The 47,635-nt window shown below is 47.4% G+C and carries 54 protein-coding genes, 3 pseudogenes and 1 other annotated feature; of the genes and pseudogenes, 22 read left to right on the top strand and 35 right to left on the bottom strand.

Going from position 1 to position 47,635, the window contains the following annotated elements:
• Window positions 1-350: 350 nt before the first annotated feature.
• The 6 genes from DS743_RS07925 to DS743_RS07900 all read right to left on the bottom strand — a co-directional run bounded on the left by DS743_RS07925 (window position 351) and on the right by DS743_RS07900 (window position 4,285).
• Window positions 351-659 carry a hypothetical protein gene (locus DS743_RS07925; RefSeq protein WP_231128302.1) on the bottom strand — a complete coding sequence of 103 codons (309 nt, stop codon included), beginning with the start codon at window positions 657-659 and terminating at the stop codon, window positions 351-353.
• Window positions 660-889: 230 nt separating this feature from the next.
• Window positions 890-1,288 (bottom strand): arsenate reductase ArsC, encoded by a 399-nt coding sequence (locus DS743_RS07920; protein ID WP_003614256.1) that lies wholly within the window; start codon window positions 1,286-1,288, stop codon window positions 890-892.
• A gap of 12 nt (window positions 1,289-1,300) precedes the next feature.
• Window positions 1,301-1,729, bottom strand: a complete 429-nt coding sequence (locus DS743_RS07915; RefSeq protein WP_016396606.1) for a hypothetical protein — start codon at window positions 1,727-1,729, stop codon at window positions 1,301-1,303.
• A 103-nt stretch (window positions 1,730-1,832) separates the two neighbouring features.
• The gene (locus DS743_RS07910; protein WP_035184475.1) at window positions 1,833-2,297 is read right to left on the bottom strand and encodes a DUF2798 domain-containing protein; all 465 of its coding nucleotides are present in this window, start codon (window positions 2,295-2,297) and stop codon (window positions 1,833-1,835) included.
• Window positions 2,298-2,513: 216 nt separating this feature from the next.
• Window positions 2,514-3,365: an ABC transporter permease gene (locus tag DS743_RS07905; protein ID WP_231520486.1), complete on the bottom strand. Its 852-nt coding sequence runs from the start codon at window positions 3,363-3,365 to the stop codon at window positions 2,514-2,516.
• 5 nt (window positions 3,366-3,370) lie between these two features.
• Window positions 3,371-4,285: an ABC transporter ATP-binding protein gene (locus tag DS743_RS07900; RefSeq protein ID WP_003615161.1), complete on the bottom strand. Its 915-nt coding sequence runs from the start codon at window positions 4,283-4,285 to the stop codon at window positions 3,371-3,373.
• Window positions 4,286-4,589: 304 nt separating this feature from the next.
• On the opposite strand from DS743_RS07900, the gene DS743_RS07895 reads away from it, so the two are divergent.
• Window positions 4,590-5,060, top strand: a complete 471-nt coding sequence (locus DS743_RS07895; RefSeq protein WP_003615160.1) for a GNAT family N-acetyltransferase — start codon at window positions 4,590-4,592, stop codon at window positions 5,058-5,060.
• A 191-nt stretch (window positions 5,061-5,251) separates the two neighbouring features.
• On the opposite strand, the gene DS743_RS07890 is transcribed toward DS743_RS07895, so the two are convergent.
• The 3 genes from DS743_RS07890 to DS743_RS07880 form a co-directional block, all read right to left on the bottom strand.
• Window positions 5,252-5,893, bottom strand: a complete 642-nt coding sequence (locus DS743_RS07890; RefSeq protein ID WP_003615159.1) for a tyrosine-type recombinase/integrase — start codon at window positions 5,891-5,893, stop codon at window positions 5,252-5,254.
• A gap of 322 nt (window positions 5,894-6,215) precedes the next feature.
• Window positions 6,216-6,587, bottom strand: coding sequence for a hypothetical protein (locus DS743_RS07885; RefSeq protein ID WP_231128303.1), 372 nt, complete (start codon window positions 6,585-6,587; stop codon window positions 6,216-6,218).
• Window positions 6,521-6,952 (bottom strand): MerR family transcriptional regulator, encoded by a 432-nt coding sequence (locus DS743_RS07880; protein WP_035184471.1) that lies wholly within the window; start codon window positions 6,950-6,952, stop codon window positions 6,521-6,523. Before DS743_RS07880 ends, DS743_RS07885 begins: the two co-directional genes overlap by 67 nt.
• A 145-nt stretch (window positions 6,953-7,097) precedes the next feature.
• On the opposite strand from DS743_RS07880, the gene DS743_RS07875 reads away from it, so the two are divergent.
• Complete coding sequence (locus tag DS743_RS07875; RefSeq protein ID WP_035184800.1) at window positions 7,098-8,384, top strand: MATE family efflux transporter; 1,287 nt, start codon at window positions 7,098-7,100, stop codon at window positions 8,382-8,384.
• Between the two features lie 86 nt (window positions 8,385-8,470).
• Here DS743_RS07875 and DS743_RS07870 read toward each other — a convergent pair whose 3' ends face one another.
• Window positions 8,471-9,040 carry a GGDEF domain-containing protein gene (locus DS743_RS07870; RefSeq protein WP_181406069.1) on the bottom strand — a complete coding sequence of 190 codons (570 nt, stop codon included), beginning with the start codon at window positions 9,038-9,040 and terminating at the stop codon, window positions 8,471-8,473.
• Window positions 9,041-9,430: 390 nt separating this feature from the next.
• Between DS743_RS07870 and DS743_RS07865 the strand changes: the two genes are divergently transcribed.
• The 3 genes and pseudogenes from DS743_RS07865 to DS743_RS07855 all read left to right on the top strand — a co-directional run.
• Window positions 9,431-10,507, top strand: coding sequence for a carbamoyl phosphate synthase small subunit (locus DS743_RS07865; RefSeq protein WP_035184470.1), 1,077 nt, complete (start codon window positions 9,431-9,433; stop codon window positions 10,505-10,507).
• Window positions 10,500-13,700: a carbamoyl-phosphate synthase large subunit gene (gene carB / locus DS743_RS07860; protein ID WP_035184468.1), complete on the top strand. Its 3,201-nt coding sequence runs from the start codon at window positions 10,500-10,502 to the stop codon at window positions 13,698-13,700. Before DS743_RS07865 ends, carB begins: the two co-directional genes overlap by 8 nt.
• A gap of 103 nt (window positions 13,701-13,803) precedes the next feature.
• A pseudogene (locus DS743_RS07855) lies at window positions 13,804-13,911 on the top strand (ATP-binding cassette domain-containing protein); the annotation flags it as partial.
• Between the two features lie 150 nt (window positions 13,912-14,061).
• Here DS743_RS07855 and DS743_RS07845 read toward each other — a convergent pair.
• Window positions 14,062-14,274, bottom strand: a complete 213-nt coding sequence (locus tag DS743_RS07845; RefSeq protein ID WP_072544192.1) for a methyltransferase — start codon at window positions 14,272-14,274, stop codon at window positions 14,062-14,064.
• A gap of 170 nt (window positions 14,275-14,444) precedes the next feature.
• Window positions 14,445-14,660 (top strand) — a binding site (T-box leader).
• A gap of 65 nt (window positions 14,661-14,725) precedes the next feature.
• Here DS743_RS07845 and DS743_RS07840 point away from each other — a divergent pair.
• Window positions 14,726-16,345, top strand: a complete 1,620-nt coding sequence (locus DS743_RS07840; RefSeq protein WP_035184466.1) for a peptide ABC transporter substrate-binding protein — start codon at window positions 14,726-14,728, stop codon at window positions 16,343-16,345.
• Between the two features lie 32 nt (window positions 16,346-16,377).
• Window positions 16,378-17,283: pseudogene (locus DS743_RS07835) on the top strand (proline-specific peptidase family protein).
• A 48-nt stretch (window positions 17,284-17,331) separates the two neighbouring features.
• On the opposite strand, the gene DS743_RS07830 reads toward DS743_RS07835, so the two are convergent.
• Both DS743_RS07830 and DS743_RS07825 read right to left on the bottom strand, forming a co-directional pair.
• Window positions 17,332-18,033 carry a TIGR00266 family protein gene (locus DS743_RS07830; protein ID WP_035184464.1) on the bottom strand — a complete coding sequence of 234 codons (702 nt, stop codon included), beginning with the start codon at window positions 18,031-18,033 and terminating at the stop codon, window positions 17,332-17,334.
• A gap of 141 nt (window positions 18,034-18,174) precedes the next feature.
• Window positions 18,175-18,753, bottom strand: coding sequence for a histidine phosphatase family protein (locus DS743_RS07825; RefSeq protein WP_003615140.1), 579 nt, complete (start codon window positions 18,751-18,753; stop codon window positions 18,175-18,177).
• Between the two features lie 244 nt (window positions 18,754-18,997).
• On the opposite strand from DS743_RS07825, the gene DS743_RS07820 reads away from it, so the two are divergent.
• Complete coding sequence (locus DS743_RS07820) at window positions 18,998-19,747, top strand: hypothetical protein (RefSeq protein ID WP_035184463.1); 750 nt, start codon at window positions 18,998-19,000, stop codon at window positions 19,745-19,747.
• Window positions 19,734-20,192, top strand: a complete 459-nt coding sequence (locus DS743_RS07815) for an SbcC/MukB-like Walker B domain-containing protein (RefSeq protein ID WP_035184461.1) — start codon at window positions 19,734-19,736, stop codon at window positions 20,190-20,192. The genes DS743_RS07820 and DS743_RS07815 overlap by 14 nt, the downstream gene beginning before the upstream one ends.
• Before the next feature lie 56 nt (window positions 20,193-20,248).
• Here DS743_RS07815 and DS743_RS07810 read toward each other — a convergent pair whose 3' ends face one another.
• The 4 genes from DS743_RS07810 to DS743_RS07795 all read right to left on the bottom strand — a co-directional run bounded on the left by DS743_RS07810 (window position 20,249) and on the right by DS743_RS07795 (window position 22,502).
• Entirely contained in the window at window positions 20,249-20,620 is a 372-nt protein-coding gene (locus DS743_RS07810) for a hypothetical protein (RefSeq protein WP_035184459.1), read from the bottom strand.
• Window positions 20,621-20,765: 145 nt separating this feature from the next.
• Window positions 20,766-21,335 (bottom strand): sugar O-acetyltransferase, encoded by a 570-nt coding sequence (locus DS743_RS07805; protein ID WP_035184457.1) that lies wholly within the window; start codon window positions 21,333-21,335, stop codon window positions 20,766-20,768.
• Window positions 21,336-21,347: 12 nt separating this feature from the next.
• Complete coding sequence (locus tag DS743_RS07800) at window positions 21,348-22,340, bottom strand: alpha/beta hydrolase (protein WP_371856587.1); 993 nt, start codon at window positions 22,338-22,340, stop codon at window positions 21,348-21,350.
• A gap of 18 nt (window positions 22,341-22,358) precedes the next feature.
• Entirely contained in the window at window positions 22,359-22,502 is a 144-nt protein-coding gene (locus tag DS743_RS07795) for a hypothetical protein (RefSeq protein WP_231128304.1), read from the bottom strand.
• A 188-nt stretch (window positions 22,503-22,690) separates the two neighbouring features.
• Here DS743_RS07795 and DS743_RS07790 point away from each other — a divergent pair, with 188 nt between their 5' ends.
• Window positions 22,691-23,587, top strand: coding sequence for a LysR family transcriptional regulator (locus DS743_RS07790; protein WP_035184455.1), 897 nt, complete (start codon window positions 22,691-22,693; stop codon window positions 23,585-23,587).
• Between the two features lie 73 nt (window positions 23,588-23,660).
• Entirely contained in the window at window positions 23,661-24,299 is a 639-nt protein-coding gene (locus DS743_RS07785) for an NAD(P)H-binding protein (RefSeq protein WP_035184454.1), read from the top strand.
• Window positions 24,300-24,350: 51 nt separating this feature from the next.
• On the opposite strand, the gene DS743_RS07780 is transcribed toward DS743_RS07785, so the two are convergent.
• The 5 genes from DS743_RS07780 to DS743_RS07760 all read right to left on the bottom strand — a co-directional run bounded on the left by DS743_RS07780 (window position 24,351) and on the right by DS743_RS07760 (window position 27,677).
• Entirely contained in the window at window positions 24,351-24,533 is a 183-nt protein-coding gene (locus DS743_RS07780; protein WP_181406070.1) for a hypothetical protein, read from the bottom strand.
• On the bottom strand, window positions 24,533-25,024 hold the full coding sequence (locus DS743_RS07775) for an ATP-binding cassette domain-containing protein (RefSeq protein WP_231520483.1): 492 nt from the start codon (window positions 25,022-25,024) through the stop codon (window positions 24,533-24,535). The genes DS743_RS07780 and DS743_RS07775 overlap by 1 nt, the downstream gene beginning before the upstream one ends.
• Entirely contained in the window at window positions 25,021-25,821 is an 801-nt protein-coding gene (locus DS743_RS07770; protein ID WP_231128305.1) for an ABC transporter transmembrane domain-containing protein, read from the bottom strand. Before DS743_RS07770 ends, DS743_RS07775 begins: the two co-directional genes overlap by 4 nt.
• The gene (locus DS743_RS07765) at window positions 25,746-26,360 is read right to left on the bottom strand and encodes an ABC transporter ATP-binding protein (RefSeq protein WP_231128306.1); all 615 of its coding nucleotides are present in this window, start codon (window positions 26,358-26,360) and stop codon (window positions 25,746-25,748) included. Before DS743_RS07765 ends, DS743_RS07770 begins: the two co-directional genes overlap by 76 nt.
• 366 nt (window positions 26,361-26,726) lie before the next feature.
• A complete protein-coding gene (locus DS743_RS07760) occupies window positions 26,727-27,677 on the bottom strand; it encodes a 2-hydroxyacid dehydrogenase (RefSeq protein WP_035184450.1) in 951 nt (316 codons plus the stop codon).
• A gap of 186 nt (window positions 27,678-27,863) precedes the next feature.
• On the opposite strand from DS743_RS07760, the gene DS743_RS07755 reads away from it, so the two are divergent.
• Genes DS743_RS07755 through DS743_RS07745 form a run of 3 tightly spaced genes read left to right on the top strand, consistent with a single transcriptional unit; the run spans window position 27,864 to window position 31,809 of the window.
• Window positions 27,864-28,325 carry a MarR family winged helix-turn-helix transcriptional regulator gene (locus DS743_RS07755; protein WP_025895802.1) on the top strand — a complete coding sequence of 154 codons (462 nt, stop codon included), beginning with the start codon at window positions 27,864-27,866 and terminating at the stop codon, window positions 28,323-28,325.
• Window positions 28,325-30,052 (top strand): ABC transporter ATP-binding protein, encoded by a 1,728-nt coding sequence (locus DS743_RS07750; protein WP_035184448.1) that lies wholly within the window; start codon window positions 28,325-28,327, stop codon window positions 30,050-30,052. The genes DS743_RS07755 and DS743_RS07750 overlap by 1 nt, the downstream gene beginning before the upstream one ends.
• Window positions 30,052-31,809 carry an ABC transporter ATP-binding protein gene (locus DS743_RS07745; protein ID WP_035184446.1) on the top strand — a complete coding sequence of 586 codons (1,758 nt, stop codon included), beginning with the start codon at window positions 30,052-30,054 and terminating at the stop codon, window positions 31,807-31,809. Before DS743_RS07750 ends, DS743_RS07745 begins: the two co-directional genes overlap by 1 nt.
• Before the next feature lie 83 nt (window positions 31,810-31,892).
• On the opposite strand, the gene DS743_RS07740 is transcribed toward DS743_RS07745, so the two are convergent.
• On the bottom strand, window positions 31,893-32,201 hold the full coding sequence (locus DS743_RS07740) for a rhodanese-like domain-containing protein (protein WP_003612882.1): 309 nt from the start codon (window positions 32,199-32,201) through the stop codon (window positions 31,893-31,895).
• Between the two features lie 53 nt (window positions 32,202-32,254).
• Between DS743_RS07740 and DS743_RS07735 the strand changes: the two genes are divergently transcribed.
• The 5 genes from DS743_RS07735 to DS743_RS07715 all read left to right on the top strand — a co-directional run bounded on the left by DS743_RS07735 (window position 32,255) and on the right by DS743_RS07715 (window position 34,670).
• The gene (locus tag DS743_RS07735) at window positions 32,255-32,620 is read left to right on the top strand and encodes a hypothetical protein (protein ID WP_035184444.1); all 366 of its coding nucleotides are present in this window, start codon (window positions 32,255-32,257) and stop codon (window positions 32,618-32,620) included.
• Between the two features lie 78 nt (window positions 32,621-32,698).
• Window positions 32,699-33,121: an ABC transporter ATP-binding protein gene (locus DS743_RS07730; RefSeq protein ID WP_231128307.1), complete on the top strand. Its 423-nt coding sequence runs from the start codon at window positions 32,699-32,701 to the stop codon at window positions 33,119-33,121.
• 57 nt (window positions 33,122-33,178) lie between these two features.
• Window positions 33,179-33,433, top strand: a complete 255-nt coding sequence (locus DS743_RS07725; protein ID WP_051977307.1) for an MATE family efflux transporter — start codon at window positions 33,179-33,181, stop codon at window positions 33,431-33,433.
• Window positions 33,434-33,522: 89 nt separating this feature from the next.
• Window positions 33,523-34,191 carry an MATE family efflux transporter gene (locus DS743_RS07720; protein WP_051977306.1) on the top strand — a complete coding sequence of 223 codons (669 nt, stop codon included), beginning with the start codon at window positions 33,523-33,525 and terminating at the stop codon, window positions 34,189-34,191.
• A gap of 35 nt (window positions 34,192-34,226) precedes the next feature.
• Entirely contained in the window at window positions 34,227-34,670 is a 444-nt protein-coding gene (locus tag DS743_RS07715) for a DUF1751 domain-containing protein (RefSeq protein WP_013439568.1), read from the top strand.
• An 82-nt stretch (window positions 34,671-34,752) separates the two neighbouring features.
• On the opposite strand, the pseudogene DS743_RS07710 reads toward DS743_RS07715, so the two are convergent.
• From DS743_RS07710 to DS743_RS07690, 5 genes and pseudogenes are all read right to left on the bottom strand, one after another.
• A pseudogene (locus DS743_RS07710) lies at window positions 34,753-35,050 on the bottom strand (NAD(P)-binding domain-containing protein); the annotation flags it as partial.
• Window positions 35,041-36,804 carry a hypothetical protein gene (locus DS743_RS07705; RefSeq protein WP_016396632.1) on the bottom strand — a complete coding sequence of 588 codons (1,764 nt, stop codon included), beginning with the start codon at window positions 36,802-36,804 and terminating at the stop codon, window positions 35,041-35,043. The gene DS743_RS07705 and the pseudogene DS743_RS07710, both read right to left, overlap by 10 nt.
• Window positions 36,805-37,382: 578 nt before the next feature.
• Window positions 37,383-38,177, bottom strand: coding sequence for a hypothetical protein (locus DS743_RS07700; protein ID WP_141372477.1), 795 nt, complete (start codon window positions 38,175-38,177; stop codon window positions 37,383-37,385).
• Between the two features lie 39 nt (window positions 38,178-38,216).
• Window positions 38,217-38,912 (bottom strand): Rib/alpha-like domain-containing protein, encoded by a 696-nt coding sequence (locus tag DS743_RS07695; protein WP_051977305.1) that lies wholly within the window; start codon window positions 38,910-38,912, stop codon window positions 38,217-38,219.
• A gap of 89 nt (window positions 38,913-39,001) precedes the next feature.
• Window positions 39,002-39,895, bottom strand: a complete 894-nt coding sequence (locus DS743_RS07690) for a LysR family transcriptional regulator (protein WP_035184440.1) — start codon at window positions 39,893-39,895, stop codon at window positions 39,002-39,004.
• A gap of 135 nt (window positions 39,896-40,030) precedes the next feature.
• Here DS743_RS07690 and vprA point away from each other — a divergent pair, with 135 nt between their 5' ends.
• The gene (gene vprA, locus DS743_RS07685) at window positions 40,031-41,485 is read left to right on the top strand and encodes a vinyl phenol reductase (protein WP_035184437.1); all 1,455 of its coding nucleotides are present in this window, start codon (window positions 40,031-40,033) and stop codon (window positions 41,483-41,485) included.
• A 46-nt stretch (window positions 41,486-41,531) separates the two neighbouring features.
• Here vprA and DS743_RS07680 read toward each other — a convergent pair whose 3' ends face one another.
• The 7 genes from DS743_RS07680 to DS743_RS07650 form a co-directional block, all read right to left on the bottom strand.
• Window positions 41,532-41,762, bottom strand: coding sequence for a hypothetical protein (locus DS743_RS07680; protein ID WP_035184436.1), 231 nt, complete (start codon window positions 41,760-41,762; stop codon window positions 41,532-41,534).
• A gap of 38 nt (window positions 41,763-41,800) precedes the next feature.
• Complete coding sequence (locus tag DS743_RS07675) at window positions 41,801-42,067, bottom strand: GNAT family N-acetyltransferase (RefSeq protein ID WP_035184434.1); 267 nt, start codon at window positions 42,065-42,067, stop codon at window positions 41,801-41,803.
• A gap of 1 nt (window position 42,068) precedes the next feature.
• Window positions 42,069-42,788 (bottom strand): HAD family hydrolase, encoded by a 720-nt coding sequence (locus tag DS743_RS07670; protein ID WP_035184433.1) that lies wholly within the window; start codon window positions 42,786-42,788, stop codon window positions 42,069-42,071.
• A gap of 173 nt (window positions 42,789-42,961) precedes the next feature.
• Window positions 42,962-43,285, bottom strand: a complete 324-nt coding sequence (locus DS743_RS07665; RefSeq protein ID WP_257786139.1) for an FAD-binding protein — start codon at window positions 43,283-43,285, stop codon at window positions 42,962-42,964.
• 548 nt (window positions 43,286-43,833) lie between these two features.
• On the bottom strand, window positions 43,834-45,159 hold the full coding sequence (locus tag DS743_RS07660; protein WP_035184431.1) for an RNA-guided endonuclease InsQ/TnpB family protein: 1,326 nt from the start codon (window positions 45,157-45,159) through the stop codon (window positions 43,834-43,836).
• A gap of 195 nt (window positions 45,160-45,354) precedes the next feature.
• The gene (locus DS743_RS07655) at window positions 45,355-45,624 is read right to left on the bottom strand and encodes a hypothetical protein (RefSeq protein ID WP_196768178.1); all 270 of its coding nucleotides are present in this window, start codon (window positions 45,622-45,624) and stop codon (window positions 45,355-45,357) included.
• Between the two features lie 22 nt (window positions 45,625-45,646).
• On the bottom strand, window positions 45,647-46,627 hold the full coding sequence (locus DS743_RS07650; RefSeq protein ID WP_196768179.1) for an FAD-binding protein: 981 nt from the start codon (window positions 46,625-46,627) through the stop codon (window positions 45,647-45,649).
• A 115-nt stretch (window positions 46,628-46,742) separates the two neighbouring features.
• Between DS743_RS07650 and DS743_RS07645 the strand changes: the two genes are divergently transcribed.
• Together DS743_RS07645 and DS743_RS07640 are read left to right on the top strand one after the other, a co-directional pair.
• A complete protein-coding gene (locus DS743_RS07645) occupies window positions 46,743-46,853 on the top strand; it encodes a LysR family transcriptional regulator (RefSeq protein ID WP_231520484.1) in 111 nt (36 codons plus the stop codon).
• A 307-nt stretch (window positions 46,854-47,160) separates the two neighbouring features.
• Entirely contained in the window at window positions 47,161-47,553 is a 393-nt protein-coding gene (locus DS743_RS07640; protein ID WP_308184318.1) for a LysR substrate-binding domain-containing protein, read from the top strand.
• The last annotated feature ends 82 nt before the right edge of the window (window positions 47,554-47,635 follow it).

The following is a 47,635-nucleotide window of genomic DNA, read 5'->3' as shown; positions in this document are numbered from 1 at the left end:
ATAAAAGAAATACGGCTGGCAGAAAATCTGTCAGCCGTATGGCTTGAGTTGTAAAATCCTGGGAAATTAGCATTTAAGAATCGTCAATAGGAATTTTAGTGATTTGCAAAAAAGTTGTAACAAAAAACAGGCGAAGTCCTCCTTTAGGGGAAAATGCTAATTTCCCAGAATTTTACAACTCAATGTCTAAAAAGCCTACTATTACGGCCTTTTTCGAAGTTTAAGATAATATTTTTTGAGTTGTAACTTAAACTCAACGAAATCCTCTAAAAGGTTGATATATCAAGTAATAGAGTACTTTGAGTAGTAATTTATGGGAAATTAGCAGAAAAACTTCGTCTGTTTCAGGATTAGACGAAAAAAGCCACTGGAGCCGTTGCTTGCTTCAGTGGCTGTCTGGTCTTCAGTTTTCTTGGCTTTTCGGATCGATAAACAAGATTCTGACCTTGCAGCGGATGATTTAATTTTCCCAGCTCATCCCCTTCCAGGGTGCAGACCGTAATCTGCTCGTAAGGAGGATTTAGCTGCAGAGACAAGAGCTGCCCTACTTCGACTTCTTCAAGGTGCTTTTGCCGGCTCTTTCCGACAATATCTTCACCGTCTGTTTCTAAGAGCCAGCTTTCAATGTGCGGGATATCGGATAAAACGGGTTCAGTCATTTTTTGATAGATGGCCAAACCCAGCTGGATGATTTGTCTTTTTTATCGATGGACTTGATAAAGGCAAATGGTTTTTGCGCAAGGTTAGCTCGAGCAGCCCTAACCAGGTTCGCGATGCGCGGGTTCGGCAAATAGCCCAGGGTCTACCAGTACATTGTCGCCATCATCTTTAAAGCTGACTTCCATTTCTGGTTGGAGCAGGTACCACTCCGGCGTGCACTTACTGCCTCTTAACTCAGCTCCTGCTTCAGCTTTAGTACCTTATCTTCGATTTCTTTAATCACCTGCATAAAGGTCTCATCATCTTGTCCAGTTGGATCTTCTAATCCCCAATCTACCCGCTTTTTTGCAGGCAAATAAGGACAGCGGACTCCGCAGCCCATGGTGATCACGTAATCAACCGCCGGCAGGTCAGCGAGGGTCTTTGGTTTTTGCCCGTTGGCCAGCATATCGATGCCATAATGCTCTTTGATCAGCCGAACCGCGTCGGGGTTAACCTGATCTTTTAGATCCGTGCCGGCTGAATAGGATTCAAAGACATCCCCGGCCAGCTTTTTACCCAAGGCTTCGGCGATTTGACTCCGGCAGGAATTATGGGTGCAGATAAAGGCTACTTTTGCTTTGGTCATGATCTTCTCCTGTTATTTCTTCTCAAGCAGGCCCAGGCCGCTGATGGTAAGGTCACTGGAATTATTGACGAAAGAGAAAGTTGGGATGCTATCCATGCCTTCATCTAAGGCTTCCATCAAAATCATGGCAAAAAATTCAAACCAGCTGTTCGTTGGCACGTCATTCCTATCATCTTGTGGAGTCAGCCAGAATTTTGTTGCTGCTTCTCTCGTTTTGACATTAAGCGCCAGGCCTATTGCGGTATTATAGAAGTCAAAAGTGGCTTTGAAAGAATGAACATCTGTATCATTTATCTTAATGCCTAATTCCTCGGGGATCTCTGTTTCTGTGATCATCATTCTGCCCGTGATTTTACCGTATTTTTCTTCAAAATCTTGAATTGAGCCATGTTTCTTAAGTTCGGCTTCTACCTCGTCAAACAAAGCTTCGTTTTCTAACATACCAATTCCTTCCTAGCAAACTGTAACCGATTGATTTGGTCTCTATTATAAACTAAAAGCAGCATCCCCTGCACTAAATACAGATGAATGCTGCTAATGTAACTTAGTTATCTTTTCTAAAAATCGTTCTAAACAAGAATCTTACCGCAGGACCGCAGAGGAAGATTTGCCAGCCAATCGCCATTGGAAAGTTGATGACGGCAGTCTGCAGCCAGGTCCCGATGAAGCCAGCTGCTTGGAAGTTCTTGAAGAGCGCGGTCGCGATCAAGCTCATCGTTGGGCACATAAGGCAGACGGTGATTGAGCACCGGATCAAGATGATCAACAAGATTGGCGTTTCAGGTGTAATCAGCCGCTTAGTCAAGTAAACGACAGGCTTTTCAAAGACGAACATCTCCAGGATGATTGCAACCGGCCACATGATCATCATTTCGCGGAAGGCGTCCAGTAAGACAGCATCCCTCATCCCGCCGATGGTAAGAGCGATGTTGTAGCAGATCATGGCGTAAACCATAACAAAGGCCATCATAACAGTAAAGACAAAATTTTCCAGTTTTGATTCTGGCATTAAAAAACTCCCTTCATGATTCACGTGTTGTTCGTTAATCACTCCGGGAGTGTACGTTTCCAATCATAACCGTATTCAAATACAGTTAGTTATTCTAGCATAGAAAAATTGATTGTGTAAGGATTTTTGATAAGATTTTCTGAAAAAGCGTTTGCATTTTTCAAGGGCCATATTAAGCAAAGATCTTTCCATATCTCAAATTATGTTAACTTTTCTCTATATTTCATTTTGTTTCCGGGTCATTACCAAAACCGCCAGCAAGTAGAAGACTACCCCAGTAACCAGCAGGACTGCTACTGATACCCATGCAGGCGCGATGTGGCCGTTATAGACGAAGACAATCCCAAACATTTCCCTGATCTCTTTTAGTACACTTGCCGGCTGATTGGCAAAATTTGCCTTTATTGCAGGCTTCATCAAAAGCTGCCGGTAAAGTACCGCTGAATGAGCACATGGGAAGTACTTTACCAGCCACTGAACGTTGTCTGGTAAGCTGCCGATTGGAATGTATGCCCCAACCAAAAAGCCGATCAAGGTCCCAACTATCGTGCTTGCGGCTGAGTAGGAGCTGTTGGTCTTCAAGAAAGAAATCATAAAGGAAGCAATCGCCGATGATGCAAAGGCTGATAAGACAATTACAGCAAATAGCTTTAGTAAAGTCTCTATATCCAGTACTGCCCCGCCGGCCAGACCAAGGTAGATTTCCCCAAAAATTAAGGTAAAAATGGACATGATGATGCTGATGATGAAGCCGGTCACGATATAGCCGCCCGCGACCTGTCTTCTGCTGACCGGAGATGAGTAAAAGTCCTTGATCGCCTTATTCTCCCGGTCGTTGATTATCACCCCATATGCTCCTAAACTCGTAGTGATCGATGCCGAAGCCAGCATCCCTGCTAGCATCCAAGCCCGCATCAAGCGATTGGGATGCGGCAGAAACTTTAGCCCGCTATTCACCGAATCACCAATGAATAAGATGTAGAGGGCAAAAATGATAATGACACTCAGCATTGAGAAGAATACTGAAGCTTTGTCTCTAAAGTAAATCTTGAGATTCCTTTTGACCATCGCGCTCATTCTCTTAGCCTCCTCCCTGTAATATTCAAGAATACGTCATCCATCGTTCCATGCAGGACTTCAAAACTTTGCAATTGGTCCCGCATTCCTTCTACGATATCAATGGCATCCATGGTGTTCCTCAGTTCTACCTCATAGTGGTCGGCCACCTTATTCCAATTAAGTGATAAAGACGACAGAATATTGTCTAAATTCTGCTCTTTCTTCGGATACAGCTTCAGCCGGTCATAGCTGTAGAGCTCTTTCAAGCTGATCGGACTGCCTTCAGCGACAATCTTCCCGTGGTCCAGTATTACCACATAATCCGCTGCGGATGCTTCTGCCATATAGTGCGTCGTCAAAAAGATGGTCATCCCCTGCTCTTTTTGCAGGCGCTGGATCGTTTCCCAAATGTGCTGCCTGGTTTGCGGATCAAGGCCCGTCGTCGGTTCATCTAGGAAAAGGATTTTCGGCGTATTTAAGAGCGCTCTGGCGATATCTACCCGCCTCCTTTGCCCACCGGACAATTTTCCGTATTGCCGCTTAAGCAGGTCGTTAATCTCCGTATATTCGCTTGCCCGGGCAACAGCTGCTTTTACTTCTGCCTTGCTGTGATAGTAAAAGCCAGCGCGAAGAGTTAAATTCTCAAGCACTGTAAGCCGCTTATCCAGCAGTCCTTCTTGAAAGACGATCCCGATCCTCTGCTTGATTTCCTGTGCCTGTGTCTTCATGTTAAGCCCGGCCAACTTGATCTCACCAGAATCGAACTTGGTCAAAGTCGACAGGCAGTCAACCGTTGTAGATTTTCCGGCCCCATTTGGGCCAAGGAAGGCAAATAGCTCGCCTTCGCGGACTGCAAAGGAGATGTCATTGACGACTTTCAAGTCCCCATAGGACTTAGATAGGTTTCTAACCTCAATAGCATTCTTCACTATTTTGCAACCCCTTTCTATTTATTTTTCTAAGTTAATTCTACATCTTTTAATATTTTCTTGGGTTAAATCTAGGTAAGATGCAAAAATAGGCGGCTAAGTTGAAAAAAGCTGGAATAAGAAAAGGCCACGCTGGTTAGGCGTGACCCTTTAGGTGATGTTAAGTGAGTTCTTTTGATCGAGATATATTTCAATCAGCAAGAGAGAGTTAAGATTACGATCTGAGATACAGGTCTCAAGTACTGTAAATTCAATGCTTCATGTTAAAATTAACAGTAACTAGATACTATTTAGAGGTGGCATCATGCAAATTAGACGCGCGCAATTTAAAGACATTCCAGCAATTATGAAGCTGCTGAGCCAAGTTTTGGAAATTCACGCTTCGATTCGTCCAGACATTTTTATTCCAGGCACAACCAAGTACACGGTGGAAGAGCTGACGACAATCATTAACGATGACCAGAAAGCAGTTTTTGTCGCGGTTGACGAAGATGATCAAGTGCTCGGCTATGCATTCACTCAGCTGCAAGAGCAGCCTTTTTCAACCAATATGGTTCAGTTTAAGTCACTCTTTATCGATGACCTCTGTGTTGACAGCACCCAGCGCTCCCAAGGCGTGGGCCGGGCCCTGCTTGATTATGTCAAAGCTGAAGCCAAAAGACTGGGATGCTATGAAGTGACGCTTAATGTATGGGAGGGCAATGATTCTGCCATAAACTTCTATAAGAAGAATGGCTTGAAGGTTAAAGAAACAAATATGGAATTTATTTTGTAAGCAAAAACCGATCTCAAATTCTGAGACCGGTTTTTAATTCTAGCAAATCACTTTACATAACAAAATTTATGTAGATATGTTTACCCAAAAATGTATAGTGCTGATAAAGCGACTCTGTTGTTCTTAAAAAGTTAAAGTTGATCAACTGCACATTTAAGCGCAATAGAACTCACTTCTTAAAAAGGTGTATTTTATCCCAAACGGAAAGACTTCAAATCTTCTTCCATGCTTTCGTCTTCCAAACCAATATATCTCAGAGTAGTGGTTGGGCTGCTGTGGTTCAGCATCTTCTGCAGCTTGTACAAGGCCCGGGGATCTGGATCACCTGTTGGGGTTGTCGCGCTCTTGATGTAGTGGTAGCCAAAAGTTTTTCTTAGAGTGTGGGTACCAACTGTATTGGGATCAATCTCGCACTGCCGGGCGGCCCGCTTCAAATCTTTATAGAATGACTTTCCTTCAATATGCCCCTCCCCTTTTCTAGAAGGGAAGAGCCAGTCACTTGGCTTCAGCTGCATCTGGTCAATGTAATTTTCCAAGTCCTGGCTGATATTGCCAATATAGGCATGCCGGTTCTTGTGGGTCTTGGTTTCAACCAGGTTGTACCATTCCCCGTCTTCAATGTCTGACACCTTGGCCTTGACGATGTCGGAGATCCGGAGACCCGTATTGATTCCAAAGACAAAAATCATAGCATTCCGCAGACCATTCCTGTTTTGCCCGGTAACTGTCCCGGTCCCAAATTGCAGAGCTCGTTTCATAGCGTTGATTTCCTTTGCCGTTTTCAGCGGCCGGATATTTCTGCTGCTCTCTGTTTTTTTAACTTTTCGGCCCATTTTGCTAGCAAAATCCTCCCCTCATTGAATGCGTCTTTATGTATTTATTCTAGCACAAAGGTGCATTGAAGCGGCAAAATTGTTAAAAATTCCGTCCTAACTAATCAAGATTCGAATGCGTAAAAATGCCTATTTCTACGCATTCGGTAGAAAATCGATTTTCCGCCAAAGATGCTGAGAAAAGCTCTCATTTGCACGCAAATTTTTTGAGATGATTACTTGCCCTTTTTCCCTCAAATGAGGTTAAAAAGAGTTAGGCAAAGTTTCAACTAAAAAGCAGCATCCCCTCACGAAAAATTCTGCAGGGATACTGCTTATTTGCTTACAAATCCAGCTTGGCAGAATACTTGATGATTACCGATCCGTCATGACCTGAAACGGAACTGCTGAAGTCTTCCTGGTAAAAAGGCGGGACAATCTTCGCCTTGTTTCTTAAAAATTCCAGTGCCTTCGGTCCATTGCCAGCAACATCGTCGTTCTCCATTTCCTGGTAAAAGCAGGCATACTTTCCAGCCACTTTGACGTAATTGCCCTCTTTTCTTTCCACTACTTTAAAAAAGCGGCTGATTTCTGCCTTTTCAAAGTCATCGACGATCACCCCATACCTAGGCCCGAAGCTGATTGGATTCAGCGAAACACCATGCCTAAAAGGACTGACTTCCAGGTATTCTTCCGGGCAAGTCTCAACCGCCACTTTTTTAAACCAGTCTGCTTCAAGTCACTGATTCTCTGGTCAAAAAATTCTAAGCTGGACTTGATCTTCCCCAGCTCAGCCATCTCTCTTTCGACTGCTTCCTGCTGCTTGCCTAAATACTTCTGCCGTTCATTCAAATCCTTTAAGGCGAAAAAGTCCCCAACCTCCTGCAGGCTGCTGCCCAATTTCTCCAGCAGGCGGATCGTGGCAACTTGGTCCACCTGTTCCAGCCGGTAGTAGCGGTAGCCATTATCTTTGACAACTGCCGGCCTCAAGAGCCCTTTTGCTTCATAGACATAAAGTGCTTTCTTGGTGACAGCACACATTTTGGCAAAATCCCCGGTTTTAATAAATTCCTCGTCCATATCGGTCAATTCTTTCCTTACTAAAATTCTTCAGCCCTTGACTATTCCCTTAGGGCATAGTTTACCCTAAAGGTATGCAATTGGAAAGCAGGTAAGAAAAATGACAGAAGAATTGAAAAAGAAAGTCTGGGCCTTCAGCCTGCCCATGATCAGCGAGCTGTTTGTCCAGCAGCTCTACAGCGTCATCGACATGGCCATCATCGGCCGCTATCTGGGAGCCAGGGAATTAGGCGCCGTGGGCAACGCAGCCAATATCATCATGCTTTTCCTGGTTGTCTCCGGCGGCTTTGAAATGGCGGTTGACGTCATGGTCTCCCGGCTGTTAGGTGCCGGTAAAAATAAAGAGAAGGCCGCCATGGCCCGGGACACCCTCTTTCTCAGTGCTATTAGCGGTCTGGTCTTAGTGGTAATTGCCTGGATTTCCCTGCCTGCCCTTTATAAGGCAGTGTCTTTACCGGAAAACATGGTGGGGGATGCCCTCCTATATGGCCGGGTCTACCTCTTTGCCCTGCCGATCATCTACATCTATGACGTTGGCTGGGCTATCTTAATCTCCAATGAGCGAGCCAAAATCTCCTTCTATCTCCTGGCAACTTCCAGCATCTTAAACCTACTAAATCTTCTTTTCATTCTCGTCTTGCAGCTGGGCGTATTAGGTTCAGCCCTGGGCACGGTTTTAGCTCAAGGGATCACCATGCTGGTCACCCTCTACCTTTTGGCAAAAATGGACCGGCAGGAAGAAGAGCCTGTCTCCCCTAAACCTGACCTCTCCTGGACAAAAATCAAGTCCATCCTTCATATCGCCCTGCCAACCATCTTCCAGCAATTCTCGATCACCTTCGGCGCAACATTGGTTCAGGCCTGTGTCAACCCCTTTGGCCAGGAGGCAATCTTGGGCTATGTCGCTATCGTCAAGGTCATGAACCTGGCCCGGATCGTCCTGGTTGGCTTTGCCCAGACGTTAACTCTGATGACGGCTCAGTTATTGGCGGCAAAAACGTACTCTGCTGTTAAAGCAGTTTACCGCTACTGCAGCAATGTCTCCCTCATCTACTGGCTGGTCAGCTCAGCCCTGTCAGTCATCTTCTGCCAGCTATTAGCAGGCATGTTCTTTGATCCAGGCCAAAACCAGGCAGCTTACTCCTTCTTCAGAGTTTACCTCTATGCTTTTGTTGGTATCCAGCTTTTCTCCATCTTCAAGTTCTTGAATGAAGGATTGCTCAGAAGCATGGTTTTGATGAAGGAATACCTCTACTACAACTTGGGTGAATTAGCCCTTAAGCTAGCCGCTACCTGGCTGCTTTTAACGCCTCTTCAGACTAATGCTTTCTGGGGCGCGGAACTGGGAGCCAGAATCATCTGCGTCTTGGGCTCAACCATCTTGGTTATTAAAGAAATACAAGCTTTAGAAGCAATAGAAAAAGCCGGTTAATACCGGCTTTTTCTCTGCAGTCATAAATGTAGTAAAGAAAGAAGATTACCGGGCCCCGGCGGTCGCTCTCAGCTTTCTTGTAGAAATTATTCCTTGGATTTGCGCATGGCCTTGTCTGCCTGGTAGAGCAGGTCACTGACATTTAAGTGGTCGTCCTTTGCCGGCTTGATCCCGATTGAAACGTGGTAGCATTGCTTTCTCAAGTTAGAAAGGATTTGGTCAGACTTTGCTTGGACTTTGTCCAAGCGCTCGTCTAAGGTAATTGCTAAAAACCCATCCCCGCCAAAGCGGAAAGACAGGTCTTGCCCGAAGCTTTTGGCTAATTCACTAGCCAGGGCAATCAGCATCCGGTCCCCGGCTTCATGGCCAAACTTGTTGTTGGTTTCGTGCAGGCCATTGACGTCGCAGAAGACATAAGTAACGCTCTCTTGAGCTGCTTGCAAAAGATTATTAATCTCGTGTTGGTAATAGTTGCGGTTTCTGATCCCGGTTACGAGGTCGTTCTCACTGAGGAATTCGCTCTTTTCCACGTCCAGCCCGCAGGCGACCATTAATATTTCCTGCACCCAGGCCTTGAGTAGGTGGCCGAAGTTAAGTCCTAGCAGACCGCCGCAGATAATGGCGGTGACGTTGCTTACTGTTCCGATTCCTGGCATTTGTTTCACCTCAGTCAAAAGTATAGCATAGAAGCGGAAAACTTTTTAATTTAAATATCATTTTAATAATGAAAAAGCGAATATTCGTGATTATCCAGACAAATCAAGCTTTCACCTAGATAAATCAACGATTACCAACTAAATGCATATAAAATATGCAGCTTTCGTAATGAAGATCAAGAAAACTACTTGCAAGCCTTGCATCTATCCTTTATACTATTGAAAAAACAGAAAGGAAGCAGCAAAAATGGCCGCATTTATTAACATTAACCCAGATATCTGCCCAGCTTCATTTGCTGTTCCTTTTCCATTTTTTCAAATTATTAATATTTCATCACTTAAGACATGTCACTCGTTGACATGTCTTTTTTTATAGGAGTCAAACAATCAATGAAAGCGCGTTTAATACTGGAAGATGGACACGTTTTTGAAGGCGAAAGCTTCGGCGCGGTCCATGATGTTATCAGCGAATTCGTCTTCAACACGGCGATGACTGGTTATGTGGAAGTCTTGACCGACCCGTCATATGCCGGTCAAAGCGTGGTCATGACTTATCCCCTGATCGGCAACTACGGTGTTCCCCTGGATGACCAGGAAGCCGCCCACCCCTTTGTCGAAGCCTTTGTAGTAAGCGAGCTTTCCCGTCTGGGGTCCAATTTCCGCATGAATATGAGTCTGAACGACTACATGATTGAAAACAACATCCCCGGCATCCAAGGCGTCGACACCCGGGCCATCACCCGGATCCTGCGCAAAGAAGGCTGCATGAACGGGATGATCACTACTAAGGATTACGAAGTCAGCGAAGTAATTGACCAGATCAAGGCCTTCAAGATCCAAGGGGTCGTTGAAAAGTGCAGCTGCCTTGAACCCTACCATGTCGGTCAAGGTGACTACGAAGTTGCCCTCTACGACTTCGGTGCCAAGCGCAATATCGCCAGAGAACTGGCCAAAAGAGGCTGCCGTGTCACAGTCCTGCCGGCTGACACTCCGGCCCAATATGTCTTAGACCACAACTTCGATGGGATCATGCTTTCAAATGGCCCCGGCGACCCGAGTGAATGCACGGAAATCATTGACCAGCTGAAAATTCTTGCTTCTTCCGGCATCCCGATCTTCGCCATCTGCCTGGGCCACCAGCTTTTAGCCTTAGCCCACGGCTTTGAGACGGAAAAAATGGTCTACGGCCACCACGGCAGCAATCACCCAGTCAAGGATCTGACCACTGGCCGGGTCTACATCTCCACGCAAAACCACAACTATGTGATCAAGGAAGACACGATTGATCCAAAGCAAGCCAAGGTCTGGTTCAAGAACGTCAACGACAAGACGATCGAAGGCCTGGAATACTTAAAGGAAAACATCAAGTCCGTCCAGTTCCACCCGGAAGCCTGCGGCGGCCCGCACGACACGGAATACCTCTTTGACAGCTTTATTGAAATGATGGGAGAACACAAGAATGCCTAAGCGCGACGATATCAAAAAAGTTTTAGTGATTGGTTCCGGCCCGATCATCATTGGCCAGGCCGCTGAATTCGACTATGCCGGGACCCAGGCCTGCCGAGCCCTCAGAGAAGAAGGCATCGAAGTTGTCCTGATCAACTCCAACCCGGCCACGATCATGACTGACGGCGACATGGCTGACCACGTCTACATCGAACCTTTGACTGTGCCAGTCGTTAAGCAATTGATGGAAAAAGAAAAGCCAGACGCCCTTCTGCCAACCATGGGCGGGCAGAACGCCTTGAACATTGCCATGGCATTAGCTGATGAAGGCTTTTTGGAAAAGCACCATGTCAAGACAATCGGTACTGACACCGACACGATCAAGATGGCTGAAGACCGGCTGGAATTCAAGAACTTGATGGAAAGAATCGGTGAACCGGTTGCCAAGTCAGTTGTCGTCAACTACGTTGAAGACGCCATTGCTTTTGCCAAGGAAATCGGCTATCCCGTAGTTGTCCGCCCGGCCTACACTTTGGGCGGGACTGGCGGTGGGATCGCCCACAATGAACAAGAACTGCATGAAATCTGCTCTAACGGCCTCCGCCTCTCCCGAGTTACTGAATGTTTGATTGAACAATCAATCGCCGGCTGGAAGGAAGTTGAATACGAAGTCATGCGCGATGGTGCCGGCAACTGCATCACCGTCTGCAACATGGAAAACATGGACCCGGTCGGTGTCCACACCGGTGACAGTATCGTGGTAGCGCCATCTCAAACCTTGTCAGACAAGGACTACCAGATGCTCCGCTCCTCTGCCCTCAACATCATCACTGCCTTGAACATCAAGGGCGGTTGCAATGTCCAGTTTGCCCTCAACCCAGACTCCTTTGAATACTGCGTCATTGAAGTCAACCCTCGTGTTTCCCGGTCTTCTGCCCTGGCCTCAAAAGCAACTGGCTACCCTATCGCCAAGCTTGCTACCAAGATTGCTTTGGGCTACAACTTGGATGAAATCGTCAACGCCGTAACGGGCAAGACCTACGCTTCTTACGAACCAACCCTTGACTACATCGTCTGCAAGATTCCTAAGTGGCCTTTTGACAAATTCTACGACGCTTCCCGCAAGCTGGGCACCCAAATGAAGGCAACCGGGGAAGTCATGGCTATCTGCAACAACTTCGAAGGTGCCTTCATGAAAGCCCTCCGTTCCCTGGAACAAGACAGCTACTACCTTTATAATGAAGAAATTGCCCAGCTGTCGGCTGATAATCTCCGTAAAGACCTCCGCAAGATTGACGACAAGCGGGCCTTCAGAATTGCCGAAGCCTTGCGAAAGGGCGTCTCCATCCGGGAAATTCATGCCATTACCAAGATCGACGTCTGGTTCATTGACAAGATCAAGCACCTGGTTGAAATTGAAGACCGCCTCAAGAGCGAAGAACTGACGCCAGATCTTTTGAAACTGGCCAAGCACTGCGAATTCCCAGACCGGGTTATCGCCAGCTTAACCGGCAAGACGGCTGATGAAGTTTACTACCTCAGAAAGGGCTTGAAGATCACGGCTGCCTTCAAAACGGTCGACACCTGCGCGGCTGAATTTGACGCCGAAACTCCATACTTCTACAGCGTTTATGGCGGTGAACATGAAATCCAGCCAGACCGGTCCAAGAAAAAGGTGATTGTCTTTGGCTCCGGCCCAATCAGAATCGGCCAAGGGATTGAGTTTGACTACTGCTGCGTGCACAGTGTCTGGGCCCTGAAGGAAGCTGGCTACGAAACCATCATCGTCAACAACAACCCGGAAACTGTCTCAACTGACTTTGACATCGCCGACCGCCTCTACTTTGAACCATTAACGGCAGAAGACGTGCAGAGCATCATTGAACTTGAGCAGCCAGACGGGGCCATCGTCCAATTCGGCGGACAAACCGCGATTAAGCTCTCCCAGGACTTGATGAAGATGGGCGTGCCGATCCTTGGTACCTCTGCCGACAGTGTTGACGCGGCTGAAGACCGGGAAAGATTTGACGAGATTTTGGAAAAGTGCCAGATCGACCGGCCGAAGGGGCAAACCGTCTTTACGGCTGAAGAAGCCTTAAAGGCCGCTAATGAGCTGGGTTACCCGGTTTTGGTCCGTCCTTCCTACGTTTTAGGCGGGGCCGGTATGGAAATCGCCTTAAATGACGGCGACCTCAAGCGCTTTATTGACCACATCACTTCCCAGTTCAACATTGAAGACCACCCGATCTTGATCGACAAGTACTTGGCCGGCAAGGAATGTGAAGTTGACGCTATCTGCGATGACGAAGGCATCTTGATTCCAGGGATCATGGAACACGTAGAAAGAGCTGGTGTCCACTCTGGTGACTCAATCTCCATCTACCCGCCGCAAAAGATATCCCAGGAGATGAAGGAACGAATCGTAGAATACTCCAAGCGCCTGGCCAAGGCCTTGAGGGTCAAGGGGTTGATGAACATCCAGTTTATCGTTTACGAAAACAAAGTTTACGTGATCGAAGTCAACCCCCGCTCTTCCAGAACCATCCCTTATATCTCCAAAGTAACCGGGATTCCGCTGGTTGACGTGGCAACCAACGTCATCATTGGCAAGTCCATCAAGGAGCAAGGCTATGACTACGGTCTGGCTCCGGAAAAGAAGACAGTTGCCGTCAAGATGCCAGTCTTCTCCTTTGAAAAGATTACCGGGGCGGAAATTGCCTTGGGGCCGGAAATGAAGTCAACCGGTGAAGTTCTGGGAATTTCTGAAGACGTTGAAGAAGCCATGTACAAGGCCTTTATGGGGACTGGGCTGGACCTGCCTAAGCACAAGAAGGTTATCTGCACGGTCAAGGATTCGGCTAAGGAAGAATTTTTGCCAATCGCCAAGGAATACCACAACTTCGGCTACGACCTGTACGCGACCCAAGGGACATACGACTTCTTGCAGAGTCATGGCATCCCTGCCCGCCTGGTCAACCGGATCAATGACAAAGAGAACACCATCTTTGACTTGATCTTGACGGAAACGGTCGACCTGGTCATCGACATCCCAACCAGAAACAACAACTTGAAGGACGGTTTCCTGATCCGCCGCTTTGCCGTAGAAGCCGGTGTGCCGATCTACACTTCCCTTGATACGGCGCGGGCCCTCATCCACGCCCTGGAAGCCAAGCACGACAACAAGATCTCCTTGGTCGACATCACCAAGCTGTAGAAACTGTATTCATCAATACTCAATAGTTTTAAACGTCAGCATTTGCTGGCGTTTTTCTTTGAAAAAGTTTCTAGATTTCCACTTGTAATAACTTAGCACATTAATCGTCGGGCCTATTGGGGCCGGCAAGACCACCCTGGTCAAGCTCTTGATGCGCTTTTACGAGTTAAACAGCGGGAGGATCACGATTGGCGGCCAGGATATAAGCAAGTGGAAGTTGGCAACCATGACAGCTTGATGGCAAAGAAAGGCTTTTACGCCGACCTTTACCAATCACAGTTTGAACATAGCGAAGAATAAGAAAAAAGTATATCATTTTGGATACATTAAAAGCCACCAAGCTCAAACTTGGTGGCTTTTGCTATTTCACGCTTCTGGTCGCGATAAAAGTCGGGATATTCAATTCGTGCAGGCGGCCTTCGCCATTGGTATCTTCATAGAGATTGGTTAAAGTAAAGCCAGCCTCCAGCTGGCCGCCAATCTGTTCATCCAAGGTATGAGAGAATTGGACGCCATAATCATCTTTTTCCAGCTGCTGCATCTGGTCAGGATTTTTCAGCGGATTAAAAGGCAAAGAGTTGACGACATACTTTTCATCTTCACTGTCAAACAGGTAGTTGATCCCGTTGTCTTAACACAGCGTTAAAATTCTTTTCAGCATTTATAACTTTGATTTAACTTTTTTGCCATTTACTGTTGACTTTCTCAGATTTAGGATTAAGATAAAAGACATGAAATCAAAACAACATTGCTTTGAAAAGGAAAAGTAGTTTTGGCGAGACCTGCAGAGAGCTTCTGGTCGGTGTGAAGAAGCGGTCAGACCAAGTGCGAAAATCACCTTTGAGCGGAAACTGCGAGATTAGTGGTTTCGGGGTCCGCCCCTTAAAGCGGCAGCGCATTATCTGTGCGTGAAGGCCTAACGGCGAAAATAGGTGGTACCGCGCTAATAGCGCCCTATTGGATCAATTTGATCCAGTGGGGCGCTTTTCTTTTCCCTGCAAGATGAAATGAAAAGAGGAATACACATGAAAGTTAGAAAAATGGCAACAGTTGCATTACTTGGCATGTCAGCTTGCACGTTGGCGGCCTGCGGCAATAGCAATTCCCAAGCATCCAATGGCAAGACAAGCCTGAACTTGATGGAAACTGATGTAGTCAGCTCCCTCGATACCTCAGTGACTGCCTCAATCCCCCAATGGGACACTTTGGTGCAAACTATGGCTGGCCTTTACCGGTCAGATAAAAATGACCAGCCAGTTCCCGCGGTTGCCACTAGCTATCATAAGTCCAGTGACGGTAAGACCTATACTTTCAATCTGAGGCACAATGCCAAATGGTCAAACGGTGATATTGTAACCGCGCAAGACTTTGTAACAGCCTGGCGAAAAGGCGTTTCTCCCAAAGCAATGTCTGGCTATAACTACATCTTCAGCAATATCAAGAATGCTGACCAGATCTCTCAAGGCAAAAAGGCGGTCAACAGCTTAGGCGTCAAAGCCGTTGGCAAGTATAAACTGGTCGTGCAGCTTGAAAATCCAGAACCGACCTTCATCGACAAGATGGTTATGCCAGCCTTTTACCCGCAAAACACCCGCCTTGTTAAAAAATATGGTGCCAAATATGGTACGGCTGCCAAGTATACCGCTTTTGACGGGGCCTTCAAGGTCACCAAGTGGACCAACACCAGCGAAAAGTGGACTGCCGTCAAGAATCCACACTACTACGCTAAAAGCGCGGTCAAGCTGCAAAAGCTAAATTACCAAGTCGTCAAGGATTCAAACACTGCCCACCAGCTCTTCCAGCAAGGCAGCCTAGATGACGCTGTAGTTTCAGGCACGACGGCACAAGGTCTGCAAAACAACAAGAACCTTTACCACCTCTACCGGTCAGGTAATAACTTCGTAAATCTGAATATGGCTAAGGGTGCCGTATTGGCCAACAAACAACTCCGTCAAGCCCTCTACTTGGCTGTTAATCGTACTCAGCTGTCTAAAAAGGTTTTAGCAGATGGTTCAAAGCCTTCCTACACCTTCTCAGCACCAAATGCCGCAAAGGATCCAGCCAGTGGCAAGGACTTCGCAACAGCAGCGCAGCCAAAAGAAACTTACAATGTTGCCAAGGCTAAAAAGCTTTGGCAGGCCGGCTTAAAGCAACTGGGCAAGTCAAAAGTTGAGCTGACCCTGGTAGCAAGTGATACAACTACCGACAAGAATGTCAGTGAATTCCTGCAGTCACAGCTGGAAAGCAAGCTGCCAGGACTTAAAGTGACCGTCAAGAATCTGCCATCCAAGTCCGCCTACAACTTGGTTGCCAATGGCAAATATGACCTTTACCTTTCCTTGTGGCTCAACGACTACGCTGACCCATACAGCGAACTGCAGACTTTGGAAAAGACTAACAGCCACAATTACGGTAAATACACCAGTGCTGCCTACAACAATGAGCTCAGCCAAGCCAGAAAAAATGCCGCGACCAGATCAGTCTACTTCAGTCACCTGTTAAAGGCACAGGAACAAATGAACCAAGATTACCCTGTTCTTCCTCTTTACACCATGGTTGAAGACCACCTGGTAAACTCCAACTTAAAAGGGGTACTTTGGCACAAGGTTGGCATGGTCGACTACACGAGAGCATACTTCAAGTAACAAGTGAATTTATGACTGAAGGAGAAAAAATCATGGATCAAACGAGAATCGTTACTTTAGACAATGGCTATCACCTTTTTACCCGCAAGGTCAATGAAGGGCCGGTCAAGTTGCTCTGCGTGCACGGCGGGCCTGGTGACAACCATGAAGACTTTGACAATTTCAAGGCTGGCTTAGCCGGCAAAGGAGTTGAGGTTTACTTTTATGACCAATTGGGTTCGTACTGGTCAGATCAACCAGATTTTTCAAAGGAAGAAAATCGCAAGTACCTTACTGTTGATTACTTCGTCGATGAATTGGAAGAAGTTCGCCAAAAGCTCGGTTTGGAAAACTTCTACCTGCTCGGACATTCATGGGGCGGCTTGCTGGCACAGGAATACGCAGTCAGATATGGCCAGCATCTTAAGGCAGTGGTTATTGAATCGATGATTGACAATTTGGATGAGTACACGGTCAACATCAACCGTGAAAGGGATGAAATGTTCAGCCCGGCTCAAGTGGAATACATGAAGGAATGTGAAGCATCTGAGAATTTTGATGATGCGATGTACCAGGAATTGGTTGCCAAGCTCTACTCCGTTTAATTGGTCCGGCACCCGGAAAACGCGCCCCGGCATGTGGTCAGCACGACCAATACCCAGGTGTACAACTACTTCCAGGGTAACAACGAATTCATGATGGTCGGCAAGTTAACTGAGTGGGATTTCAGAGACCGTTTAGGGCAGATCACCCTCCCTACCCTCTTAACGGTCGGCGAATTTGACACCATGCCCCTTGATGCCGTCCGCCGGATGCACAAGACTTTGAAAAACTCCTGGATGGTTGTGACGCCAGATGGCGGCCACTGCCACCACGTCGATAATCCTCAGGCATTCTTTTCTTCCTTATATAAGTTTATCAGTGATGTTGAAGCTGGAAAGTTTGCGGAGGTAAAATAACAGACATGAAAAAAGATCGTCACGATTGTGGCGATCTTTTTTGCTGCATTAACTATTGCTGTTTTTTTCAACGATAAAAGGTTGCAGGGCCTCAGCTAATGAACGCAGGTTACGAGTTTGGATGATAACCTTGCCATCCCCGGTAAAGTGGTTGACCAGGCCTTCACCTGAGGTAAAGCCAAACATCCCCGACGCTACTTTAATGTCGTAATCAAGATTTGCATCCCAGGCAATGACGTGTTCATTGTCAATTGAGATCGGCTTATTGCTAGTCACGGTCAGTTCTACCAGGTCACCAAAGGCGTTAACTAACATGTCACCTTCGCCTTCAGTTTTCATTACGTAGAAACCACCTGTTCCCCCAAAGGCTGCCTTGCTAAAACTTTGACTTTTCATCTTGTAGCTGACGCTGTCGTCACTTGCTAAAAATGCCCCGGTGTTTAAGCAATACTGCTGCTTGCCAACGGAAAGCTTTAGAATCTTGCCAGGAATTGCCGGTGCAACCCCTATTTGTCCGCCGTCCGCATCACCAGTTGCCTGGGTGATAAACATGCTTTCACCACTGGTCAAGCTCCGGCCAATTGCGCCGAGCAAACCGCCCAGGCCCTTCTTGCTGGAGTTCATCTTACCGGCGATGGTGACGTCTTTCATGTACACCATGGCGCCGTTTTCAACTTTAATGCTTTCACCCTTATCAAGGGTTACAGTAGCTAATGGGCAGGTATTCCCGCCGCTTAATTCGTACTTCATGATGTCCCTCTGCTTTTCTATTGCCTTAGCAAAATCTGATATTTATGCCAAAAATTCTTTTCTTGTCTACATTATATTAAGAAAGGGCTTTTCCCGCAAAAAATCATTGTTAAAAAATTAAGAAAAAAAGAGAATTTATCTTTATTTTTCTAACTCGCTGAAATCTGGTTCAAAGTAGTCCAGCAAGGTAAACTGCCCGTCTTCATACTTGAGTCTGAGGATAGTGCAGTTCTTTATCCCGTGCGGCAAAGGCTGCTTGTAGTAACGTAAAAAGCAAGCCATGGCACCTCCGTGCGATACAGCCAAAACGAAATGGTGGTCTTCTTGCTCCATCACTTGGCTCAAGGTCTTAGCCATTCTCTCACTGACTCCGTCTTGGCTTTCTCCGCCATACTTAACAAAAAAGTCGTCATAAGGCAATGGTGGGTTCAAAAAGTCGTCCATCGCTTCAAAGCAGCCAAAATTCCATTCCTTGATCCCCTTGAGCCGGGTATAAGGCAGCTTGCCGCCAGTAACTAGTTCCAAGGTGTCACAAGCCCGCTCACTCGTGCTGGAATAGCAGTGGTCCAGCTTGAGCTTATTGTCTGTAAAGTAGCGGCCAGCTATCTTGGCCTGGTTGATCCCCAATTCAGTTAAAGGTGAGTCGCACCAGCCTTGGATCTTGTGTTCAAGGTTGAATAAGGTTTGTCCGTGCCGCATGAGATATAATATCTTTTCCATCTAGTTTGCCCCTTTCCGCATTTCTATAGCGCTTTCAAAGAAAATTATAGCATTTTTTGAAAGCTAATGTAAAATCTTCGGGAGACAGAGTAGCGTAAAGCTTTGACATATCAAGCTTCTTACACTTTTTCTACTTAGTAAGAGCAGACTTATAGGTCAGACTGAATTCCACTTGCCCCCTCTTTATTTTCTTGACCTTTTCCCATATTCTGGATCCGAAGCGATAGAATCATTTGGATTCAAGTTGGAGCAAGAAAACAATCATCTTACTGCTTACCAGGAACGTTTACCAGAAAGGCAGGCAGCCTATGAAGACCTGAACCATGAGTATGAGGCAGTAACAGATCTGCTGGAAAAACTGAATTTAACTGAAAAGGTCAAGGATGCATCCCCTAACGACTGGAACAGTGAGCAAGTCAAGGCAAGCAACCAAAATAAGGCTAACCTGGCTATGATTGCTGTTAACAGCATTAACGGTGAAATAGACTACCGGGTCGACAACAGCAAGCATTTGGAATTTGAAGACATTGAACTTAGTGACTACCTGCTCGTTCAAGTCCAAAACTTGTTGCATAAAATTGCGGTGGTTCACTACTACTACGGTGAACAGGAGTTAGAGCTCAGCAAGCTCTATGACGATATCCGCCAGCAGCTGGAATCCTTCCAGGCTTCAGCTGATGATGAAGTTCAGCGCCTGGCCCGCTACCTTAACAACTCGACGATTCTGCAAAAGATCCGCCAGGCCACTGCCGAAGCTACAACTTTAACTAAACAGATCAGCAAGTCCTTGAAGGAAAAGGAACAGACAAGCCATATCTCCTTCTATACCAGCTTCAGTGAAATTCCTGACTACAGAAAGGACTACCTGGCTGCTTTTGGGAACACTTCTATCGACAGTCCGGAAAGCCAAAACGCGGTTACCCTCTTGATGGACCGCTTCTGGACTTATATCAAGGACAATAACCATGAAATGAGCAGAGATGAGCAGAGATGAGCTGGTTGACCACTTCTATGAGGAGTTTGACTACAAGAAATGGTACAGATTTAACATCAGCTTCCGCCGCCATGCTGGTGACGCCCCGGAAAAGATAACTGACCGTAAGCTTAATGCCTTCTCTGAAGGGCAAAGAAGCCGTGCGATCCTTGAACCACTTTTGATCGTTTTGGAACTGGACGAAAAGGAGATGAGCAATCCGCTTGCTTCGAAGATCATCTTGATGGACGAGTCCTTCTCTGGTATCGATGATGAACAGCAAGAGCTGCTATTGAAGAACATCTACGATATTGCGAACAACTTTATTGCTACTGGCTACAATGCCCGTCTTGCGGTACCAGAAAACAGCAAGGACACGACATACTTCACCTTGATTGACCACACGGTTGACGGCAAGAATCACTTTATCTCTGTAGAACAGAGCATCGTTAGAAAAAATCGCTAAAAAATAAGGCGTGATTCCGAATTAACGGAGTCATGCCTTTTGGTATTTAGATTAAACTAAGCATTTTTCTTCATCTGAAGCTGCTGCTTTTGGTAAAGTACAGTTAATACAGCCCAAATAATATTAATGATTGCCCAAGCGTTGCTGTACCTTGCATAAGCTGACTGCCCTGGAAAGGCAAGCTGAACTACTCCCAAGATAGCCACAATCACCATCATAGCAGACACTACCTTGAAAAACTTCGGCCGGTTAATCCAAACAGCTGCCAGAATAAGTGCGACAATTGACAACAAATTAGCAATCAAGAAAAAGCGATTAGTAGGATTATCTTGCGTCGCGTAGCCAAAAGTATAGTTTGGTCCCAAAGCAACTAGGTAAATTGCCATCAAAACCCGATAGGCAATCGTCTTTTGCTTCTGTGTAAACATTTTTTCTCATCCCCTTCAATTACACACTAAGGTCAACTTTTGTTGATCAAGTCCATTATACATCTTCTCCGTACAAACAATATGTTTTTAAAAAAATACACATTATAAAAAGCAGCATCCCTAATTTCCAGAATGCTGCTCTCTACTATTCACTTATTTCTTTCACCACGTGGGCTGGCACGCCTGCCGCGATTGTTCTGGCCGGTACATCCTTTGTTACTACCGCGCCAGCCGCGATAATCGCTCCATCACCAATCGTGACGCCTGGCAAAACAGTTACGTTCGCGCCCAGCCAGACTCTTTTGCCGATATGAACCGCTGCTGGCAATAGCTCCCCTCTTTTGGCTGGATCTTGCTCGTGGTTCAAAGTAGCGATCATAGCGTGGTGGCCAATCAAAGCCCCGTCGCCAATATAGACTCCGCCCTGGTCCTGGATGGTGCAGCCAGTATTAATGAACACGTTCTTGCCAACATGGATATTTTTCCCGCAATCAGTATAAAATGGCGGCAGCAGTGCCAGACTCCGATTGACCTCGCTGCCAGTCAATTTGGCAAACAAGTCCTGCACCTCTTCCGGTGTATGATAAGCATTATTCAGCTCCATCGTCACCTTCAAGGCTTCTTGCGTCAAATATGAGCAGTATTCCAGTTCTTCTGAAGGATCAACAATTCTTTTCCCGCTGTTCACATGCGCTAAAAAATCTTCCAGCTTCATTCTCCTACCCGCTTACTTCAAGTACTTGTCAAAGAAGGCTTCCATCTTATCAAAAGGAATGATGTCCTTTTGGTCGTATAGATCAGTGTGGCTTGCCCCCGGGATCAAAAGTAGTTCCTTGTTGTCGGTGTACTTGCTATCCTTAATCATGTCAGCGTAGGCATCCTTTGACATATAGCAGGAGTGGGCCTGGTCGCCGTGGATCATCAAGACCGCGTTTCTGATTTCATTGGTGTAAGCAAACAGGCGCATGTTCAGCAAGGATGTAGTAGCCGTTACGTTCCAGCCGCTGTTCGAGTTAAGGCTGCGCTTGTGATAGCCGCGCGGAGTCTTGTAGTAAGCGTAGTAATCCTTGACAAATTGCGGCGCGTCTTCTGGCAGTGGATCAACCACCCCGCCGGCCTTGGCATAACTGCCAGCCTTGAAGTCGGCCGTTCTCTGCTTATTCAAGGCAATTCGCATCTTGTGGCGGGTTTCTTCAATGTTATTCGCGTCAAAGTAGCCATTGCCCGTCACTCTGGACATGTCATACATGGTAGAAGTTACTGTTGCCTTGATTCTAGTATCGATCGCGGCCGTCTGCAAGGCCATCCCGCCCCAGCCGCAGATACCGATGATTCCGATTCTTTCTGGGTCTACATTATCTTGAACTGACAAAAAGTCGACCGCTGCCTGGAAGTCTTCGACATTGATGTCCGGGCTGTTCACAGCTCTCACATTGCCACCGGATTCACCAGTGAAGGATGGGTCAAAAGCAATCGTCAAAAAACCTCTTTCTGCCATCTCTTGCGCGTATAGACCGCTTGACTGTTCCTTGACTGCCCCGAATGGCCCGGAAACAGCGATTGCCGGCAGTTTGTCCTCGGCATTCTTTGGCGTGTACATGTCAGCGGCCAGGGTGATGCCGAAGTGGTTGGCAAAGGTTACCTTCTTGTGGTCGACCTTGTCACTCTTCAGAAAGACCTTGTCCCAGTCTTGCGTTAGCTTTAATTCTTCAGTTTGCATCATTTTTAGCCTCCATTATTAGCTAATTTTCTCTTTTTCCGCTCTTCTGATTAAAAAATCCAGCAAGTCGACCTTGCGGCTGCATTCGTGCAATTCGCACATGGCTTGGCTCCTTGCCAGCTTCATCTTCCGGAGGGCGTCAGCATATTGCCCTCTTCTCATACATCCTAAGAATTTCCGTGGACAATTTTTGCCCGCAGCCCGCATCAGCCAGGCTTTGCTTGATAGTCGGCAAGTCCATTCCGCACCTCCTCTGCCTTGCTTAATGATTAGTATAAAAGCTTGCGCCTTTATGCACTAATGGTTATAATCTATCTCATGATATTCCTTTTATGAATAAGGAGACAAAAATGGAAATCCGCACCTTACGCTACTTCTTGGCCGTTGCCCGAGACGAAAACATGACCCGGGCGGCGGAAAGCCTGCATGTTACCCAGCCCACCCTGTCCAAGGCGATCAAGTCCCTGGAAGAAGAGCTCGGGCAGAAGCTTTTTACCAGACAATCCTTCAGCATCAAGCTGACCGATGAAGGCTTTCTTCTCAGAAACCGTGCTGAGGACCTGGTGACCATGGCTGACAAAATTGAACAGGAATTTTTAGCCCTGGATGATATTACCGGCGGCGACATCTACTTTGGCTTAGCTGAATCCTACCAGATTAGTTACTTGGCCCGGGAAATCAATTCTTTTAAAAAGCTCTACCCAGGCCTGCGCTACCACATCACCAGCGGGGACACCTCACAAGTTGCTGAGAAGCTGGACAAGGGGCTCCTAGACTTTGTCGTTTTGGCGGAGATGCCTGACACCAGCAAGTATGAATCACTGATTTTCCCGGAAACCGATAGCTGGGGCGTAGTCATGCCGGCTGATGTTCCATTGGCGCAAAAAGAATCCATCACTGTAGACGACCTGGCTGGCCTGCCCCTTTTTTGTTCTGGCCAGTCCTGGAAAAATGACATCCCCCGTTGGGCCAAAGACAGGATGGATGACCTCCACCTGGAAGGCTCTTTTGGCCTGGTCTACAATGCCTCAGTTTTTGCTAAAGAACATTTGGGCTACCTGCTTTCTTTTGACAAGTTGGTCGATACATCCCCGGAAAGCGGGATGGTCTTCCGCCCCTTGACGCCAAAACTGGAGACCAACTTATACTTGGTTTGGAAGAAGTATCAAACCTTCTCTCCAATCGCTGAACGCTTTTTAAAGCAGATCAAGAAATCTTTTGGGCAAAAGCAAACAAGTGGCTCTTAACTAACTAATTGTTAGGAGATTTTTCGCATGCATGTTATCATACCCGTAACCAGTAAAAAGAAGGAGAGAAAAAATGAAGGTATTTATCGCCGGAGGAAGCGGCCGGGTGGCAGCCGCTGTTATTCAAGAATTAGTTAATCAAGGTCAGCAAGTCTACGCGGGTTCCCGGCACAAGGACGCGATCGTCAAATTGCCGGGCGTCACTCCCCTCAGCCTTGACCTGCACGCCAGCCCTTCTGAATTAGCTAAGTTTTTACCTGGGATGGACGCGGTTTATTTTTTGGCAGGTTCTAGAGGCAAGGATTTGCTTCAAACGGATGCCTTTGGGGCGGTGAAGTTGATCCAGGCGGCTGAAATGGCCGGCGTTAAGCGCTACATCCAACTGAGCTCAATTTTCGCGGCCGACCCGGACAAGTGGCAGGGCAAGGCAGAATTTGCCAGCTTGACTGACTACTATATTGCCAAGTACTTCGCTGACGAGTGGCTGATCAATAACAGCAAGCTGGACTACACAATCCTGGCCCCAGCTACTTTGGAAGAAAAGGCTGGGACTGGCAAGGTTAACTTTAAGCCTGAAAAGTTTGCCGCCAACCCGATTCCAGACGTTGCCGCGGTTTTGGCCCAAATCCTTGACAAGAAAAACACCTACGGCAAGGTAATCAATATGACTGGCGGCGAGACGCCGATCAGTGAAGCTATTGCAGAAGTTTAAGACGAAATAACCCCCCTGGCACTTGCCAGGGGGGTGTTTTCATAAAATCTGTTACAGTTTGATGATCCGGCCATCGTGGGCCCCGCGGCGGTGGGAGATGGACAGAACTGTCCGCCCGCTGCTGGCGGCATCGATTGCCTTGAGGACTTTGGCCTCAGTTTCCCTGTCCAGGGATGCGGTCATTTCGTCTAAAAGCAAGATCTGCGGGTCACAGACAACGCTGCTGGCGATCATCAAGAGCTGCAGCGAGGGTTGATGTCACTTACCGGCGTGTTCAAACCTTGCGGGAGATTTTTGACGATATCGGTTAGGCCAACCATGGCTAAAGCCTTATCGATCATCTCAGCAGTAATCGTGTCGTCATATAAAGTGATGTGGTCTTTGACTGTCCCGTCGACCAGGGCAACCCCTTGCTCGCAAATTGCTAGGAAGTGGCGCTGATTCTTGGGATGAGCATCTGGCGAATGGCCATCCAGCAGGATCTTCCCTTTTTGCGGCTGGTAGAGGCCCAGGAGGAGTTTAAAAATCGTGCTCTTCCCCTTCCCGGTCCGGCCGACAAAGGTCACGTGCTCGCCTTTGGCGCCTTTAAAGGAGTAGTCCTTTAAGATTGGCTGGTCTGGCAAGTAGCCGAAGGTGACATGGTCAAAAGTAAAGTAGTCCCCTTCTCCTTGGTAGATGTCCGGCTTGCTGTCTGTTTCATTAAAAAAGTCCTGGATCCGGCTCATCCCGGCCATGCGTCTTGGATGCTTTGGATTTCCATCCCGATTGATTCCAGCGGTGTAAAAATCTGCCCGACATAGGCGATCAAGGCAACGGCGCTGCCGGCATTGATGCCAAAGAAGGTCTGCATCTTCTGCCCTTGGGCGGCTCCGATCATCAGCAAGCCGATAACGACGGCTTCGATGGTCAGGATGATTGGTGAATAGACGCTGTCCAGCCAGTTGGACTTGTTCTGAGCCCGGTAGGATTCTTCGATATATTGGTCATACTTGTCTTCCATGTAGTCTTCTTTTTCAAAGATATGGATCATGGAGAGAACCCGGAGAGTTTCGGGGATATGGTGGTTGACCTTGGCGATGGCGGCCCGGTTTTGCTTCTGGGAAGCCAGGGAGGCCTTCTGGAAATGCCGGGTCATGACCAAGATCAAGGGCATGTTGATGATGTCGGCGTCGTTGACAAAGACTGAGGCGATTGCCCCGCTCTCGTGATTGGTCAAGTAGCCTGTCGTGATGGTGTTCAGCTTTTGGACTAAGGCACTCCGCATGCCGTGGGTCAATTTTTGGCCAAAAATCGTAATGGATATATTCTGGGCTGAGGCAAAAAGGTCAGACAAAACGATCAAGCCCAGGTAGGCCAGGGCAAAAAGGAGAGAAACTTCCTTTTGATCAGTCAAGTGGTTGACGATCTGCTCCAGAGCCAGGGGCGGCAAAAGCGAAGTGATGATGCTTAAGATGATGAGCAGGACCATGGAGATGAAGCTCTTGGGATGGTCATGAATGACCTTTTTAGCGATATTATGCATGTTGCTGCCCCCCCTTCAATCAACTTGGCATAGCCGGCATTCTTTTTCAGCAGTTCGTCATGCTTGCCAACAGAAACCTGGTGGTCATGGATATAGATGATCTGGTCCAGCTGGCTGAAGCAGTCAACCCGGTGGGTCATCAGCAAGATGACATGGCCCTGCAGGCTTTTCCCGCAGGCCACCTCACCTGTTATACCGATGATTTCATTAGCGGAGGCGGTAAAATTGATGTCCTTGACCGCGGTTTCCGGGTAGCCGTGGTAAAAAGTCGTCACATGGTCAAAAGTGAGGTCGTTTATTACTTTCTCTTCCTTTTGGTAATGGTCATAGATCGGATCGCTTATTAGCGGGCTGATCCGGACCCAGGAGACTTGGGCTTTTTGGACAGCGTTAAACAGTTTGGCAGTGTGGGAGACTTTGGTGGCGAGTTTGGTAAAGCAGGCTAAGAAAGTCGTGAAGCTGGCCAGGTCCCAGGCCTTCCAGCCGATGTGGAGGACATTGCGGCCGCCAAAGTAGATGATCAAGACGATGCCGAACATGGCAATTGCGTCATGGAGCGATATACGCTGATTTCCTGCAATTGCCGATCAATTAAATCAGGATCCCTAAAGGCAAATCGTGAAATATTGCCATAATTGTCAGTAATAACTGGATTATGATAGTCATCAAACCATTTAATCTGCTGCCTGATAAAGTCGGTCTTTGAGCTGTAATACCCGCCCATAACTAAATATGGCGCTAAATCAAGATGCGAATTGGAAACAGCACTCTTTGTTAGCGCATACATGTAGACTAACTTTTTGTAAAAAAACTGTAACAAGATGCGGCAAGACGCGAATAATACGAAAAAACGGCCAGCAACTGGATCTTTCCCAGCTACTGGCCGCTTTATCTATCTATTTATCTTACAGCATGGTCCGGATCTGCTGGCCGTTTAGCCAGGCAGTCACGTTTTCAAAAGCCATCTCGGCTCTTCTGTCAATTGATTCTTTCGTATCAAAACCGACATGCGGGCTGCAAACCAAATTCGGAACTCCGATGAGTGGATAATCAGCTGGCAGTGGCGGATCCTGGTCAAACACATCAAGCCCTGCCTTAATCCGTCCTTCTTTTAATGCTGCAGCCAACGCTTCAGTATCTACGACCGGACCTCTGGCCGTGTTGATCAGAATGGCCCCTTCCTTCATCTCGCCGATCTCTTTTTTACCGATCAAGCCCTTAGTTTCCGGAGTCAGCGGCGTATGAATGGAAACAATATCTGCCTCCCCCATCACTTCATCCAGTGACTTGTATTCCAGGCCCAGGTCAAGGGCGGCCGCCTTTTGACTACGGCTATATCCGATCAGCTTGCAGCCAAAGGCTTTAAAAATCTCTGCTGTCCGGCAGCCAATCGCTCCAGTACCAACAATCCCAACAGTTTTGCCTGCCAGTTCATGTCCCTGCAGTCCGCCCTTGCCCTCACCAGCTTGCACAGCCTCATTGCCGGCACTGATATTTCTGAGGCAGTCCAAAGTCAAACCGATGGCCAATTCCGCCACCGCGTCGTTGCAATAGCCACCAGTGTTGGAGATCTTGATCTTTTTCTCCTTGCAGGCTTCCAGGTCAACATGGTCAATCCCGACAAAGGCAACTGAGATGAACTTCAAATTCTTATCTGCCCGGATTACTTCACCAGGCAAGGGGTGGTTGGCGATAATCAAGGCGTCCGCGCCCTCGCTCCGCTTCTTCAATTCTTCAGTATCCGTTGAAAAGCTGTCGTAAGCCGTAAATTCATGCCCCTGCTTGGTCAATTTCTCCGCCAGCTTGTCTAAACTCTCCTGGCTAATGCCCAGTGGCTCAAGCAATACAATCTTCATTATTTTCTCCTTACTTTCTACCTTACAAACACATAGACAGCGTAAGCGCCTATATCAAGAATATTATCGCATTTTTATTGTTTGCCTGACAAGGATAGAAATTACTTTAATTCTTTTCAGCCTTTTTCTTGATATTAGTCTACACAGAGACTAAAATCTTAGGTATTGTCCACAAGGAGACTTTTTATGAACTTAAAAAACCACGAAAGCATTTCAGAATCAGTAACCCTGGCCAGCGTCCGGGCGACTTACGCGTATGAGCAATATGACAAGCTCATGGGAATCACCCAGTACGAGAGCATCATTCTATATGAGCTCTTCACCCACCCCCGCCTGTCACAAAAAGAGCTCGTCTATAGAAGCGGCATCCCCAAGCAATCCATCAGCAAGGGGATCCACAATCTAGCTGAGCTCGGCTACCTGGAAATCAGCTCTGCTGACCAGGACAAGCGGGTCAAGTACTGCGCCTTGACTGAGTCCGGGCTTGCCTATGCCCGGGAAAAAGAAGGTGAAATCCTGGCTATCGAGAAAAAGGTGATCGACAAGCTGGGCTTTGACCGGGCAGCTTTGGCCTGCCAGATTCTGGATGAGTGGTCTGATCTCCTCAGCAAGGAAATAGCTAACTTAAAGGAGGAAAAACATAAATAATGAAAATTCTCTTGCCGTACTTCAAGCGATATAAAAAAGACGTTTTCCTGACTTTGATCACCATCGTCTTTTCAGCTTTTGCCACCCTCTACCAGCCCCGCCTGCTCCAGCAGGTGCAAAATGAACTACTGGCTGACCAGCAGCAGGCCGTCATCCGGGACACCGCGATTTTGATCGGCCTGGGCCTTTTATCCATTATTACCGGGGTCCTCAACGTTTACTACGCCTCCCGGATCACCCAGGGCGTGGTCAGCGACCTCAGAGAAGACACCTATGCCAAGATCCAGACTTTCTCTCTGGCCAATGTGCAGCAATTCTCCTCTGAATCGCTCAGCGTTCGCTTGATCAACGACATGCAGCAAATCATGAACATGATCATGACCATCTTCATGCAGCTGATCCGGATGCCTTTGATCCTCATCGGGTCAATCATCATGGCCATCGTCACCATCCCCCGCTACTGGTGGGCGGTTGTCGTCCTCCTGGCCTTGATCATGGGTCTGGGCGTTGTGGCAGTCAAGCAAATTACCGCCATGTTCGACAGGTTCCAAATGTACATGGACAAAATCTCCGGCCGGACCGGGGAATTTTTGCAAGGGGTCCGGGTGGTAAAATCCTTCAACCAAAGTCCCCAGGAAATTGCCAAATTAAACAAGGATTCTGACGAATTAAACGAAGTCAACATCAAGGTCGGCTACTGGTTCTCCACCATCCTGCCTGGTGCCCAATTGATCTCCTACCTGGTCATCAGCTTAGTGGTCTACTTGATCGGGACCAGCATTCTCCAGCATCCCCAAGACGTTTCCGTCATCACTCCATACGTCAACTATGTTTTGACCATGCTCTTTGCCATCCTGCTGGTCGGCATGGCCGTCATGCAGATTTCCCGGGGTAACGTCTCCTTACGGCGGATCCAGGAAATCATGGACACCCAGCCAGACGTTGTCTTCAATGAAAAAGCCCCGGAAGACGCCTTGGGCGGTTCAATTGAATTTGATGACGTCTCCTTCACCTACCCAGATGGCCAGCAGCCCGTCTTAAAGCACATCTCCTTTGCTGTTGCACCAGGCCAAATGGTCGGTATCGTCGGGGCAACCGGGTCGGGCAAGTCGACCCTGGCCCAGCTGATCGCCCGCCTCTATGACCCAACAACTGGGAAGATCAAGATCGGCGGCAGCGACCTCCGCCAGGTTAATGAGAAGGCCCTCAGAAAGACGGTTTCCTATGTTCTGCAAAAGGCTGTTCTCTTCTCAGGAACCATTGCCGACAACCTCCGCCAAGGGAAAAAGGATGCTACTTCATATGAACTTGAACGGGCAGCGCAAATGGCCCAGGCCAGCGAATTCATCCAGCGCTACGATGAAACTTTTGACCATGAAGTTGAAGAAAGAAGTGCCAACTTATCCGGCGGGCAAAAGCAGCGTCTGTCTATTGCCCGGGGGATCATCGCCGGCAGCCCGATTTTGATTCTGGATGACTCAACTTCCGCCCTGGACGCGGAAAGCGAAAAGCTGGTCCAAGAAGCCCTGGAAAAGCAGCTGCCTGACACGACCACGATCATGATCGCGGAAAAAATCGTTTCTGTCATGCACGCGGACAAGATCCTAGTCCTCGATAACGGCCGCCTGGTTGCTGAAGGCACCCACGAGGAACTGCTCAAAACTTCCCCGGTTTACCAGGAAATCTATAAAACCCAGAAAGCCAAGGAAAGAAAGGAGGAACTTTAATGTCAGACAAGCAAAAGTCGCTTACTTATTTGACGAAATATCTGAAAAACTACAAAAAGCCGATCTTAATTTCAGTTGCCTTCTATCTGATCGCGACCATCGCCCAGGTCATCGCTCCCTCCCTTTTGGGGCAGGCGGTTACGAACTTGTCGGCTTTTGTTAAGTGGCACGGCAGTCTTGGCGTCTTCTACCAGGCCTTAGCCTGGATGGCCGGCTTTTATGCCTTTAACTCCGTGGCCACCTACATTGCCTGGATGATGATGACCCGCTTTAACGCTAACGCCAACAACGACATGCGCAAGGGCCTTTTCGGCAAGCTGCAGCGGATGACCATCCGTTACTTCGATACCCACCAGGACGGGCAGATCCTGTCCTTGTTCAACAGTGACCTGGACAACATCTTCAATGCTTTAAACAACGCCTTTTTTGAAATCATCTCCCAGTCCCTCCTTTTTGTCGGCACGATCATCGTTATGTTTGTCATCAACTGGAAGCTGGCCCTCAGCGTTGTGGCTACTACTCCTTTGATCTTGCTCTTAAGCTGGATCATTATGAAAAAAGCACACGTCTACCTGGACAATCAGCAAGACCGGGTTGGTGAGCTTAATGCCTACATCAACGAACAGCTCAACGGGGAAAACGTGATCATCACCCAGGGACTCAGGGACCAGTCAGTTGCCGGTTTTAAAAAGGAAAACGCCAAGGTGCGGGAAGCCATGTTTAAGGGGCAGTTCTACTCTGGCATCCTGAACCCTCTGGTTTCCGGCTTCTCGCTGTTAAACTTCGCGATCGTGATCGCCACTGGCGCTTACATGATTATGACCAAGCAAGTCAGCCAGGCAGCTGGTCTGGGTTTGATCGTGACTTTTACTGAATATTCCTGGACTTACTTCCAGCCGCTGACTCAAGTAACTTCCATCTACTCCATGCTCCAGCTCGCCTTGACCGGTGCCAGACGGCTTGAGACGGTTGAAGAGCAGGAAGAAGAAAACACGGTACCAGACGGCAAGACTATCTTAGGCGTAAATGACGCTGTCCGCCTGGAAGATGTGCACTTTGGCTACACTCCAGACAAGGAAATCCTGCACGGGGTATCAATTGAGGTGCCTAAGGGGCAGTCGGTCGCTGTTGTTGGCCCAACCGGGTCTGGTAAGACGACGATCATGAACTTGATCAACCGTTTCTATGACGTAAACAGCGGTGCAGTTACTTTTGACGGAGTCGACGTCCGCGACCTTAAATTGGAAAATCTCAGAAGCAATGTCGGGATTGTTTTGCAAGACTCAGTCCTCTTCTCTGGAACAGTAGCTGACAACATCCGCTATGGCAAGCCGGAAGCTTCAATGGATGAAGTTATTGCCGCGGCTAAGGAAGCTCAGCTGCACGACTTTGTCATGACCCTGCCAGAGCAATATGACACGCCGATTGAGAATGGCCAGGCCAATTTCTCTACCGGGCAAAAGCAGCTTTTGTCAATTGCCAGAACCATTCTGGTCGACCCGGCCTTCTTGATCCTGGATGAAGCAACCAGCAACGTCGACACGGTTACGGAAGAAAAGATCCAAAAGGCCATGGACAACGTGATTGCTGGCCGGACCAGCTTCGTGATCGCCCACCGTTTGAAGACGATTTTGAACTCAGACAAGATTGTCGTATTAAAGGACGGCCAAGTCATTGAAGAAGGACCGCACGCCGACTTGATCAAGAAGCGCGGCTTCTACTACCAGCTCTACACCAGCCAGATGGCTTTTGAATAAGAGAAACATGCAAAAAGGACACCTGTCACGAATAGTGATGGGTGTCCTTTTCTTATCTAAATTTTTGATACTTGATCTCTACTTTATTCAGTCTTACCGCTATAGTTGGCAATCCCGCCAATGTTTTGGACTTTGCTGTAGCCAGCTTGCTTAAGCCAGGCAACTGCTTGGCCGCTCCGGTTGCCGCTGCGGCAATAGACAAAGAGCGGGGTATCGAGGTCTGTGATCTCGCCTTGGGCGGACTCGATCTTGCTCAAGGGGATGTTGATGCTGGCCGGGATGTGCCCTGCCGCGTACTCATCCTCTTCTCTGACGTCGATCAGTTTAGCCTGCGGCGTTTTCTGGTATTCTTCAACGCCGGCGTTAATGTCATTTACTTGAAATAGGTTCATGTGCTCCTCCTTAAATTTGCATTAATATATCGATTATAGCACATCATTCATCCATGCGCTTTATCAGCAAGCTGCTTACCCTGATCCAGCTGGAGCTCAGCTTGCTGATGATCGCGGCTGAATTGATCACTCTCATCAATTTGACCTACAGCTATTTTGAATTCAACACCCAGACGCAATTTATCTTATCAATTTTTGAGTTGCTGATCTTATTCGATGCCCGCTTGTACACAAATCTTTTTGATGACGAAGCAGAATCTTTTACTATCAAAGATTATTGGAGCTATTTTGACAAGTCAGACCAGACTTGGCTTGTCATCTATGTTTCTGCTCTGTTTGTCCCCTTCATCTCCGCCAAATTAACCGGCCTGGCGCCCTACCCGACTTTCGCGGAACTTGACCAGTTATTTCTTTTCTAGGAGTATGCGGCCAGTACTTTTTACCAGCTGATAAATGCTATAATTCATATAGTAATTTTACACACTCTGGAGGAAACTATGACTACAGTATTTTTACTTTTAGTTGGGGGCAGTTTGGCTATATTGTTGGTCAACCTGGTCATTTTGCTGAAAGCCAGAAAGAAATTGGCTACTGGCAGCAAAGAAGCAGCTGCACCTTACGACAATTTCTCCAAGCTAACCCTTTCTGCCTTTGCAATCCAAATTCTGCTCAGCATGGTCTACTTGTGGAACTACTGGAGCTCAGCTTTTTCCGCCACTGCCTTGACCGCCCTCCTCCTTTTTGCCGGCAATCTATTGCTGGAATTCGTCATCTTCTGCGATGACTTCTTAAAAGATGCCAGATACAAGAGCCTGTGGGCCTACTTCAAGAGTCTGAAGAAGAGGCAGCAGTTTTGGCTCATCGCAGTTGTCGTGATCACTGCCTTTGCCGGCCTGATCAATTTCTTCCCGGCTCCTTAATTGCCCTCCCTGCTATAGCAGGGATTTTTTGTCGAAAAAGTAATCTGGGAGTAATCCATGTCCAAAAACAAATCTACCATTGATCTGACCTCTGGCCGCATCAGCCTTGGTCTGGTCAAATTTGCCCTGCCCCTGATGGCCGGCAACGTTCTCCAGCAGTGTTACAACTTAACAGACACTTTGGTCGTTGGCCGCTTTATTGGTAAAAATGCCTTAGCCGCTGTCGGCTCAGCCTATACCTTAATGATCTTTCTGACCTCCATCATTCTTGGTCTCAGAATGGGCTGCGGAGCCTTTTTGTCTCAGCCTTAGCCACCGTCATTTCCCAGTACTTTGCTGGCCTATGTTTAACCATCTATGCCTGGCGGCATTTTCCCCAGCTCCGTTTTAAAAAAACGGCCATGGTCTACGACCAAGCTATCAGTAAGAGCATCCTATCTTTAGCCGGCTTGACAGCCCTGCAGCAATCGATCATGAACCTGGGCATGGGCATCCTCATGGTGCAGGGCCGGATTAATTCTTTTGGCGTTAATGTCATGGCTGCATTTAGCTCAGCCGTTAAGATCGATACCCTGGCTTACTCGCCTGTCCAGGATTTTGGCAATGCCTATTTCACCTTCGTCGCGCAAAACTATGGTGCCCAGCAGGCAGACCGGATCAAGCAAGGAAACCGGCAGGCCAGCTGGTGGATTCTGGCCTTCTGCCTGGTCATCAGCAGTCTGGTTGTCTTTTGGGCCAAGCCCTTGCTGGCCCTCTTTAGCAGTGACCCGGAAGTAATTCAGATCGGTATTGGCTACTTGCGGATCGAAGGCAGCTTCTATGCCTTGATTGGTTTCTTATTTATGTTCTATGGCTACTTCCGGGTAATTGATGAGCCAATGATCTCTGTTGTTTTGACGATCTTTTCCTTATGTACCCGGGTTCTTTTGGCCTACCTCTTGTCCGCGGTTCCGTCAATCGGCTATATCGGAATTTGGGCCAGCATCCCAATCGGCTGGGCCCTGGCCGACTTAGCCGGGCTTTACTACCTGCACAAGAAGGCAGTTAAGCCAGCTGACTTTTTTCGATAATTCAGAAATTCTGTTAATAATCTTAGGAGTTAAATATGCATATTGTTTTTACTATTATTTCCATCATTGGCCTGCTTTTAGCCATCGCCTGCCTGGCCTTACTGGCCAATACCCGAAAGCTTTTGATCGGCGGATCTGATATTGACCAATTCTGGCCAAAACGCCGGCGCTTTATGTATTGGACCAACATTTTCATGTTAATTCCAAACGCAATCTATCTGTTTCTTACAATTGCCAGTTACTTTTCAGCGGACTTTGAGCCATCCTTGCTGCTCACCTTTTCTACCATGGCCATGGATCTTTTAATTGGCATCAGCATTATCTTCACTGACTATTTCATCACTGACGAGAAAATCAGCTTCAAGGATTTCTGGTCCGGCAGCAAGACTAGCACGAAGGTCTACTCGATCAGCTTGATTCTCCTTGTTATTTTGACTGTAATCTTAAACCTGCTCATCCATGCCTGGGGCCTGGACTAAAAAACACCCGCCAGCTTGCTAAAAACAAGTCAGCGGGTATTTTATTTTTTGAGGAAAAATTGACAAAATCAGCTAAGCAGTTTCATTTATTCAACGATGCCGAAGCCGCAGTCCAGGCGATTTGTTCGCTAGCCACCAGGGTCATTTGCAGGAAACCAGTTGCTTCCAGTTCTCTTGCCCGCTTCAAGGCGCCGGAGTCAAATACCCGCAAGGGGCTCTCCCTTGATGGTCACCTTCGCTTCCTGGTCATCGCTAGCCAGAAGAACCGTGGTTGGCAGGTCGCCAATTTTTCCGCTTTGCAGAGTTGCGGCAAAAGTCGTGTTGAAGCCCTTGACTACCTTGGAGTCAGGTAGCCAGGACTGGAGCAAGCTTATTCTGGATCTTTGCTCTTTTTGATCATGTCTAAAAGAGCTTGCATGGCCTTAATTTTTTGTACTTGCTCACCATGGATGTCTGGATTGGAATTCCATTCATCAGTCGTCCAGCCCTTAAGGACATAGACGTGCCGGTTCTTGTCATAGTTGCGGATCAGTTCTAAAATATTATCTTCAATCTCTTTGTTAAACGTTTTGCCGCCATTAGCCAGCAGCTGGCGGAACTCCTCTTTAGGAATTGGGTCAGCTTCCTGGAAGCCACTCTTGCTAGTCCAGAGGAAGTGGTCAACGATCTTTCTGGCCAAGTCTTTGCTTTCCAGGCTGACAATCTTGGCATCCCTGCTCCCTAATTGGGTAAAGTAGGCTAGCATGTCCAGCTCTTCCTTCTCCTGCTGGTGACCGGTATAAGCCAGCATATCTTCCGGCTCCCAGTATACATTCGCGTACTCGCTAAAGTAGACATTGTAGACGCCTTCCAGTGATTTTAAGCCATCTGGACCCAGCAGGTCTGCATCCACAAGTATCCGTTCAAATTCTAAGTCGATCCCGTTTTTAAAAAGCTCATGCTGTTCAAAAACATAGTAAGGCACTTTTTCCCGGCGAACCAGTTCAGCAAAATCGATGAATTCATCGTCGCTGATGTCAGGGTAATGATTTTTGTCTTTAATATCTTCGTAAATCTGAGCGAGGTCAACGAGTTCTATTACACCGTAAAGGTTGACGGCTGCTTGGAAGAATTTGTGCAAGAAGTCCAGCTTATCGGTATCAAAGCCGGCATCTGCATACCGCTTCTTCATGGTCTTGTCGAGCAGGCGCTTTGGGTAGCTGGCTTTTTTGCGCATTGCGGCGTGTGGGTGGGTATCACTAGCTAAGTCTAAAAGCGCCTGGCCAAGTTGCTGAAGGTGATCAGTTAAGACATCGTCTTCATCTAAATCGAAAAGGTCGTTATCATCTTTATAAAAAGAATCGTCGAAAAAATCATTCTCTGTGATGTCTTCCTTAGGGATCCCCATCATCTTTCCATATGTATAGCCGCCAAGGCCCCAGCAAGGGAGGTCGTAAAGTGCCCGCTTCATCAAGGTGCAGATTTCTTGGAATGTGTGCTTGCCGTAGTCAAGGCGGTAGAATAGGGAGAGATTTTCAAATTCTTCAGAAGCTGCCTCCAAATTACCTGGGCTGGTTTGGTAGGCATAGGTCACTAACTTGGTGATTTCGTTTATGCCAGTGTCGTTTGGATAGATCTGACTTTCCACCTGATCAAGCGGTTTGCCAAAGGCCTTCAGCTCTGCCAGAATTTTTTGGAAAGCCCGGTCGTCGGCTGTTTCTTGGTGCTCGGCAAAGTCGCGGAGGTCATCAGGAGTTAAGTAGAACTTGCTGCTGAATTCGCAGAGGTCCATGTAGAGGTACCAGATTTCATGAATACTGTCTTCTTTCCAGGCGACACTTTCATGAACCAATAGTGGGCTGGTTAAGGGGATGCCAGAATCATTGAAGTACTTGTTTATGATTTCTGGACTGAAAATAGCGTAATGCTCAAGCAATTTACTGCCTGTGACTTCGCCGAAAGTGAGGAATTGGTCAAATGTGATTTCCGGGTAGTCATGGTTCTGCCTTTTGATGTCTTTGTACAAACCGTACAGGTCTTCAAGGGAGATGATCCCGTATGCATTAACCGCGCCGGTATAGAACTGGAGAAGGAAATCTATCGACTCTTCTGACAGGCCGATTTTCTTGAGTTTAGTGATTGCTGATTTTTGCATGGTCATGCTCCCCCTTTTTGTAAAATACGTTATTGCGTCTAAGACTATTTTACCCGATTTGGTGAGGAAATGTGATGAGCTAGAATTCGAGGGACAAAAATAATCCAGTCCGAAAGTGGACTGGATTATTGGGCTTATTTGACATTGACAATGAAGTTGTCGGTGTCGTAGCGACCACCGTCTGGGAACTTAATAGTCAAGTAGTCTTCATATTTCCCTGGATCCAATGTATATCTAGATCTCAAAGAACCATGGAAGTATATACAGTACCCTTAGGTAATGTAGAAGCCTTAGCTAAAAAGAAACTTGAAAACTGTATAATTTTGTCCTCTCACATATTATTAGATCATTACACACCTCACTTTTTGTCCTAAATGCTGTATTTATCAAATTAGTTTTTTGCAAAACGATCATCTGTTTATTTCGGACGATTTTATTAGCCATTAAAGCTTATCACAGCGCCAATTATAGCCAATTCAGAAAATATCTAGAAAAAACAAAAAGTATGATCCCGGCTATACATATCGGGATCATACTTTAACAAGCTTAACTAATTTGCTACACTCATTACACCACTATTATTTCTTCTTGTGTGCGACTTTTAAAGACTTCTGATAAGCCGTATAAGCCTTTGCTAATTGCTGGTTGACTGCCTTGAGCTTTTTTACCTTAGCATTAGCCGCATCATAGGTCTTTTTACTGCTGGTTACATTTCCTTGCGCAACATTGACCTCTGACTTATCAGCCTTGATTTGTTCATAAGCAGCCTTTGCCGTGTTCATAGTCGACTCATAAGAAGCAACATAACTATTGAGAGCAGCTTCAAATTCCTCAACACTCACTTGCGTCCCCGATTCGCTAGTTAAAATCTTTCCTCTGCCAAAATCTGCCGCACTTGTTCCCGTACTTTGATCAAGAACCAAACCAACATACTCATAATCGCCCATGTAGTTCGTATAGTGACCAGTCACACCACTGCCGTGAGCATCATAAATCGCCTTTTCTTCAGTGTACCAACCAGTTAATGGATCACTGTAGCCCCAAGCCAAATTCTCAGCACGGGAAGCATACACTTCAGTAGGAGCGTTCCTAAAATATGTATGATTCATCGTGCTATCTGAGATAAAACCAGAGATGCTTGCATAGATCATGAGATCATAGTCGACCCCTAGAGCATTATGATTGGAAAAATTGTTGTCCGATGCTCGGAGACTGTTCAGCTCTTTGATCAAAGTAACATCTTTCTTTAAATTGCTTGTCGACAGAAAACTCTTAACTGAATCATCCAGTCCATTAACGTAGCCGGCCAATACAGCAACGTTTGCCATGCCAGCTTTTGAGTCTTGGTAAAAATTAGCCGTTGCCTTGCTCATAATAAAATCATAGCCAGCTGCATCATAGGCACTTGAAGCCTAATCATAACTTGCTTTAGTAGCGGAAACCTTGTTATTGTAGCTAGTTACAGCATCCGTATAAGCCTGGTTGGCACTATCTAAAGCCGCCTTCTTTTGGCTCAAGTCGTTTTGCGCAGCTTCTAATGAACCAAGCTCTGCAGCTTGCTTCTTGTACTTTTCATAAGTAGCCTTAGCTGGATTATAAGCCGCCTTCTTCGCGGTTGCCTTGATCTTGACATTCTTGACCTTGTCTTTTGACTTGTCAGGATAAGTCACGATCACGCTGACCGTATAAGTGCCAGCCTTCTTCAAGTTTGGCTTTGGTGAAAAAGCATACTTAGCCTTAGCTGGCAACTTGCTGGCGTTAGTGATGATACTCTTGGCTGAAAGCTTGCTGCCAGCCTTGACAGTTACGCTCTTAGCCTTTGGCGTGTATTTTTGCGCGTTTGTCTTCTTTACTGCCTTCTTTTTAGCAACCTTCTTCACCGGTTTCTTAGAAGCTTTCTTCTTAGCTACTTTCTTAGTTGCCTTCTTTTTGGTACTCTTTTTGGCCTTCTTTGCCTTTTTAGTACTCTTCTTTGTAGACTTCTTAGCCTTCTTGGTAGCCTTCTTTGCAGCCATGGCAGTTGGAGCAGCTTCTACTGCAGGTACAGCAGCGCCCAAAAGAGCCAGGGCAACAGAAACCTTACTGATGGCTTTCAGCTTTTTACCCATAATTTTGTCCTCTCACATATTATTAGATCATTACACACTTTAATTTTTGCCCTAAACGCTATATTTGTCAAATAGCTTTTACCCCACGATTACTCAAAGCTGGCAAGCAGCTTCTTAATCAGTGAAAGCTTGTCGCTATGCGGATTATAAATGACCTTGATCTTGTACCGGCTCCTCTCCTGCATCCCCGCCAATGGTAAATATCTTATATGCTCCCTGTCCGTCAGCACATACTCAAATAATCCCTTAGGATAAAAAGCCACCGCCTTGTTCAAGGAAACCAGCATCTGCATCTGCTCAATGTTGGAAATATGCGCGCAGCTGGCTTGACATTCCTCTGGCAAGGTCGACAAAAAAGCCTGCCGCAGGTAATTCGAATTCTCCTCCGGCATATAATACAAAACCGGCAGGTTGCCAATCTCCGTAAGGGGAAATTCCTCCAGCTTGCTAAGCGGATTCAAATCGCTGACGCCCATGATCATTTCATTTTCATACACGTCTGCACTGGCTAAATCCGGCTCAGTAACCACCAGGCCCGGATCCCCGTAATCCAGCACCGTCGCCAGATCCACCAGGCCATTGGCTATATCGCTCAGCAAGTGATCGATACTTTCATGCACTATGCTCAGCTGCATCTTTTTATCTAAGAAGCCGTACAGCTTCTCCCGCAGCAAGGCCCCGTCAAATGGCGAAAAATAGCCGCAAATCAGCCGTTGCTTGGTCGTTGACTCGTAGCGCAAAGCACTAACGTTCACGCTAAACTTCTGCAGCATATTCCCGACATATATGTAAAAGTCCCGGCCTACCGGGGTGACAAAAATCTTGTTCTTCTCTCGGTCAAAGAGCTTCAGCCCCAGCTCATCCTCCAGCTTCTTCATCATCTGCGATACCGCCCTTTGCGAGACAAACTCACTCTCCGCCGCCTTCTGAAAGCTGCCCTCTTCAACTACCTTGCAGAACATCTTCAGCTTTTCAAAATCCATCGTCTCACCTTTTCTAAAATCTGCCCGAACTATCTGCTTCGCCTGTGCAACCGTTTACTCTCTATTACTCTAACCCTAAATCCCTTATAGTTTCAAGTGTAAGTAATCTTAAGTAGTTTTTGTAAGGAGAAAATAATGACAATTGCAGCTAAAGACAAGTATGATGTAGTAGTTGTTGGTTCGGGTGCGGCAGGTCAAGCCGCTGCCTTGACTGCCCAGGAAAACGGCGCCAGCGTCCTCTTATTGGAAAAAGGCCGCACTACCGGCGGTAGCGCCAACTACAGTGAAGGGATCTTCGCCGTTGGCTCCTACCTGCAAAAGGAAAAAGGGATCGAAGTCTCCGGTACTGACGTTTTGAAGGAAGAAGTCGAATATTCTAAGTACAAGGCTGACTCCAGAATCTGGCGCAAGTACGTTGACACTAGCGCAGAAAACGTTCAATGGCTGGCCAACGAAGGCGTTGTTTTTGAACGGGTCCAAGCCATGGGGGCCGGGGAAGCAACTTGGCACATCTACGAAGGCTTCGGCTACGGCGCCATCCACAAGGCTCTGGAACCGAAATTCCTCAAGCTGGGCGGGGAACTCTTAACCTCTACCGCGGCTGTTGCCCTGAAGCTGAACGAAGATGGCAGCAAGACCATCACGCTTAGAAACGAAGCTGACGGCACTACTGAAGACGTTACGGCCAAGGTTGTCGTTCTAGCAGCTGGCGGTTACCTCAACAACAAGGAAATGATGGCTAAAGAAACTGACTACGACTTGAGCCGGATGATCCCTGTTTCAAGCGGCAAGGGTACTGGTGATGGACTTCGCCTGGGCTGGAGCGTTGGGGGCCGCAAGTACGGCACCGGCATGGCCATGCTCTTTGGTGGCTACTTGGATGACCCAGACCAGCCTTACTTCAAGATGATGTCCAGCCAGATGAACGTCGCTGCCGGCCAGCAGCCCCTGCTCTGGGTCAATGAAGATGGTGAACGCTTCGTTGACGAATCTGTCATCTACAACTTCAGCTACGCTGGCAATGCTCTCTACACCCAAAATGAAGTCTACAGCATTTTGGACACCGGCGTGATTGAAAAGATGGCCAAGGACGGCAACTACATGGGTCTGGGCGTTTACGTTGAACGCGGTGACAAGATGGACAAGCTGGCCGCTGAAATCGACCAAGCGGTTGCTGACAAGAAGCCGTTCATCTTTAAAGCAGACACGATTGAAGAACTGGCTGAAAAGACTGGCCTGCCAAAGGACCAATTGACTGCTACTATCGCCCGCTACAACGGCTTTGCCGCTAAGGGTGAAGACGAAGACTTCGGCAAGGAGGCTGACTACCTGGTTGCTGTTGAAAAAGGCCCATTCTACGCCTTCAAGCTCAATATCGGCGCCTTCTGCACTATGGGCGGTTTAAAGGTCAACGTCAACAACGAAGTTGAAGACGAAAAGGGCAAGGTGATCCCTGGTCTTTACGCGGCCGGCAACGACGCCAGCGGCTTGACCGGCGACACTTACGGCCCGAACATGCCTGGTACCTGCGCTGGCTACGCCTTCTACTCCGGCAGAAACGCTGCCCTTGACGCGCAAAAGTATCTGTAAACACACAAAAAGACTGCCTTCCGGCAGCCTTTTTTCGTATCGTCACTTATTTCCTGCTTCTTTGCCTAATTTTTGGCCAAAAAGCCACTAGGAGCAAGACAAATGCAGCGAGTCCGCTAATCAAGCTTCCTAGTTTCAGCTTCGGGATTGTGTAGGTGAGCTGGACCTTGTTTTTGACCTGTCTGAAGAAGATCCCGGCCATGAAGATCAAAATAAAGATACCGAGATAAGAGTAGCGGGACCAGTAGCTGTCGACCAGCTTGAGGCAAAAGAGCATCCCTGCCCCGCAAATTCGCGGAGGGGATGCTCTTTCGATTACCGTAAATCCTCATAGCCCGGCTTGGTTAAGACCTTAGCCGCGTAAGAACAAGTCGCCCGCAGTCTGGCGCCATTCTCCCGGGCAGCAGAAGCAACGGTATCAACCAACTTCCGGCCCAGTCCTTGTCCACCATAGGCTGGATCTACCTTAGTCGTTGTGATGATCCAGTGATCACCCTTGTCTTCATATACGCACCGGCCAATCAGCTTGCCGTCATCATATACTGCGGCCCGCTTTTGCTCTTCTTCAAACTTGACTTCCATCTTATTCACCTAAAATTGCTTCTTCCAGCTTTTCAGCTGTATCCACGATCACAGTTGCCCCGTGTTTTTGCAAAAATGGCACGCTTCTAAAGCCCCAATTGACCGCGATTTCGTCCATTTCAGAATTCCGCGCGGTCTGGATGTCGATTTCAGAGTCGCCGATGTAGACGCACTTGTCTCTTGGCACGCCCAACACCTTGACGCACTCACTAGTCATGTCCGGAGCTGGTTTGCGGCGGATCCCGCTTCTTTCACCCAAGGCAAAGTCGAAGCTGCCCGGGAAAAGTTCTTCGACCAGGACCTGGACGGCTTCATTTGGCTTGTTGGAAACGACAGCCAGCTTGACGCCTTTTTGCCGGAGATTTTTCATCAAATCCAAGATGCCTGGGAAGGGACCAGTCTTAATCTGGCAATGGTCAGCGTAATAAGGCTTGAAAACTTCCAGGACCCGGTTAACTTCTGCTTGGGTAACGGCTTCTGGGATCTGTTCATCCTTGGTGCCAAAGGCGACCAGACTTTCCCGGCTGCTGCCAGCTTCATAGGCCAGGGCCCGGGTGACCGCCACCACGACCCCGCTGCCAAAGAAGTTCTTGATGTCTTCAACGGTAAAGTCATGCCGGTGGCCGGTTTGTTCAAACGCGTAGTTCAATGCACTTGTTAAGTCGGCGCTCGTGTCTAAGATTGTGCCGTCCATGTCAAAAATCGCGGCTTTATATTTCATCAGTTTCACCTCGCTTTCATTATACCATCTGGCGGAAAAAAATAGGCCTGCCCGTATAGAGCAGACCTATTCCCTTGGCTATGAATATTTTTTCCTTACTTCAACCAAAGCAAAAAAGCCGTACCCGTCAAAAGACAGGTACGACTTTTCAGAACTGTTTGATTTTGCCCATGTTAAATATGACTTGCTGAACTAGCTGCATCAACCTCTTTTTCTGCAAAAGAAATGGTCTGGTCTGCTTCAGTTAAAGCTAGTCCAGCCGCGGCTTGCCCCGCCAGACGGCCAAAGGTGTGCGCGTGGCTGGCTGCCAGGCCAGGTACCCGGTCATTGTAGCTGCCCCAGAAGAAGCCTCCAGCATCGTTGCCGGCCGCGTACAAGCCTGGAATCGGGTCATGATTTTCATCTAAAACTTCCATCTTAGTATTGATTCTGAGCCCATCAAAAGTGCAGAGGATGCGGCCACCCAGGATGCAGCCGTAGTAAGGCTTCTTCTTGATTGGCGTAATCCGGTAGGCTTCCTTGCCGAATTCCTTGTGCTATAAGAAATGTGGAAGAATGTGCGCTTGATACCGGCTGGTTCACATTATAGCCAAGATATTCAACTTTGCGACTATTGCATCATCGATATCTCTACTTCCAGCACCGACATGCCTGTCTGGAACATACCCAGCACATAACATAGGACTCTGCCGGTTTCCATTTCTCTCACGAGCGTTCACTGCCAAGCTTTCGCATTGACAGCGTGGGCGATCTCTGCACTCGATATGCTCACATCACCTGTACGGCCGGGGCCGCAAGCAATGCCTTTATCCGAAGATGAGCAACCGAACTGTCTCACGAGTTCTGAACTCGCTTCCCGCATGTTCTTCCATTTGAGGAATTGCATGCGCGGTCGTAGAAACCAATTCGCTGCCAAAACAACTTATCGGCTTCCCGTCCGGTGAGCCATCTGCACCGAAACAGCCACTTACGCAACTGCTCAAGTAACAGATGGCATTCCGGTCATTAGCCTGCCCGCATGAATCCTTGAAGATCCCTTAATTTTTTACAATGCTTTATTGCATCTTGGATGATTAATCAAAAAAGTAAGATTCATCATCGCGTTCATGTCTCGATCTACAACCTTGTTGTGGTTCGGGCATTTTTTATTGTAGCACACGTATTCATTGTGCTTGGTGCCATACTTCTTATTGCCAGAAAGAGTAATCTTTTCGTCATTTTTCTTGACGTTGCCGCACGCTGCACAGCGTTGGGTGCTTGGATAAAAGCGATTGGCAATCACCAGATTAACCCCGGCAGACTTGCACTTGTATTCAAGATAGCTGCGAAAGCATCCAAACAGCGCACGGTGTACGCCTTTTGAAGCGACATGGCTCATAAGCATGCCCTTAACGTCCAGATCCTCAATGCAAATTGCATCATATTCTCTGACAAGGTGAGTTGTGTACTTGTGCATCGCATCATCCTGCATGCGGTGAGCACGCTCGTAAAGCTTCTGAAGCTTGATTCTCGCTTTTTGATAGCTTTTTGAGCGCTTCCCGGCAATCTGGCCATTTTCTTCCAGCTTTCTTGCCAGAATCCGCTGCTGGTGTTTGATGTTCTCATATACTCTTTCCAGATTGACGGCACCATTGTTTCCCTTGTGCAGAAAATAGTGTTCTCCCTCTGCATCATTGAAATGGCTGACATTGACATCGATCCCTGTCTTCTTACCCGTGTGCTTGTGAATGTATGGTGGCGCCTCATACTTGTAGGGAACCGCCATGTAGTAATGGCTGTGTTCACGGTAAAAGCTTACCGTTCCAAATTCGGCATTTTTTGGGATTTCAGAAAATCTTATGCTATGCCACTCACCCTTATAAGGTGCTGGGACAGGCAAGGTCAGCTTCCCGTGATTGCCTTCCTTTGCGAGCACCACGCCTTGATTTAGCTTAAAGCCTTGGCGCTTGGCTTTCTTGGATTGAAAAACGGGGTGTCCGGCACCTCTTTTAACTTTGAGTGCCTTATCTTTGGCAAACTTCTTGAACGCTTTGCCCAAGTCAGCACATGCTTGCTGCAGGATACGGGAAGAGATCTGCCTTTCCCATGACTGTTTGCTTGCCGTAAGCTTTTTCTGAATCAGTGCTGCGGTTGGGTAGTAATTGGAAATAAACAGCTCCTGCTCTTCAGTAAATTGCCGTTCTTCTTTCGGCTTCTTGAATTCCGCCAGAATCTCTGGACTGACTAGCATACGGTATTCCGAATAGGTAGCATTCCACAGTTCTAGGGCCTTATTGTAGCAATAACGACGATAGTCACACCACTGGTCCAAGACGTGAGCCATAGTAGCATCTGGATATAGACGATATACGTGAGTCCTTTTGGTTGCCATTTGTCTTCACCTCTTTTCGACAAGCATATTTTAGCACGTATCCCAGCTCTTTTCCAAACATACGTTTGAGAAAGAGCCAAAAAATGCGCTGCATCTTTTGATTAAAATCATAGGTGCAACACACTTAAATTCTATTAAATAGATTCGTTTTCTTTCGCAAGAACATTACGCTATATTTTTCGATATAGTTCTATATTACTTGTTACTAATTAGTAGCTCTTGGTGGTCAATCACGGCTTGGTTGTTGTTAGCAACAGCTCCTTCCAGCTTATCAGCCGGCAGATTCAATTTTTCAGCTAATTCTTCTAAAGTATCAGCCTTTACGACCAGACCATCCTTGACATGTTGTTCAGTGTCAGCGATAAAAGCTTCCTTATCTTTCATGTAGCCTGGGAAGCCATAGCGGGCGCAGACAAGCATGTGAACTTTTTCCAGAGTTTCAGCGTAGTCATCGTCCCAAATCATAGCGTACAGGTATCCTGGTTCTTTAGCAGCCGCATTGACGATGAAATTGATAAGGAACAGATTCGTTCGCGAAACGTTCACCGCGCAGGTTCACCTCAAGGAATGGGTATGAACCGATCCAGAGCCAGTGGTCGTAAGTAGCGGTTTGATAGTACATGTCTTCAGTCTTTTTCCCAACTGGTACCAGGCCGCGGTCAAAAATCGTTTCAGCTGGTTCTTCATCGCGGATTGCGCCGACGTTCAAGGCTGAAGTAATCCCTGCCCCGTTTGAGCGAGGTGAGTCATTGTAGACGTTCTTCTTCAAAGACAGCGGATTCCATCCCTTAAGCAGGTCAACGTTGGCTGAGTAGCCACCCGTCGTCAGGATAACGCCCTTCTTTGCTTTAATTTGGTAGTATTCGTCCTTCACTAGGTCCTTCACCAAGGCTCCAGTTACCCGGCAAGCTTCTTTGATCAAGTTCACCAAGATAGTTTCAAAGCGGAGGTCCACCCCATGTTCTTCTTGGTATTCTAGGAACCAGTCACCATATGAGGTAAAGCTTTGGTCGTCAAAAGTCGGATCATTTTCAGTTGGGAAAGCCTGGTAGGCCTTATTGGTTACCATGGCATCAGCTTCAGCTCTGAGATGGGCACCGTTCGGCTTGAGGACCTTTTCTTCCAACCAGTCCAAGGTTGCCCCGCTGTTGTCAGCCCAGGTTTCCAAAAGGCGCTGGTCGACATTGTGCTGGGCAAAAGCGGCCAGGCTTTCAACCAGTTCTTGCTTGTTGATGGTCACGCCGGCGGCTTTTTGCGCCCGGGAGCCAACACTGGCCAAACCCACCCGCATCAAGTTGATAGTCTTTTCCTTCTCAATCAAGATGGTGTTAGCGCCAGCTTCTTTAGCGGCAGCAGCGGCTTCCATCCCTGCATTGCCCGCGCCCACAACCAGGACGTCCGTTTCAACAGTATATGCAGCAGATGCATTAGTGTCTAAGTGGTCAACATTGTCGTAAAGCTTAGTCATGCTTTTTTCTTTTTATCAACTAAAGCGTTTTCAACTATTAATTTATCATGCAATAATTGAGTTGAGAAATATCGAGTTGGTATCGGTTATAGCGGAAATGCATAAGAAGACAAAGATGGACTTAAGGCAGCTGGAAGTTTTTATCAACTTGACGGAGAGTTTGAACCATTCAAAGACCGCGGAGAACCTGCACCTTTCTCAGCCGGCCGTTAGCCGGATCATTTAGCGGATAGAAGACGAAATTGGCGTCACCTTTTTTTACCGTAACCACCGGGAAGTAAAGCTGACTAAGAATGGGAAGCTGTTTTACGATGACAGCAAGAGCTTGACCAACAGCTATAACAAGGCCCTGCAGCGAACCAGAAATTCTCTTAACCGGGAGCAAAGCAACTTAACGATTGGGACTACGGATACCCCGCTAGAGCAAGCAATTCTGCCAGAGATGATCAAAGCTTTTCACCGGGAATACCCGAATTGCAAGATTTTTCTTGAGGGATTTGATCATAACCGGCTCAATTGACCACGACAGCGATGTGATTTTTACGCCCCATGATGATCTAGCCGAGGTGAAATACTATCATCTTTTTAGCGGACACTTTGTGGCAATTATACCAGTGGACCACCATTTAAGTGACAGAGTGGAGCTTGAACTGGATGATTTGGCAGGAGAAAAGATTTTGCTGATGGACAACAACTGGTGCCCGCCAGAACAACTGAAGCTCCAGGAGACGATCAGAAAGAAGGTCGATGACTTAGACATCAGCTACGTTAACGACGTTGAGATCGTCAGCTTAATGGTCAAGGCGGGTCTAGGGATCACCGTGATGCCAAGTTTTGTGGCGATCGAAAAAGCAGATGAGATCAAGGCGGTAAAGTTGAACTACCCCTGCCCCGCTGGACTATGGCCTGGTCTGCCGAAAAGATGAAGCAGAGCAGACCCCCTGGTCCTCGCCTTCTGCCAGGTCATGCAGGAACAGGCGGAAGGGATGTGATTTTTGCTTGGGAGCA

Source organism: Lactobacillus leichmannii (assembly GCF_024701915.1).
Lineage (GTDB): Bacteria > Bacillota > Bacilli > Lactobacillales > Lactobacillaceae > Lactobacillus > Lactobacillus delbrueckii.
Note: the sequence above shows the minus strand (reverse complement) of the source record. Positions and strands in the feature narration are given on the sequence as shown.

Coding starts and splice junctions, on each gene's coding strand:
- DS743_RS07925 (WP_231128302.1), bottom strand. CDS start 659: ATGACTGAACCCGTTTTATCCGATATCCCGCACATTGAAAGCTGGCTC.
- DS743_RS07920 (WP_003614256.1), bottom strand. CDS start 1,288: ATGACCAAAGCAAAAGTAGCCTTTATCTGCACCCATAATTCCTGCCGG.
- DS743_RS07915 (WP_016396606.1), bottom strand. CDS start 1,729: ATGTTAGAAAACGAAGCTTTGTTTGACGAGGTAGAAGCCGAACTTAAG.
- DS743_RS07910 (WP_035184475.1), bottom strand. CDS start 2,297: ATGCCAGAATCAAAACTGGAAAATTTTGTCTTTACTGTTATGATGGCC.
- DS743_RS07905 (WP_231520486.1), bottom strand. CDS start 3,365: ATGGTCAAAAGGAATCTCAAGATTTACTTTAGAGACAAAGCTTCAGTA.
- DS743_RS07895 (WP_003615160.1), top strand. CDS start 4,590: ATGCAAATTAGACGCGCGCAATTTAAAGACATTCCAGCAATTATGAAG.
- DS743_RS07890 (WP_003615159.1), bottom strand. CDS start 5,893: ATGGGCCGAAAAGTTAAAAAAACAGAGAGCAGCAGAAATATCCGGCCG.
- DS743_RS07880 (WP_035184471.1), bottom strand. CDS start 6,952: ATGGACGAGGAATTTATTAAAACCGGGGATTTTGCCAAAATGTGTGCT.
- DS743_RS07875 (WP_035184800.1), top strand. CDS start 7,098: ATGATCAGCGAGCTGTTTGTCCAGCAGCTCTACAGCGTCATCGACATG.
- DS743_RS07870 (WP_181406069.1), bottom strand. CDS start 9,040: ATGCCAGGAATCGGAACAGTAAGCAACGTCACCGCCATTATCTGCGGC.
- DS743_RS07865 (WP_035184470.1), top strand. CDS start 9,431: ATGAAAGCGCGTTTAATACTGGAAGATGGACACGTTTTTGAAGGCGAA.
- carB (WP_035184468.1), top strand. CDS start 10,500: ATGCCTAAGCGCGACGATATCAAAAAAGTTTTAGTGATTGGTTCCGGC.
- DS743_RS07840 (WP_035184466.1), top strand. CDS start 14,726: ATGAAAGTTAGAAAAATGGCAACAGTTGCATTACTTGGCATGTCAGCT.
- DS743_RS07830 (WP_035184464.1), bottom strand. CDS start 18,033: ATGAAGTACGAATTAAGCGGCGGGAATACCTGCCCATTAGCTACTGTA.
- DS743_RS07825 (WP_003615140.1), bottom strand. CDS start 18,753: ATGGAAAAGATATTATATCTCATGCGGCACGGACAAACCTTATTCAAC.
- DS743_RS07815 (WP_035184461.1), top strand. CDS start 19,734: ATGAGCAGAGATGAGCTGGTTGACCACTTCTATGAGGAGTTTGACTAC.
- DS743_RS07810 (WP_035184459.1), bottom strand. CDS start 20,620: ATGTTTACACAGAAGCAAAAGACGATTGCCTATCGGGTTTTGATGGCA.
- DS743_RS07805 (WP_035184457.1), bottom strand. CDS start 21,335: ATGAAGCTGGAAGATTTTTTAGCGCATGTGAACAGCGGGAAAAGAATT.
- DS743_RS07800 (WP_371856587.1), bottom strand. CDS start 22,340: ATGCAAACTGAAGAATTAAAGCTAACGCAAGACTGGGACAAGGTCTTT.
- DS743_RS07795 (WP_231128304.1), bottom strand. CDS start 22,502: ATGAGAAGAGGGCAATATGCTGACGCCCTCCGGAAGATGAAGCTGGCA.
- DS743_RS07790 (WP_035184455.1), top strand. CDS start 22,691: ATGGAAATCCGCACCTTACGCTACTTCTTGGCCGTTGCCCGAGACGAA.
- DS743_RS07785 (WP_035184454.1), top strand. CDS start 23,661: ATGAAGGTATTTATCGCCGGAGGAAGCGGCCGGGTGGCAGCCGCTGTT.
- DS743_RS07780 (WP_181406070.1), bottom strand. CDS start 24,533: ATGATCGCCAGCAGCGTTGTCTGTGACCCGCAGATCTTGCTTTTAGAC.
- DS743_RS07775 (WP_231520483.1), bottom strand. CDS start 25,024: ATGAGCCGGATCCAGGACTTTTTTAATGAAACAGACAGCAAGCCGGAC.
- DS743_RS07770 (WP_231128305.1), bottom strand. CDS start 25,821: ATGCATAATATCGCTAAAAAGGTCATTCATGACCATCCCAAGAGCTTC.
- DS743_RS07765 (WP_231128306.1), bottom strand. CDS start 26,360: ATGTTCGGCATCGTCTTGATCATCTACTTTGGCGGCCGCAATGTCCTC.
- DS743_RS07760 (WP_035184450.1), bottom strand. CDS start 27,677: ATGAAGATTGTATTGCTTGAGCCACTGGGCATTAGCCAGGAGAGTTTA.
- DS743_RS07755 (WP_025895802.1), top strand. CDS start 27,864: ATGAACTTAAAAAACCACGAAAGCATTTCAGAATCAGTAACCCTGGCC.
- DS743_RS07750 (WP_035184448.1), top strand. CDS start 28,325: ATGAAAATTCTCTTGCCGTACTTCAAGCGATATAAAAAAGACGTTTTC.
- DS743_RS07745 (WP_035184446.1), top strand. CDS start 30,052: ATGTCAGACAAGCAAAAGTCGCTTACTTATTTGACGAAATATCTGAAA.
- DS743_RS07740 (WP_003612882.1), bottom strand. CDS start 32,201: ATGAACCTATTTCAAGTAAATGACATTAACGCCGGCGTTGAAGAATAC.
- DS743_RS07735 (WP_035184444.1), top strand. CDS start 32,255: ATGCGCTTTATCAGCAAGCTGCTTACCCTGATCCAGCTGGAGCTCAGC.
- DS743_RS07730 (WP_231128307.1), top strand. CDS start 32,699: ATGACTACAGTATTTTTACTTTTAGTTGGGGGCAGTTTGGCTATATTG.
- DS743_RS07725 (WP_051977307.1), top strand. CDS start 33,179: ATGTCCAAAAACAAATCTACCATTGATCTGACCTCTGGCCGCATCAGC.
- DS743_RS07720 (WP_051977306.1), top strand. CDS start 33,523: ATGGTCTACGACCAAGCTATCAGTAAGAGCATCCTATCTTTAGCCGGC.
- DS743_RS07715 (WP_013439568.1), top strand. CDS start 34,227: ATGCATATTGTTTTTACTATTATTTCCATCATTGGCCTGCTTTTAGCC.
- DS743_RS07705 (WP_016396632.1), bottom strand. CDS start 36,804: ATGCAAAAATCAGCAATCACTAAACTCAAGAAAATCGGCCTGTCAGAA.
- DS743_RS07700 (WP_141372477.1), bottom strand. CDS start 38,177: ATGAGCAAGGCAACGGCTAATTTTTACCAAGACTCAAAAGCTGGCATG.
- DS743_RS07695 (WP_051977305.1), bottom strand. CDS start 38,912: ATGGGTAAAAAGCTGAAAGCCATCAGTAAGGTTTCTGTTGCCCTGGCT.
- DS743_RS07690 (WP_035184440.1), bottom strand. CDS start 39,895: ATGGATTTTGAAAAGCTGAAGATGTTCTGCAAGGTAGTTGAAGAGGGC.
- vprA (WP_035184437.1), top strand. CDS start 40,031: ATGACAATTGCAGCTAAAGACAAGTATGATGTAGTAGTTGTTGGTTCG.
- DS743_RS07680 (WP_035184436.1), bottom strand. CDS start 41,762: ATGCTCTTTTGCCTCAAGCTGGTCGACAGCTACTGGTCCCGCTACTCT.
- DS743_RS07675 (WP_035184434.1), bottom strand. CDS start 42,067: ATGGAAGTCAAGTTTGAAGAAGAGCAAAAGCGGGCCGCAGTATATGAT.
- DS743_RS07670 (WP_035184433.1), bottom strand. CDS start 42,788: ATGAAATATAAAGCCGCGATTTTTGACATGGACGGCACAATCTTAGAC.
- DS743_RS07660 (WP_035184431.1), bottom strand. CDS start 45,159: ATGGCAACCAAAAGGACTCACGTATATCGTCTATATCCAGATGCTACT.
- DS743_RS07655 (WP_196768178.1), bottom strand. CDS start 45,624: ATGATTTGGGACGATGACTACGCTGAAACTCTGGAAAAAGTTCACATG.
- DS743_RS07650 (WP_196768179.1), bottom strand. CDS start 46,627: ATGACTAAGCTTTACGACAATGTTGACCACTTAGACACTAATGCATCT.
- DS743_RS07645 (WP_231520484.1), top strand. CDS start 46,743: ATGGACTTAAGGCAGCTGGAAGTTTTTATCAACTTGACGGAGAGTTTG.